This is a genomic window from Luteimonas sp. TWI382, from assembly GCF_039674545.1.
Classification (GTDB): domain Bacteria; phylum Pseudomonadota; class Gammaproteobacteria; order Xanthomonadales; family Xanthomonadaceae; genus Luteimonas.
Genome location: NZ_JBDJNS010000018.1, coordinates 1 through 56,812, shown reverse-complemented (window position 1 = coordinate 56,812; position 56,812 = coordinate 1). Strand labels below are relative to the sequence as shown.

Genomic DNA, 56,812 nt, shown 5'->3' with positions numbered 1-56,812 from the left:
ATCGTAAAGTCGGCCAGGCGCTTGAGCAGCGCAAGGTCGCCGCGCGCGGCCGGCAACTCGAAATGCCCGAAGCGCACGAACGACGGCGCGACCCGGCACACCACCGCGCCCGGCTCGGCGGCCGGATGGCCGTCGTAGAACATGTCGCGCACGACCGCATCGCCGGTGGCGACCAGCGACAGGGCGCGCGTGGTCGGGATGCCCAGGTGATGCATCGCCTCACTGCAGACGAACTCGCGGATCGACGAGCGCAGCACCGCCCGGCCGTCGGCAGTGCGCGAGTACGGCGTGGGCCCGGCGCCCTTGAGCTGCAACTCCCAACGCTGCCCGTCGTCGGCAACGCCCTCGCCCAGGGTGATCGCGCGGCCATCGCCGAGCTGCCCGGCCCAGTGACCGAACTGGTGCCCGCCGTAGTTGCCGGCGAAGGGCATCATCCCCGGTGCGAGCGCGTTGCCGCCGAAGACCTGCGCGAATGCCGGCGAGGCGACGGTCTGGGCATCGAAGCCCAGCGCCTGCGCCATCTCGGCCGAATGCGCGAGCAAGCGCGGCGCAGCGACCGGCGTCGGCAGGACCGGCGACCACAGCGCACCCTCGACCTGGCGCCGCCGGCTGCCGGCCTCGGCATCGCCCGGCAGCTCGCGCACGAAGCAGTTGTCCAAGCGCAGACCATGCGTCAGCGCGACCTGCGGCAGGACCGTCGTGCTCATCGCCCCAGCTCGTAGGGACCGCCGACTTCGAGCGCGCGCCGGTAGGCCGGCCGCGCATGGATCCGCTCGACGAAGTCGCGGATATGCGGACCGACGTACTCGCCCGCGCGCGCCACTGCGGCCTCCAGCGGAAAGCTCATCTGGATGTCGGCCGCGCTGAAGCGCTCGCCGAGCAACCACGGCTGCGCCTGCAGTTCGCGCTCGACATAGCCCAGATGCGTGGCCAGTTGCGGGCCGACAAACGCCTGCATCGTCCGGTCGGCGATGCCGCGCGCGATCGGCCGCACGAAGAACGGCATCGGCGCGCTGCGCAGGCGCGCCATCACCAGGGTCAGCAGCAGCGGCGGCATCGCCGAGCCTTCGGCGTAGTGCAGCCATTGCCGGTAGCGCAGCCGCGCGTCCTCGTCGTCCGGCGCGGGCGAGAGCGTATGCGTGGGGTCGAAGCGCTCGACCAGAGTTTCGACGATCGCCCCCGACTCCACCAGCACGCGGCCGTCGAGCTCGACCACTGGCGACTTGCCCAGCGGATGCACCGCGCGCAGCGCCTCGGGGGCAAGCATGGTGCGGGCGTCGCGCTGATAGCGCACGACCTCGTAGGGTTGCCCCAGCTCCTCGAGCAACCACAGCACGCGCTGGGAGCGGGAGTTGTTCAGGTGGTGGACGCGGATCGTCGCCATCGGGTTCTCTGCGTTCGGCTTGTGGGCGCCATGATGGGCCAGAGCATGACAAGACGCGGAGAATCGGAGCAAAGCGCGCCCCAACGGTCGGCAATCGCTGCACGCAGCGCAGCCACTACAATGGGCCATGCGACTTCTGCTGCTCTCGCTCGGGACCGGGGCGCTTCCCGACTTCATCGCCGACCACGTCGGTCGGCCCGCGTCGACTGTGCGACTGGGCTATCTCGACGACGCCGCGCGTCCCTACGCGGGGCTGCCGTTCGTGGCCGCCGAGCGCGCGCGGATCGTGGCCCAGGGGTACCGGGTGATCGCGCTGACCGCGGGCGACTTCGAGGATCCGGCCGCGTTCGGCGCAACGCTCGAGGGACTCGATGCGCTCTACGTCGCCGGCGGCAATACGTTCGCCCTGCTGGCGGCCTTGCGTCGCCGCAGTGTCGACGCGGCGTTGGTGGCGCAGGTCCAGGCCGGCCTGCCCTATATCGGGGCCAGTGCCGGAGCGATCGTGACCGGTCCCAGTATCGAACCCGCATCGCTGATGGACGACCCGGCCGAGGCGCCGGCGCTGGCCGAGCGTCGGGGACTTGGGCTGGTCGATACCGTCGTGATCCCGCACGCCGACGGTGCCTTGCCGCCGTATCCGCCCGCCCTGATCGCCGAGATCCGCCGCACCTACGGGGCCACATATCCCCTCACGTTCCTCGACGACGACCAAGCCCTGCGGATCGACGATGCAGCGCCGCGCCTGATCGCCTCGCCCTGAGCAGCCGCGGACCGGGCGATCCGGATCGCGCAGGCATCCGCGCCTGGTCGCACCGCGCGTCGGCAGGGCTCCAGGCCGGCTGCTGCCATTGGCTTCGATACGCATTCCGCGATCCCGGGGCCATCGCGGGTTACACTATGCGGTTCCCCCGACCGGCACCGCGCCGGCGCTACGAGAGACCGCACCATGAGCGCCGAGACGCCCATCGCCCCCGCTTCGACCCCCAAGTTCACCGACCTCGCCTTGCCCGAGACGCTGCTGCGCGCGCTGGCCGGCGTGGGCTACGAGTCGCCGTCGCCGATCCAGGCCGCGACCATCCCCCCGCTGCTCGAAGGCCGCGACGTGCTCGGCCAGGCGCAGACCGGCACCGGCAAGACCGCCGCATTCGCGCTGCCGATCCTGGCGCGCATCGACCCGGCCGCCCGCAAGCCGCAGGCGCTGGTGCTCGCCCCCACCCGCGAACTGGCGATCCAGGTCGCCGAGGCGTTCCAGAAGTACGCCGCGCACATGCCCGGCTTCCATGTGCTGCCGATCTACGGCGGTCAGGGCTACGGCCAGCAGCTGTCGGCGCTCAAGCGCGGCGTGCAGGTGATCGTCGGCACGCCCGGCCGCGTGATCGACCACCTCGAGCGCGGCTCGCTCGATCTGTCGGAGCTGCGCGCGCTGGTGCTCGACGAGGCCGACGAGATGCTGCGCATGGGCTTCATCGATGACGTCGAAGCGGTGCTGAAGAAGACGCCGGACACGCGCCAGGTGGCGCTGTTCTCGGCGACGATGCCGACCCAGATCCGGCGCATCGCGCAGACCTATCTGCGCGAGCCGGTCGAGATCGCGATCAAGGCGACCACCACGACCGCCGCCAACATCCGCCAGCGCTACTGGATGGTCAGCGGCACCAACAAGCTCGATGCGCTGACCCGGATCCTGGAAGCCGAACCGTTCGACGCGATGATCATCTTCGCGCGCACCAAGCTGGCGACCGAGGAACTGGCCGAGAAGCTCTCGGCGCGCGGCCTGGCCGCGGCCGCGATCAACGGCGATCTCGACCAGAAGCAGCGCGAGAAGACCATCCAGCAGCTCAAGGATGGCCGTATCGATGTCCTGGTGGCGACCGACGTCGCCGCGCGCGGGCTGGACGTGGAGCGCATCAGCCACGTGCTCAACTACGACATCCCCTACGACACCGAAAGCTACGTGCACCGGATCGGCCGTACCGGCCGCGCCGGGCGCAGCGGCGAGGCGATCCTGTTCGTGGCCCCGCGCGAGCGCGGCATGCTCGGCGCGATCGAGCGCGCGACCCGGCAGAAGATCGAGCAGATGCAACTGCCGACGGTCGAGATCGTCAACGAACGCCGCGTCGACCGCTTCCTGGAGAAGATCACCGGCGCGCTGGAGAGCCCGCAACTGGCGCAGTTCCGCGACCTGGTCGATCGCTACGAGCGCGAGCACAACGTGCCCGCCGCCGAGATCGCCGCGGCCCTGGCCACCCTGGTCCAGGGCGACACGCCGCTGTTGCTCGATCCGCCGCGCAAGCCCGAGAAGCCGTTCGAGCGCGAATTCGTCGAGCGGCCCGGTGGTCGCGAAGCCTCGCGCGCCGCACGCGAGCCGCGGGAGCCCCGCGAGCCTCGTGCGCCGCGCCCCGACCAGGGCCCGCGCGAGCCCGACGTGGGCATGGAGACCTTCCGCATCGAAGTCGGCTACGTGCACGGCGTGCAGCCGGGCAACATCGTCGGTGCGATCGCCAACGAGGCCGACCTGGAAAGCCGCTACATCGGCCGGATCGACATCCGCGACGACTACAGCCTGGTCGACCTGCCCGAAGGCATGCCGCGCGAGCTGCTCGAGCACCTGAAGAAGGTGCGTGTGGCCGGTCAATCGATCCGCATGCGCCGCGCCGAGGAGGCCGACATGGCCGCCGCCCCGCCGCGCAGCGGCAAGCGTCCGTTCGCCGGCAAGCCGCACGGCAAGCCTGGCTTTCGCCCCGGCGGCGGTCCGCGCAAAGGCCCCCGCCGCGACTGACACTAAGAACCGGGGTCAGAGTCGAATTTCGCTACGGAACACCGGGGTCGAGCGCACGTCAGGCGAAATTCGACTCTGACCCCGGTTTTGGATGTGCCTAGAATCGGGGGATGCCCCGCATTCTTGTTTTCCAGCATGTCGCCGCCGAGCCGTTGGGAACGCTCGATCCGCTGATCCGCCGACGCGGACACCGGATCCGCTTCGTCAACTTCGAGCGTGAGCCCGATGCGCAGCCGACGGTCGATCGCTACCGCGGTCTGATCGTGCTGGGCGGTCCGATGAACGTCGAGGACCGGCACGCACGGGCGCATCTGCTGACCGAGTTGCGCGCGATCGAGCGCATGCTCGAACTCGGTCGCCCGGTGCTGGGCATCTGCCTGGGCGCGCAGTTGCTGGCGCACGTGCTCGGTGCGCCGGTGAGGCGCATCGCGCGGCCTGAGATCGGCTGGTATCCGCTGCGCAGCACCGAGGCCGGGCTCGGCGACCCCGTGCTCGCCCCGCTCGGTGCCGGTGCCCCGGTGTTCCAGTGGCATGGTCGGCATTTCGAGATTCCCGGCAGCGCCGTGCACCTGGCGCGCACCGACAGTTGCGAGCAGCAGGCCTTCCGCTATGGCGACAACGCCTACGGGTTCCAGTTCCACCTGGAGATGGACGCGCCGCTGATCGAACGCTGGCTCGGCACGCCGGCCTATCGCGACGAGCTCGCCAGCGCCGGCCTGCCGCACGACGCCGATGCGATCCGCGCACTGACCGCGCAGCACATCGCACCGATGCAGGCGCGCGCCGAGGCGGTCTTCAACACCTTCCTCGACCTCGTTGGCCGCCCCGACCGCCGCTTCGTGCTGCCGTCGCGGGAGTTCGGCTGAGCCGGCACATCAGCGTGGCGAGGCCGACCTGCCCGGCGCGCGGGTGGGCACGGGTCGCCCCCAAAAGCGCCCCCATCCCAACCTTCCCCCTGTAAGGGGCGCAATGCCCCGCGTGACGGCGGACGGAGCGACGCCGCACTTCGCCGCCGGGGTGAGTCGGCGCGCACAGCGCGTCGGTTGTGGCTGCTGGGTCGCCCTCCAAAAAAAGCGCCCCCATCCCAACCTTCCCCCGCGTCGCGGGGGAAGGGGCAGAGCCGCAGCCCGCACGTTCCGGGGAGGAGGCAGAGCTCCCCCGGGGGGAAGGGTCAGAGCCGCGATCCGTGCGTTCCGGGAAGAGGCAGAGCTACCCCGCGGGGGAAGGGTCAGAGCCGCGACCCGTGCGTTCCGGGGAAGGGGCAGAGCTATCCCGCGCGTCGAGGGGAAGGGGCAGAACCGCAGCCCGTGCGCTCCGGGGAAGGGGCAGCGCTATCCCGCACGTCGCGGAAGGGGCAGAGCCGCAGCCCGTGCGTTCGGGGAGGGCGCAGAGCTGCAGCGCCGCGGGTGACGGGACGCAAGCTTGCCCCTCCCCCGCCTGCGGGGGAGGTCGACGCGCAACGCGCGTCGGGTGGGGGCACGGGCCCGCCGCTTAAAACAACCCGCCGATCTTCGGCAGCGAGACGTCCGGCAGCCGGACATCCGGGCCCAGCACATGCCAGACCTCGGCCAGCGGCGGCCAGCCCAGATACGGCGCCAGCCACCAGTAGGCGGCGACCAGGATCAACACGGTCACCAGCAGACGCAGCACCACGCCGGCCACCTTGAAGGCGAGCCAGATGCCGACGATGACCAGGACGAAGCCGAGCCAGCTCACGCGGCCTCCGCTCCATCGTGCAGCGGGCGCAGCGCGGGATCGAGCGCGACGCGCTCGTCGAAGACGAAGCAGCGGCCGTCGTAGCCGAAGCCGCCCACGCGTTCGAAGTACCCCAGAATGCCGCCGTCGAGTTGCAGCACATTGTCCATGCCGTCGGCACGCATCCACAGTGCCGCCTTCTCGCAACGGATGCCGCCGGTGCAAAAGCTCACGACGGTCGCGTCGCGCAGCCCATCGCGGTGCGGGGCCAGCGCCTCCGGCAGTTCGGTGAAGTTGTCGATCGGCAGGGTCAGCGCGCCGGCGAAGCTGCCGTGGGCGACTTCCTCGCGGTTGCGCGTGTCGAGCAACACCAGCCGGCGACCTGCATCGTCGTGACCCTGCGCGATCCAGCGCGCCAGGTCTTCGGGCGCGACATCGGGCGCACGGGCCGGTGCCGCCAGCGGCATCGCCTCGGGCCTGCGGAAACTGATGATCTCGGGTTTGACCTTGACCTTCAGCCGTGCGAACGGCACCCCCTCGCTGCCGCTGCGCTTGACCTGCAGCGTGGAAAATCGCGGGTCAGCGCGTACTGCTTCGACCAGCGTGTCGATGGCCGCAGCGGCGCCGGCCAGGAACAGGTTGATCCCCTCCGGGGCGACGAGCACCGTGCCGCGCAGTTCGCCGGCTTCGGCCAGCGCACGCAGCCAGTCGGCGACGGCAGCCGGATCGTCGATGGCGGCGAAGTGGTAGGCGGCGAGGTTGTCGATCATGGGCGCAATTGTAGCGGGGCCCGCCCTCGGCCTCCGCGCCGACGCCCTCGCCCGCGGGAACCGGTTGGCAGAGCGCAAACGATCGGGCCGCCGAAAACCCAGAGCGCGGCATGAGAGCCGATCTCGGGACCGGGAGGTTCCGCCAGCGGCCCGATGCCCCCACCCCAGCCCTCCCCCGCGATGCGGGGGAGGGAGCGCGCAGTGATTGCGGGACAGGCCGCCCCCGCGATGCGGAACAACGAGTGCGGTCGCAATGGCGCGCAACTGCTGTGGGACGGCGCTTTCCCGCTTTGCGGGCAGGGAGCCATCCCGGCGCCTTGGTCCAAGCGGTCAGCACAGAACGCCGAACGTGAGGGACGACCTCAGCGCTCGTAGTTCTCCCGCACGAAGCGGTCGAACAGCCGCACACCAAAGGCCGATGCGCCGGCCGGTGTCGTCGGCAGCTCGTTGCCGTCGCGCCAGGCCATGCCGGCGATGTCCAGGTGCGCCCAGGCGCGGCCCGGATCGATCCACTCGCCGATGAAGTGCGCCGCCGTGCCCGAGCCCGGGCGGCCGCCGCCGTTGCGCAGGTCGGCGATCGGCGATTCGAGCAGCTTGCCGTAGCCCGGATGCATCGGCATGCGCCAGACCGGCTCGCCGGCCGCCTGGCCTGCGGCGGTGAGTTGCGCGGCCAGGGCATCGTCGCGGGTGAACAGGCCGGCGTAATCGTTGCCCAGCGCGGTGACGATCGCGCCGGTCAGCGTGGCGATATCGACAATCACGCGCGGGTTGTCCTGGCGCTGGACGTACCACAGCGCATCGACCAGCACCATGCGCCCTTCCGCGTCGGTGCTCATGATTTCGTAGGTCTTGCCGGACGCGGTGCGCACCACGTCGCCGGGGCGCGCGGCGGTGCCCGAGGGCATGTTCTCGGCCAGCGCGGCCACGGCCACGGCGTTGACCTTCGCGTTGCGGCCGGCGAGCGCGAGCACGGCGCCGGTCGCGCTCGCCGCGCCGGTCATGTCGTACTTCATGCGCCACATGTTCTCGCTGCCCTTGATCGAGATGCCGCCGGTGTCGAAGGTGATGCCCTTGCCGACGAACGCGACCGGGGCGTCGCCGCGCGCGCCGCCGTTGTAGCGCACGACCATCAGCCGCGGCGGCCGCGCACTGCCCTGCCCCACGGCCAGCAGGCTGCCCATGCCCAGCTTGTCCATCGCCGGCACGTCGAGCACCTCGATGCTGACGTTCGGTGTGCCGGCGAACGCCGCGCGCGTCCGCGCGACGAACACCTCGGGATACAGCACGTTGGCCGGTTCGGTGACCAGGTCGCGTGCGAACGCCACCCCCTCGGCCACTGCCTTCCAATCGCCGTCCCAGGTGCGCGCGGCATCGGCGCCCGCGGGGCTGCGCACGACCAGCGTGCCGGTCCCGGCCGCCTGGGCGTCGCCCCCGCTGCGGTAGGTGTCGAAGCGGTACTGGCCCAGCGCGGCGCCGAACGCGAGGTGCGCGGCGGCGCCCGATTCGGCGCCTTCCCACAGTACGTCGATCTGCGGCGCACGGCTGCGTGCGGCGAACCGACCGACCTGGCCCCCGACGTCCTCGATCCGGCGCGCATCGGGCGTGCCGGCGCCGGTGCCGATCAGCAACACGCGGTCGTAGCCGGCGATGCCCGGCAGGTCGAGCTGGCTGTCGGCCTTGCCGCTGAAGCCGGCCGCGGCGATGGCCCGGGACAGCGCACCCTGACTGGCGGCGTCGATCTGTGCGAACGCGCCGCTGCGTGCGCCGCCGTCGGCGACTTCCGGAACCGCCAGCACCAGTGTGCCGCCGGCCGGCGTCTGTGCGCTGTCGAAGCGGATGTCGCGCTGCGCAGCGGCAGGCAGGGCAAAGGTGGCGATCAGGCTCGCGAGCAGCAGCGGCTGCAGCGGTCGGGGTCGGCGCATGGAATCTCCGATGGGCGAAGGGCGGGCCCGCGCTTGCGGGCAACCATCGACCTTAACAATGCCGGCGCGTCTGACGCCGTGCCGATGGTCATGCCTGCCCGACCGCGCTCACGCTTTCGGCGAGCCGTCCTTCGCGAGATGGCGACTGGCCCACATGTTGTCGACGAGGTTGGGATAACGCCGGCCGTTCTCGTCGGCACGCTGCTGCGCTGCGTTCTTCTGCGCCGTGCTCAACCGGGTGCGTGCGGACCGCGGCTTCGGATTCGGCCGCGTCCAGGGTTTGGTCTTGGGCTTGGGCTGCGCGCGGGTCGGCGTACCGGACATGGCGATGCGCTCATCGAGTGCGAAGGGTCGCCCGTCCCCGTCCGCCGGCAGCGATGCCGGCCAGGACGACGACGGGACGGTCGCGAGCTTGCAGTGCCCGACGTCGCCCCGGCGTGACGTGGGCTCAGCGCGAGAGCATGTACCCGGGCACCGCCATCAGCCCGATCAGCGCCACGATCGCGGCGACGATCAGTGCCACGCGCAGCGGGTTGGCCCGCATGATGTCGGCGAAGGTCTCGGCGGTCCCGTCGCGCTCGGCCTGCGCCTGGTCGGCACGCGCGCGTGCCTGGCGCTTGGCCTGGTAGTCGGCCATCAGCGCCTTGGCGCGCGGCAGGTCGTCGTTGTCACGCAGCCAGATACCGCCCTGCGAGATCCCGAACGGGCTGGGCCGGGTCTGGTACCAGTCGATGCGGGCCTCGTCGAGGAAGGCGCGCACGTCGGCGGCCTCGTCCTCGGGCACGTAGCGCAGGTTGAGCAGCAGTTTGGCCATGGCGATCGGAGAAAACGGGGACGGCGGCAGCGTGCGCCGATGATAGCCCGGCCTCAGCGTTTGGTCGTCACCGCGCGACGCAGGTTGTGGCGCGCCTGGGTATCCAGGCGCGCATGGAAGCCGTCGTCGAGATACAGCCGGTCGCGCGCCAACAACGCCTTGAGAAAGCGTCGACGGTTGAGCGCATACAGCCAGCGCGGCACATGGCGGTACTCGGACGCGATGCCACGATCGTAGGCATCGAACGCGGCGGGATCGGCGCCGAGAATGGCCATGTCGCAGTCGAGGAAGCGCCGGGTGTCGTCGCCCTGCGCGTCATGCGAGAAGTCGTCCGGCGCGAGGCTGCCGTGGCGCGCGGTGAGCTCGATCAGCTCGACCACGCGCGCGACATCGACGCCCGCCTCGGGCAGCCAGCGCGCGATCGCGTCGGCCGCCAATTGCGCCGAGCGTGCCTCGTTGTCACTGCGGCCGGCCTCGTAGATCGCGTCGTGGTAGAGCACCGCCAGCCACACCTCGACCGGCTGCGCCCAGCCCTCGGCCGCGGCGACGGCATCGTAGTGGCGCAGCAGCTCGGCCACATGCTCGAGGTTGTGATAGGCGCGCGGTGGCGTGGCGTAGGCCGCCTCCAGCGCAGCGCGCATCGGTGCCGGCAACGCGATCGGTCCCGGCCTGGTCATGTCGCCACCCGCCACGGCCGCACCACCAGCAGCGCACCGACGCCCACCAGCACCGCGCCAACGACCCGCATCGCATCGATCGGGCGCGGCTGCGAGAGCACGCCGAAGTGATCGACCAGCAGCGAGCCGACCAGTTGCCCGGCCACGATCAGGCAGATCATGCCGGCCGCGCCGAGCCGTGGCACCAGCAAGGTGCCACTGAACACGAACACCGCACCGATCAGCCCGCCCAACCACAGCCACGGCGGCAGCGCGGCCAGCTCGCGCAGCGTCGGCCAGGGCGTGCGGCTGGCCGCCAGGGCCAGCCCGAGCGCGCAGGTGCCTACGGCGAACGAGACGAAGGACGCGAACAGCGCCCCGTGGGTCAGCGCGCCCAGGCGCGCATTGAGCAAGGCCTGCAGCGGCAACGCCATGCCCACGACCGCAGCGAGCGCGATGCTGGACAGCAGCCAGATGTTCATGCGGAGCTCCGGCAGGGCGGCGGATCAGTCTACGTGCCGCGGCCCGAGCCTGCGCGCGCTCATGCCGCCGGGCGGTCGCGCGGCAAGGCCAGCAGCGCGCCCAGGCTCAACAGCGCCGCCACCGCGAGGTAGGCACCGACTGCGTGCAGGCCGAAGCGACCGCCCAGCCAGGTCGCCAGATACGGCGCAAGCGAGGCGCCGAAGATGCCGGCCAGGTTGAACGCCAGCGAGGCGCCGGTATAGCGCACCGTGGCGGGGAACAGTTCGGCCAGCAGCGTGCCGACCGGGCCATAGGTCAGGCCCATCAGCCCCAAGCCAATCATCAGGAACGCGAGCGTGGCACCGGAGCTGCCGGCGACGAACAACGGCGCAAAGCCCAGGCCGAACAGCGCGATGGCGATGCTGGCCAGGATCATCGTGCGGCGACGGCCGACGCGGTCGGCATACAGCGCCGACACTGGAATCGTCGCAGCGAAACACAGGACGCCGACCAGTTGCAGCAGCAGGAACTGCTCGCGGGTGTAGCCGAGCCGCGCAGTCCCCCAGCTCAGCGCGAAGACCGTCATCAGGTAGAACAGCACGAACGTGGCCAGCGCGAGCAGCGTGCCCAGCAGCACGCCGCGCCCATGGCGCAGCAGCACCTCGCGCATCGGCAGGCGCACTCGCGCATGACCGTCGAGCACACGCTGGAAGTCGGGCGTCTCGGTGATGCGCAGGCGCACCCACAGGCCGACGAGCACCAGCAGGGCGCTGGCCAGGAACGGAATGCGCCAGCCCCAGGCCAGGAACGCCGACTCGTCCATCACCCGGCCGAGCAGCAGGAAGGTGGACGTCGACAGGAAGAAGCCCAGCGGCGCGCCGAGCTGCGGGAACATGCCGTACCAGGCGCGCTTGCCGGGCGGTGCATTCTCGGTCGCCAGCAGCACCGCCCCGCCCCACTCGCCGCCCAGGCCCAACCCCTGACCGAAACGGCACAGCGCGAGCGCGATCGGCGCGGCGATACCGATCTGGGCGTGGGTGGGGAGCAGGCCTATGACGACGGTGGAGATGCCCATCGTCAATAGCGCGGCCACGAGCGTGGCCTTGCGGCCGATGCGGTCGCCGTAGTGGCCGAAGACCGCCGAGCCGATCGGGCGGGCGATGAACGCCAGCGCGAAGGTGGCGAGCGACTGCAGCGTCGCCGCGGCGGGATCGGCGTCGGGGAAGAACAGCGCCGGGAACACCAGCACGGCCGCGGTGGCATAGATGTAGAAGTCGAAGAACTCGATGGTCGTGCCGATCAGGCTTGCAAACAGCACACGGCCTTTCGAGTTGGGCGGCGTCGGGGACATGGTGAAGGCGGCGCGGGGGGAGCCGGCATTCTGTGCAGGACTGGCCATGGCTGCAAAGATGCGGGCTGTGCGCGTCACCTCTCCCTGCCTGCGGCGGCATTGGACACGCGCCGCGTGTCGGTTGGGGCACAGGCTCGTCGCGGAAAGCGGCCCCCATCCCAACCTTCCACCCGTAGAGGGCGCAATGCTCCGTAAGCTGGGGGAAGGAGCTCAAAGCCGTCATCGCGCGGGATCACCTCCCCCGCACGCGGGGGAGGTCCACCCACTGGCGGCACTCTGCGCAGTGCGGGTCCTCACCTCCCCCGCACGCGGGGGAGGTCGACACGCGCAGCGTGTCGGGTGAGGGCACGGGCCCGCCCGACACGCCGCGCGGGATCAGAACGTCGTGCGCAGCGACAGGGTCACATTGCGCGGTTCGCCGTAGAAATTGCCGCGGCCGGTGGCGGAGATCCGAGTGTAGTAGACCTTGTCGAACAGGTTGCCGACATTCAGGCGCACAGTGAGGTTGTCGCGCACCCGGTAGCCGACCAGTGCATCGACGACGGCGTAGCCGCCCTGCCGCACCACGGTCGGCACCGCCGCGTAGGCGTTGCCGCCTTCCACCGGCGAGTACCAATTCACGCCTGCGCCCAGTTGCAGGCCTGCGAGTGCACCGGCGGTCACGTCGTAATGGGTGAACAGCTTCAGGCCATGCTTGGGCGAGATCCGCGTGAACGGCCGGTTCTCGTTGGTACTGTCCTTGGCATAGGCGTTGGTGTTGTAGGCGTAGCCGCCGAAGATCGACCAGTTCTCGGTGATCCGGCCGTTGGCTTCCAGCTCGACACCCTTGGACTCGACCTCGCCCTCGGCGACGTAGAAGCCCTCGTTGTCCGGGTCAGGTTGCGCGCGACCGACCTGATCGATGCGATAGGCGGCGGCGCTGAGCAGCAGGCGGCCGTCCATCAGCGCCCCCTTGACGCCACCTTCCCACTGCTCGCCGCGCGAGGGATCGATCAGCCGGCCATCGGCGGTACGGCGCTCTTGCGGCTGCAGGCTTTCGACGTAGCTGCCGTAGACCGTCCATTCCCCGCTCAGATCGTAGGTCAGGCCCGCGAAGGGCGTGACTTCCGACGGCATGCGATTCTCCGCCCAGGGGCCCAGACGCACCGGCTGCGGATTGGTCAGGCTGGGACGGTCGCGAGTGAAGCCGTTGCGCGCCTGGATCTGCCACTGGCTCAGGCGCGCGCCGGCCAACAGGTTCAGGCGCTCGCTCAGGCTCAGATTGGCATGACCGTACACGCCCCACTGGCGGGTCTTGCTCAGGCCGCCGCTGTTGGGCTGATAGCCGGGGCGCGGGATCGCGGTGTCCGGATTGAACACGTCGATGCGTGCGAACGCGCTGTCGCGCCATTCGACGTAGCTGTAGTCGCTCTTTTGCAGATCCGCGCCGATCAGCACGTCATGCTCGCGGCCGAACAGGTCGAACGCGCCGCCGACATTGACGTCCACGCTGGTCCAGCGTTCGGTCGTGTCGCCGTAGTAGGCGATCTGGTTGACCCAGCCGTTGTCCGGGCGGACCGCGCCGTTGCCGATGTAGGCGTAGTAGTTCTCCGAGTCGTCGCGGGCGCGCTGGAACGTGGCCTTGGCATGCCAGTCCTCGCCCAGACGCAAGTCGAGTTCGGCGAAGCCGACGATGCTCTGGCTGTCGAGCGCGTTCCAGTCGGCCCCCAGATAGGTCGAACGCCGCACGGGCAGCAGGCCGCCGCCCACATAGCCCGGCAGACCGGTCTGGATTGGCGCCAGATAGTCCTGATAGTGCGCGCCGACGGTCAGCGTCGCGGCGTCGCCCAGATCCAGCGAGGTCACGCCGTAGGCGACATAGCGTTCGCGGCGGCCGACGTCGTAGAACATGTCCGATTCGTGCGCGGAGGCGGCAAAACGGCCGCGCAGTTGTCCGCCTTCGACCAGCGGTCCGCCGACGTCGATCTCGGCGCGGGTATTGTCCCAGCTGCCTGCCAGCAGCGCGCCGCTGGCGTGGAACGTGCGTTGCGGGCGCTTGCGCACCAGGTTGATCGCGCCGCCAGGCTGCGCGGCACCGGAAAACAGGCTCGACGCCCCGCGCAGGACTTCGACGCTCTCGTACACGGTCAGGTCGGGCCGCGGTCCGGGGTAGCCGGTCGACGGCACGCCGTCGATGAGGTAGGTGCTGATGTTGAAGCCGCGCGAGATGTAGGTCTGTCCTTCGGAGCTGACGCCGGTCACCGTGATGCCGGGCGTCTGCATCAACGCGTCCTCGAGCGTGTAGAGGTTGCGCAGTTCGATCTGCTCACGCGAGATCACCGAGATCGTCTGTGGAATGTCCTTCAGATCCACCGCCTGCTTGATGCCGGCCGCGTAGCGCGTGCCGTGCACATTGACCTGGTCGAGCGAGGTCGCATCCGCGTAGCGGCCGCTGTCGTTGTCCTCGGCTTGCACCAGGATCGGCGCGGCTGCCACGAGCAGACCGAGCGCCAGCGCCAATGGACGACGGGCGAGCGGCGCCGCCGTCGCGGGGACGGCACAGCCGAACACAGGAGACGAGGCAGTGGAGCGGACAAGTCGAGCGGTACAACGGGACATGGGGGTTCCTTGGACGACGGGCAAAAGACGGCATGCATCGCGCGCCGGAAGCGGCGCGACGGGTGGCAGGGAGGGCTGGCCGGTGCGAGCGGTTGCGCACGGGTGGCGACTGCGGTGATCGGCGCCCAGAGGGCACGCCGAATTCGAGAATGATTATCGTTCATTAACGCAATGTCAACGCGTGCGTCGTGCCTGGACGCGCGACGCGCCCTACGTCACAGCCCCCGCGCGACCCTGGCGCGATTGGACAGATCGACACATCGAGGATACGATTAGGCGCCACATCATATGGCGGCAACACATGGAGTTGGAACAGAAGTACCGCGCGTTGTTGCAGCAAGCCGAACAACGGCAACTCCCGGACGTCGACGGCATGGCCCTGTGCTTCCGGACGCTGTCGCTGGCCGCGGCCATCGATCGCGATTGCGCCGCGCTGCTGGCGCCCTACGGATTGTCGGAAGGGCGCTTTGTGATGCTCTTCCTGCTCGAAGCCGGCGAAGGACTGGCCCCGCACGCGCTTGCCGAACGTGCGGGGGTCACCCGCGCCACGGTGACCGGGCTGCTCGACGGCCTGGCGCGCGAGGGCCTCATCGAGCGCAGGGCCGATCCCCATGATCGCCGCGCGCTGCGCATCCATCTCACCCGTCAGGGCAAGCAGCGGGCGCGCCGTGTGTTCGATGCGCATACGCGGTGGATCGCCAGTCTGTTCGGCGGATTGAACCCAGCCGAGCGCACCCAACTGGCGACACTGCTGGACAAGGTCGCGATGCGGTTGCCCCCTGCCCTGCAGGCGGCAGCACAATGAGCGCATCGGCCCGGCGCACGGGCGCCATCCGCGCATCCGACATCCCTGTCGAGGTGCTCGAGGCGCTGTCGCTCGGCGCGCTGCCCAGTGCGACGCTGGCCGAAGGTCTCGCGGTCGATCAGGCCCGGCTGTTGCGGACGGTCTTTCCGCGCTTGCCGCCGCACGCCCTGACCAACGCGGACGCCGCCTGCCGGCTCGGCATCCTCAAGCGCATGCGCGCGATCGCCCAGGTGCTGCTGCAGGCCCTGGGGCCGGCCGGCATCGCGGACTGCCAAGCGCATGCCTCGGACACCGTGCGCGGCTGGGCTTGTTTCATGATCGGCCAGCAGCCGGACATCGACCTGCCCCGCCGGCTGGAGGCGATCCGACCGTTGGCCGACGACCTGCACTTCGGCGTCCGCGAGTGGGCCTGGATGGCGGTTCGCCCGCAGCTGGCGCAGGACCTGAACGCGGCCATTGCGCAGCTGACCCCGTGGACCGCCTCGCCCTCCGAACGCCTGCGCCGTTTCGCCAGCGAAGCCTTGCGCCCGCGCGGTGTCTGGTGCGCGCATATCCCGGCCCTCAAGCAGCAGCCGCAGATCGCGCTGCCTCTGCTCGAACCGCTCCGCGCCGACCCCGCCACCTACGTCCAGGACTCGGTGGCGAACTGGCTCAACGATGCAGCGAAGGATCGCCCCGACTGGGTCCGCGGGCTCTGCACGCGCTGGCGTCAGGGGCAGCCGACCGAAGCCACGCGCCGTATCTGCACCCGCGCCCTGCGCAGTCTGGACTGACAGCACGCGCCCAGCTCCGCACGCCGACGCGCCGGACACTCCCGCGTGTCATGCCAGCTCGCCGGCCTGCACATCGCGTCCGCGCAGGCGGACGCTGCCCCACAGTGCGAACAGCAGCACTGCGGCGCCGGCCACCAATCCGACGGCGAAACCGGCACGCGTGCCACTGTGATCGACGACCTGTCCGGAGGCCGCCGCCCCCAGCGCCACGCCGACATTCAAGCCGGCCAGCAGCCAGGTCATGCCTTCGGTCAATCGATGCGCGGGCACCACGCGCTCGATCAGCGACATGGCCACGATCATCGTGGGCGCGAAGAAAAGCCCGGCGATGAAGACCATCCCGGCGAGTGCGCCGATGCTGTCGACCAGCCACAACGGCATCGTCGTCGCGGCCGTCGCCAGCCCGCCCGTCAGCAACTGCCGATGCAGCGGCATCGCCAGGCGCACGGCGCCGAACAGCAATCCGGCCAGACACGAACCGAAGGCGTAGGCCGACAGCACCAGGCTGGCGGCCGCGGGCTGGCCCATCTGCCCGGCGAACGCGACGCTCACGATGTCCACCGTGCCGACGATGACGCCCATCGCCAGCAGCAGCAGCGCCAGCAAGCGCACCTCGGCCAAGCGGATCACCGAGCCCGAGCGATCAGCGCCGCCGCCCTGTCCCGCGGCCGGCGGCTCGGTGCCGCGCTGCACGACCAGCGCCGCGGTGCCCAGGGCCAGCAGCAGGGCCGCCACCAGTAGGCCGGCCTGGGGCCAGATGACCACCGACACCCCCACCGACAGCGGTGGCCCTGCGATGAAGGCGACCTCATCGAGCACTGTTTCCAGCGAGTACGCGGTCTGCAGCCGCGGCTGTCCGCGATAGATCGCCGTCCAGCGCGCCCGCACCATCGCCGACATGCTCGGCATACAGCCGGCCAGCAGCGCGCCGGCGAACAGCGTCCAGTCGGCGGCCGGCCAGTGCGACCCTGCGATCAACAGGCCCAAGCCGGCGACGCTGATCGCGCTCGCGACCGGCAACACGCGGCGCTGTCCGTATTGGTCCACCCACCTCGAGATCTGCGGCGACAGCAGCGCATAGGTCAGCACGAACGCCGCCGACACCGCGCCTGCGAGCGCATAGCTGCCGCGCAGTTGCGCCAGCATCGTGATGATGCCGATGCCGGCCATCGGCAACGGGATCCGGGCCAGCACACCGGTGAGCACCAGCCCGCGGGTGCCGGGCAAGGCGAACAGTTCCACATAGGGATTGCGCAACACCGGCCTCCTGGATGCGCTTGCCGCGCGGGCGCGTCAAGCCGACAATGCATACGTCTCGTATGAATAGAATCGTATATTCATACGTTTCGTATGTAAATACTGTTGTGTCGAAATCGAGGAGATGGCGATGGTGCGTCGCACCCGCGCGGAAATGGAGAAAACCCGGGCGGCCTTGCTGGCCTCCGCCCGCGACGCGTTCGCCCACCACGGCTACGCGGAGGCCTCGATGGACGCGCTCACCGCCCAGGCCGGCCTGACCCGCGGCGCGCTGTATTACCACTTCGGCGACAAGCCTGGCCTGCTGGCCGCCGTGGTCGCGCAGATCGATGCCGAGATGGACGCGCGCCTGCACGCACTCTCCGAATCGGCCGACACCCCCTGGACAGGACTTACGAGTCGTTGCCGCGCGTATCTGGAGATGGCCCTGGAACCGGAGATCCAGCAGGTGGTGCTGCGCGATGCCCGGATCGTGCTGGGCGGCGCATCGGCGCAGTCGCAGCGCGCGTGCATCGCATCGATGCGGGGCCTGCTCGAATCGCTGATGGCACAGGGCGTCGTCGCCACGACCGACCCGCAGGCGCTGGCCGCGCTGCTCCACGGCAGCCTGACCGAGGCTGCGGTCTGGATCGCGACCGGCGACGACGGCGACGACCAGGCGCGACTGGCACGGAGTCTCGACGCACTGGACCTGTTGTTGCGCGGACTGTTGCTTGCTTGAGGCCCATCGCCGGTCAGCTCGCAAAGAATCGGCCGCGCACAACGAAAAAGCCCCGGCGCAAGCCGGGGCCTCGAAACGGACGCGTGGGCCAGCCCCTGAAGGCCGGCCGACGATCAGCCGCGGTCCTTGAGTTCCTTGAGCGCGTGCTTGCGCGCGCGCAGCTCGTCGTGCGTCGCCCGGACCTCCGGCAGCAGGCGGGTCACGACGTCGCGCGCGGCCGGCGGCGTGTCCGCATCGCGCGCGGCTTCGTCGAACGCCTCGAGCAGGCGGTCTTCCGACTCTTCCAACTCGGCGACGTAGCCATATTCCTTGTCGCCGAACGCGGCGCGCACCTTGCCGTAGAACTGCTGCAGCGAGCCGACCATCGTGCCCGAGGTCTCCGGCTTGCCGCCGACGGCCTGTACAGCGGCGCTCAGGTCGGTCACCAGCTGCGACTTGTGCGCAGCGATGCGCGAGAACAGCGTCTTGAGCTCGGCGTGATCGACCTTCTGCGCAGCTTCCTCGTAGAAATCCTTGCCGTCGCGGGCGATGGCGATGAGGTCGTTGAGCGTATGCGCGGACTTGTTGGTCATTTGGGTCTCCGATCGAATGAGGGGATGGCGCGGCGCGAGCGCGATGGAAGGTCGCGGGCCGCATCGTCCAGGCGGGCAATGACTGCGCGTGGCCGTGGAGCGATGGGGCCTACCCTAGAGACCGGCCGGGCAAGGAGACGTGACGCGCGAGCGACGATCTTGTGAAAGCGCGAAGGCCCGGCATGCGCATGCGCTGCGGTTGCTCCAGACCAGGGCAGCGCCCTCCCGTCACCGCGGCAGGGCGCTGTATCGATGCAGGCCTCAACCTGCGGCGTCGGCCTTCGGCAGCGCGTAATCGAGCTGGTAGGCCGGCGGCTCGCCGCCCGGCCCGGTCAGGTAGTGGCGCATCCACTGCACCAGGCGGAGCGAATAGTCGTAGCGCGAAGCGCCGCGGCTGTTGCCGTGGCCCTCGCCGGGGTACAGCACCAGGCGCACCGGGGCCTGGCCGGCCAGCTTGAGATACCGGTAGAGCATGTAGGACTGCATCACCGGCACGCGCGGGTCGGCCTCGCCGTGCAGGATCAGCGTCGGCGTGCGCGACTTCTGCGCGTGCGTGATCGGACTGGCCTGGCGGTACATCTCCGGGCTCTCCCACGGCCAGGTCTGCATGTGCACCTGGTACTGCTCGCGCGGGATGTCGCCGGTGGTGACCAGGCTGGCCTGATCCGAGATGCCGACGAACATCACCGACGCGGCGAAGCGCGCGCTGTAGTAGGTGGCGCCCCAAGCGCTGGCGTAGCCGCCGTACGAGCCTCCGGTGATGCCGACCTTGTCGCGGTCCACCAGGCCGATGTCGACCAGGTGATCCACGCCGTCGACCAGGTCGTCGAACTCTTCCATGCCCGGCCGGCCGTGGTCGAGCTTGGAGAACGCGACGCCGCGGCCGGTGCTGGCGCGGTAGTTGGGGAAGAACGAAGCGAAGCCCTGCGCGGCCAGCGTCTGCGCCGGCTGCGCGTAGCTGTTGAGCCAACCGTTGACGTTGTGCGATTCGGGGCCGCCGTGGACGACCACCACCAGCGGCACCCGCGCATGGCCCCGGCGCTCGAGCGGGTGCACCAGCAGGCCTTCCAACTCCAGGCCGTCGCGCGCGGTGTAGCGCACGACCTCCTGCCGCGCCAGCCGCACATCGGCGAGCCACGGGTTGCTGTCGGTCAACCGTCGCGGCTCGGCGCTGCCGGCGGCCAAGTGGAAGATCTCCGACGGGTGCGCCGGCGTACTGCCGACCAGGGCGAGGTCGCCGTTGCGCGCTACGCTCAGGCCCATGTGCACCGGGCCTGCGGCCGGCAGCAAGGTGCGCTGGCCGGTGCCGTCCACGGCGATCTCGGCCAGCCGGCTCTGCACGCCCTCCTGGCTGAGGAACACCAGCGTCGACGCATCGCGCCAGCCAACATGCCAGACGTGGCCTTCGAGCCCGGGCAGCAGGTCGCGCTGCGCGCCGCCGGTCTTGCCGACCACGGTCAGCCGACCTTCGCTCGGATCGTTGGCATCGGCGGCCGAGATGATCGCCAGGTGTTCGCCATCCGGGCTCCAGGCGATCTCGCCGAGCTTGCCGGGGTTGTCCACGCGCCCCAGTTCGCGGCCCTCGACCGAATAGATGCGCACGCGCGCATCGACCATCATGTCGTCGGTGAGCTGGCGCGGGGCCACGACCACCGCCAGCCGATCGCCGGCCGGGCTCCAGCGCACGGTGCGCACGCTGCCTTCGATCGCGAGCTTGCGCGGCGCTGCGCTGCCGCCCAGTTCGGCGATCCACACCTCGACCGGGCGCCAGTCCTCCTCGTAGACCTTCTGCGAGAAGCCCTGCTCGCGCAGTTGCTTGCGCGCCGCGTCCTCGGGCTGCGCCGCCAGCAGCGCGGCGCGGCGGCCGTCGGGCGAAAGATCGAAACTGCTGATGTCGCCGGCCAGGTGCGCAACCGCGGTCGATTCGCCGCCACGCAGCGGAATCGTGTACAGCCGCCGGGTCGCGTCGCCTTCGCGCTTGCTCAGGTAAGCGATCGACTGCCCATCGGGCAGCCAGCGCGGCGCGGAGACATCGACCTGGCCAGTCACGAAGCCACGGTCGTGGCCTGCACGGTCGACCACGTGCAGTTCGCTGCGCGCCGGACCGTCGGGGTCGGTGCCCAGCGTGCGCGGCACCGACAGGACGTAGGCCACTTCGCTGCCGTCGGGGCTGATCGCAGCCTGGTTCGCGGCCCGCGTCTGCGCCACCTGTTCGAGCGTCATGCCGGCGCTCTGGCGCGCGGCGACGGCCGGCGTCGCGGTCGCCAGCACCAGCGCGCAGGCGATGCCCATGATCCAACGTTGCATCCGGATTTCCCCGATCGAAAGACAGCCTCGGACTTTGACCGGCTTCGACAAGCGGCGCAACGGCGCGCGGGCCGAACAGCGACCAGGCGCCAAGCGTTCCCTCGCCTGACCCGCCCACGCGCGCCAGACGCTGCGTTATCGCGTGCGTCCGCAAGCGGCCAGATGACGCTCTCGCATCAGGAGAAACGCGGGCAATGCGAGCGAGGGACCGACGGCCAGGCATCCAAGTGGGAGCCACAGCCCGCGCATCCGGAGCCGCCGCCCTTCGGCGACGATCAGCACGATGACCACGACACCGGACACCAGAACATCCGCCCAAGCGAATGCGGCAATGGGCGTGGCCACCGCTTGCGCCACCAACAACGGCACATCGACGCCGTGCCGGGCAAGCCACGGCAGGAACCGAGAGAGCGGGAGCGCAGCGCCCAACACGCACAGCACGAGATAGATCCACTGCATGGCGTGTTTCATCGGGATCCCGATCTCGGCAGAAGGCCGGCGAACGCTAGCCGATCTTGACGGCGATTGAAATCACCGTGCCGGTCACGACGAACGCGGCAGCCTGCGCGAATGGACCGACACCGCTCCGATGTCGACGCAGGCCGCCCCCGGTCCAGAATCCGCATGGCAATGAACCACGCATCGGGCTGACCCCACTACGCCGTGCGCGCGGCCATCGTCCTGTGCCGCACCACGCGTGCGGCGATGCGCGCAAACACCTCCGGCAACAAGGCACGCACAGGTTCGGGCACCCGCGCCACCAGCGCCGCGGCATCGAATGCCGGCAGCGGGCCACGCCACGCGAAGGCAACCCGATTACTCATCTTCGGCTCGTCGACCACCAGCACCTGTGCCTGGCCGAAGGCCTGCCGCAGCCGGGCCACGTGGGTGTCGGGATCGCGCACGTACAGATTGCAGGCCAGCACGCCGTCGGCGACCAGCGCATCGCGACAGTCGTCGTAGAACGCCTGACTCGACAGCGCTGCCGGAATGCCGTGCTCGTCGTAGCCGTCGATCAACAGCAGGTCGAAACGGGCCGGACGCGACGCCAGGAACCGCGCGCCGTCATCGATGACGATTTCCAGCCGCGCGTCGTCGGCCGGCACACCGAATTCCGTGCGCAGCGCGACCACGTGCGGGTTGTTCTCGACCACCTCGATCCGCGTGTCCGGCAGGTGGCGATAAGCGAACTTCGCCTGCGAGCCCCCGCCCAGGCCGACCATGCCGAGCACCGCCGGCGCCGGCTGCCACAACAGCGCGGCGAACATCGTGCGCGTGTAGTCGACCAACAGCCGATCGGGATCGCCGCTGACCATGCGGCTCTGCGTCTGCCGGCGCACGAACTGCAGCGAGGTGAAGCCATCGTGCCGGCGCACGTAGGGCCGCTTGGGGGCACTGCGGCCGCGCCAGTGGGCCAGCCATCGCGCCCACCACGGCCGCGTCCCGGTGTCGTCCCCCTGCCCCATGCCGGCGCTCAGCGGTTCGACCAGCCGTGCGGCACATGCCCGGCGGCGACGTGCGGCCGCGCCGAATCGATGTTGTGCTGCGAGTCGTCGAAGAAGATGTCCGCCCCGAACGCATCCAGGAACGGCCCCTTCGGCCGCCCGCCCAGGAACAGCGCCTCGTCCAGGCGCACGCCCCAGGCACGCAGGGTGCGGATGACCCGCTCGTGCGCGGGCGCCGAGCGCGCGGTGACCAGGGCGGTGCGGATCGGCGCGTCCTTGCCCGCCGGATACGCCGCCTGCAGATCGTGCAGCGCCGCCAGGAACCCACGGAACGGGCCGCCGGTCATTTCCTCGCGCGCACGCTCGCGCTCATGCTTGTGGAACGCGTCCAGCCCGCCTTCCTGCGACAACCGCTCGCCTTCGTCGCCGAAGATCACCGCATCGCCGTCGAATGCGATCCGCAACTGGTCGTTGCGATGCGCCGGTGCGCGCGCCGGAATGATCGTCGCCGCCGCGATGCCGTTCTCCAGCGCGCGTCGCACCGAATCGGGGTTGGCCGATAGGAACAACTGCGTGCCGAATGGCTTGATGTAGGGCCAGGTCGGTTCGCCCGAAGTGAACGTCGCGCGGATGATGCCCAGGTTGTGATGCTGGATCGAGTTGAAGATCCGCAGACCCGTATCGGCCGAATTGCGCGACAGCAGGATCACCTCCACGCGCGGCGCATCAGGCGGCGCGTCCACGTTCAGCGCCAACAGCTTGCGGACGAGGGGAAATGCGATCCCCGGCTCCAGCACGTCGTCCTCGTGCGCCCGCTGGTGCTCGGCGTAAGCATCGATCCCCTCGCTCTCGAACAGCGTGTGGCTGTCCTCGAGGTCGAACAAGGCCCGCGAGGAGATCGCGACGGTCAGCGTGGGGACGAAGGTGTCGGGCATGGCAGGGCGTGAGCTCGAAAGGGACCGCGACGCCCCGCCAGCGGGGGATCGTCGGATGGACGGCAGGCCCGCCGCCGAGTCGCAGGCATCGCGGACCGACCCGCCATTATGCCAGCCTGTGCCGCGACCCGACCCGCCGCCCTGCCTGCCTGCCCTAACCAGACGAGCCCTCACCCGCGTGTCGAGGTGGCGGGGACACGAACTGGCGTCCGACCTCCCGCGCGCGCAGGCCCCTCCGCCAGAACCCCGCCCGGTCTCAACGCGCGCCGTGTAGCCGCGGACGCATTCGCTGCACCGCATCATGAATACCGGGACGTCCAACCGCCGCGACACGCACAAGCGTGACTGGCTTCGCATTCCGGGCATCTGCCATTGACAACGTTGTCTTTCAGGACGCACATGGCAGCCGACATCCCCTTGCTCCGACCTTGTACCGGTTTCCGCTGCCCCCTGGATCCCAGGAGGCGGCGGAAAGGGCATCCGGTCGGCGCTGCGCTCCGCTGTCGGCGTGCCGACGGCGGCTGGGCGCCGGCTTCACTCGGCATCGGAAAGGGAGACTTCGTCATGATGCATCGCAGACTCGCCGCACTGTCGCTGTGCCTGCTGGCCTCGGCCGGCATGGCCGCCAGCGCACAGGCGCAAACCGCCGCCTGTGGGGGCGTTCCCGCATGGAACGCCAGCACCATCTACAACCCGGGCGACCGCCTGACCTACCAGAACCGGCTGTACGAGGCACGCACCCAGATCTGGAACGCGGCGCCCGATTACTGCACCTCTTGCGGCTGGTACCAGGACCTGGGGTCATGCAGCGGCGGCGCCGCCAATCAGCCACCGACTGTGGCGCTCACCGCGCCCGCCCAGGGGGCGACATTCGCCACCGGCGCCTCGGTGACGATCACCGCCAATGCCAATGACAACGATGGCACGATCGCCTCGGTGCAGTTCTTCCGCGGCGCGGTGTCGCTGGGGACCGACACCAGCGCGCCCTACGCCCTGACCTGGCAGAACGCGACCGCCGGCCAGCACGTGCTGACCGCGGTGGCCACCGACAACAAGGGCGCGACGACGACCTCCGCCGCGGTGACGATCACCGTTGGCGGCGGCACCGGCCCGGACACCACCGCGCCCAGCGTGCCGACCGGGCTGCAGGCAACGCAGCAGACGTCCGCCAGCATCACGCTGACCTGGACCGCCTCGACCGACAACGTCGGCGGCAGTGGCATGGCCGGCTACGACGTCTATCGCAATGGCCAGATCGTCGGCTCGCCGACCACGCCCGGCTACACCGACAGCCCGTTGTCGGCCAACACCGCCTACACCTACCGGGTCCGCGCACGTGACCGCAGCGGCAACGCGTCAGCGTCCTCGCCGGAGATCGTCGCGCGCACGGTCGCGGCCAATGCCGGCGGCGACAAGCGGGTGATCGGCTACTTCACCCAGTGGGGCATCTACGGCCGCAACTACCGCGTGCGGGACATCGAGACCAGTGGCTCGGCCGCCCGACTCACGCATATCAACTACGCGTTCGGCAACGTGCGCAACAATCGCTGCGAGGTCGGCGTCACCCAGCCGGCCGATCCGAACACGGGGGCCGGTGGCGACGCCTTCGCCGACTACACCAAGGCGTTCTCGGCGGCCGAAAGCGTCGACGGCGTCGCCGACACCTGGGACCAGACGCTGCGCGGCAACTGGAACCAGCTGCGCAAGCTCAAGGCCCGCCATCCCGGACTGAAAGTGCTGATCTCGCTGGGCGGCTGGACCTGGTCGCGCGGGTTCTCGCAGGCCGCACGACCGGAGAACCGGCAGGCATTCGTGGCCTCGTGCATCGACGCCTACATCCGCGGCAACCTGCCGGTCACCGACGGTGCGGGCGGCGCTGCGGCCGCGGCCGGGGTGTTCGACGGCATCGACATCGACTGGGAGTATCCGGTGGCCTGCGGGATCGCCTGCGGCACGGCGGAAGACCGGCAGAACTTCACCGCGCTGCTGGCCGAGTTCCGCAGCCAGCTCAACGCGGTGCGGCCGGGCTTGCTGCTGACAGTGGCCGTGGGTGCGGGCGTCGACAAGATCCGCGTCACCGACCCGAACCTCTACCACCCGTCGCTGGACTACATCAATGTGATGACCTACGACTTCCACGGCGGCTGGGAGCCACGCACCAACCACCACTCGGCGCTGTTCGCCTCCCCGAGCGATCCGTCCACGGGCGATGTGCGCCTGTACAACACCGACGATGCGATCCAGGCCTTCCTGGACCTCGGCGTGCCGGCGTCCAAGCTCAACCTCGGCATCGGCTACTACGGGCGCGGCTGGACCAATGTCCCCAACGCCAACAACGGGCTGTATCAGACCGGCACCGCGGCGCCGGGTACGTACGAGGCCGGGATCGAGGATTGGAAGGTGCTCAAGACGCTCGGCTGGCCGCGCTTCGTCGATTCGACCGCGCGCGCGCAGTGGATCTACAACGGCACGACGTTCTGGTCGTTCGACGACCCGGCGCTGATCGCCGAGAAGATGGCCTACGTCAAGGCGCAGGGCCTGGGCGGCGCGTTCTTCTGGGAGTTCAGCGGCGACGACAGCAGCGGCACGCTGACGCGGGCGATCGAGCAGGGCCTGCGCTGAGGCCACGTCCGGCGGGTCCAGGGACGGACTCGCCCGACCGCGTGGGCGCACTGGGCGCCCGCGCGACTCACGCCACGAACTGCTCGCTGAGAATGCGTTCCTCGAGATTGTGCTCGGGGTCGAACAGCAGCGTCACCGTGCGCTCGGATTCGCGCACGGTGACCTGCACGACATCGCGCACCTCGTGCGAGTCGGCCGTCGCGCTGACCGGCCGTTTGTAGGGATCGAGCACGCGGAAGCGGACCTCGGTCTCGGCGCGCAGGATCGCGCCGCGCCAGCGACGCGGTCGGAACGGTGCGATCGGGGTCAATGCGACGATGCCCGCGCCCAGCGGCAGGATCGGGCCGTGCGCGGAAAAGTTGTAGGCCGTGCTGCCGGCGGCGGTGGACAGGATCACGCCATCGCCGACCAGTTCCTCCAGACGCGTGACACCGTTGAGTTCGATGCGCATATGCGCGGCCTGGCGCGTCTGGCGCAGCAACGAGACCTCGTTGTAGGCCAGCGACGAGACAGTGGCGCCGGACTCGGTCTCTGCCAGCATCTCCAGCGGATGCAGCACCGCGGGCTGGGCCGCGGCGATGCGCGCCAGCAGGTCGCCCTGGCGGTGCTGGTTCATCAAAAACCCCACGGTGCCCAGCTTCATGCCGTAGACCGGCTTGCCGAGATGGCCGTGGCGATGCAGCGTCTGCAGCATGAAGCCGTCGCCACCGAGCGGCACCAGGACGTCGGCGTCTGCCGGATCGCACTGGCCGTGCTCGGCGCCGAGCACCCGCAGCGCCTCTTGGGCATCGGCGGTCTGGCTGGCGACGAAGGCGAGGCGGGGCGTTGCGGTCATCGGCGGGCCGGTGCGGGAACGTCGCCGCGCAGCTTAGCGCAGGTGGTGTGGCGGCGGGTCGATGCGGCAGCCGCGGATCGATCCCGCAAAGGACAGGGAGGGCGCCTGTGCGCCCTCCCCGTTGGCCTCAGCTGCGCTGGACGAGCTGCGAGACGCGCTGCACCGCGACCGATACCGTCGGGTAGTCGAGCGTCTTCTGCGCCGCCAGTTCGGCCAGCATCGCCAGCGTGAAGCGCAGCGTCGGATCGTCGCGCTCGAGCCAGGTGCGGACCTTCTCCTCGGGCGTGTCGCCGGGCATCGCCAGCACCTGGCCGACGAGCAGGCGATGCTGCTGGCCGAGATCCTCGCGCAGCACGCCGCGTGCCACCGCATGCCAGCGGCCATCGACCTCGAGCGCGTCGATCTGCGCGGTCAGCCACGGCAGATTGAGCGCTTCGCCGAGACGGAAGTGCACGCGCGCGACATCGATCGGCTTGCGCCGCGTTTCGCTGGCGACCTCGATGATGTCCCATGCCGCTTCCAGGTACGGCAACGCGGCAAGCTGCTCGGCCAGGTCCTCCGGCACGCCCTTCTCGCGCCAGCTCTGCAGGCTGGCGTCGTGCTCGGCGCGCTGGCTGTCGGCGATGATCTGGCTGCCGATGCGGATGGCGTGGAAACCGTCGTGATAGCGCGCCACGGCCGTGGTGATGTCCGGGATCGCACCGGCACGCGCCAGCAGCCAGCGGGTGAAGGCCCGCTGCAGGTTCCAGATCACCTGCAGGGCATCGACCTGCACCGACTCGGGCACGGTGCCATCGAGTGCGTCGATGCTGTTCCACAGCGCGCGCGCCTCGATCGTCTCGCGGGTGATCGTGAACGCCTTGGCGATCTCGCCCGGCGAGCGCCCGCTGTCTTCCTGCATGCGCAGCAGGAACGTCGCGCCCATGCGGTTGATCATCTGGTTGGTCACCGCGGTGGCGATGATCTCGCGCTTGAGGCGGTGCTGCTCCATGGTCGCGGCGTACTTCTTCTGCAGCGGCACGGGGAAGTAACGCTGCAGCTCGCGCGACAGATACGGATCTTCGGGGATGTCGGAGGCGAGCATCTGGTCGAAGGCGACGAGCTTGGAGTACGACAGCAGGACCGCCAGCTCAGGCCGGGTCAGGCCCAGGCCCTTAGCCTTGCGCTCGGACAGTTCGGCATCCGACGGCAGGAACTCGATCTGGCGATCGAGCAGACCCTGCGCTTCGAGCGTGCGGATGAAGTGGCGCTTGGACCCCAGCCGCGAGACGCTCATGCGCTCCATCAGGCTCAGCGCCTGGTTCTGGCGGTAGTTGTCCCACAGCACCAATTCGGCGACCTCGTCGGTCATCGAGGCCAGCAGCTTGTTGCGCGCGGGCACGGTCAGCTTCTTGGCCTGCACCACGTCGTTGAGCAGGATCTTGATGTTGACCTCGTGGTCGGAGGTGTCCACGCCAGCCGAGTTGTCGATGAAGTCGGTGTTGAGCAGCACACCGGCCTGCGCGGCCTCGATGCGGCCGAGCTGGGTCATGCCCAGGTTGCCGCCCTCGCCCACGACCTTGCAGCGCAGCTCTCGGCCATCGACGCGCAGCGCGTTGTTGGCCCGGTCGCCGACATCGGCGTGGCTTTCCGACGACGCCTTGACGTAGGTGCCGATGCCGCCATTCCACAGCAGGTCGACCGGCGCGCGCAGGATCGCCGACATCAGCTCGTTGGGGCTGAGCGCGGCGGTGTCGCCATCGATGCCCAGCACCTCGCGGGCCTCCTTGGACAGCGGGATCGACTTGGCGCTGCGCGGCCACACGCCGCCGCCCTTGCTGATCAGCTTGGCGTCGTAGTCCGCCCAGCTCGAGCGCGGCAGCGTGAACAGTCGCTGGCGCTCGGCGTAGGAGACCGTCGCGTCGGGCGCCGGGTCGATGAACACATGGCGATGGTCGAACGCGGCCACCAGCCGGATGTGCTGCGACAGCAGCATGCCGTTGCCGAACACGTCGCCGGACATGTCGCCGACGCCGACCGCGGTGAAGTCCTGGGTCTGCGAGTTGCGGCCCAGCGCCCGGAAGTGACGCTTGACCGATTCCCAGGCGCCGCGCGCGGTGATGCCCATGCCCTTGTGGTCGTAGCCGACCGAGCCGCCCGACGCGAACGCATCGTCGAGCCAGAAGCCATGCTCGCGGGCGATGCCGTTGGCGATGTCGGAGAACGTCGCGGTGCCCTTGTCGGCGGCAACGACCAGGTACGGGTCGTCGTCGTCGTGACGGACCACGTCGCGCGGCGGCACGATCGCGCCGTCGACGATGTTGTCGGTGATGTCCAGCAGGCCGTTGATGAACAGCGTGTAGCAGGCCACGCCCTCGGCGAACAGCGCATCACGGTCGCCCCCGGCCGGCGGCCGCTTGACGATGAAGCCGCCCTTCGAGCCGACCGGCACGATGACCGTGTTCTTGACCATCTGCGCCTTGACCAGGCCCAGCACCTCGGTGCGGAAATCCTCGCGGCGATCCGACCAGCGCAGGCCGCCGCGGGCCACCGGCCCGAAGCGCAGGTGGGTGCCCTCCACCCGCGGGCCGTAGACGAAGATCTCGCGGTACGGACGCGGCTTGGGCAGTTCGGGCACGCGCGCCGAATCAAACTTGAAGGCGATCGTGTCGCGCACCGCGCCTTCGCGGGTGCGCTGGTAATAGCTGGTGCGCAAGGTCGCGTCGATCACGCCCAGGTAGCTGCGCAGAATGCGGTCCTCGTCGAGGCTTGCGACGCGGTCGAGCAGCCCCGTGAGCGCAGTGCGCGCCGCATCGTACTGCGCGTCGCGGTCCTGCGCGCGGGCATCGAGTACCGGCTGCAGCAGTGCCCGCGTGGCGTCGTCGCCCGACAGCGCACCGAGCTGGCTGGCCAGCATCTCGATACCGGCGGCGACCTGCGCGCCGCTCTCGCGGCCGGTGGCCGGATCGAAACGGGCTTCGAACACTTCCACCAGCAGCCGCGCAAGCAGCGGATAGCGGCCGAGCGTGTCCTCGACGTAGGCCTGGGAGAACGGCACGCCGACCTGCTGCAGGTACTTGCAGTACGCGCGCAGCATCGCCACCTGACGCCAGTCGAGATCGGCGGCGAGGATCAGCCGGTTGAAGCCGTCATTCTCGGCATCGCCGCGCCACACGCGGTCGAACGCTTCGGTGAACGCGGCCGCGCGCGCGTCGATATCGACGTTCGCGGCCAGGGTCTCGACGAAGAAGTCCTGGATGTAGAGCGTGGTGCCATCGACGATCAGACGCGTGGGATTCTCGGCGATGACCCGCAGGCCGAGGTTCTCCATCACCGGCAGCACCTCCGACAGCGGCAGGTGTTCGCCGCTGCGGTAGAGCTTGAAGTGCAGCAGCGCATCGCCGGCCGACGACGTGGGCTGGGTGTAGAAGCTCAGTTGCAGCGCGCCGCTCGCCTGGGCGGCGGCGAGCTTCTCGACATCGGTCGCGGCGACGGCCGGCGATGCGAACTCGATGTAGGCAGCCGACAGGCCGCGTCCCAGGCGGCCGGCCAGACGCAGGCCTTCGCCTTCGCCCTGGCGACGCACGAGCTCGTCGCGCAGGTCGTCGTGCCAGTTGCGTACGATCTTCTGCAGCGCCTGCTCGAGCGCAGCCTGGTCGACCTCGCCCTGCACGCCCGCACGCGGGCGCACGATCAAGTGCAACTGCGCCAGCGGCGACTCACCCAGCACCACGTGTGCATCGACGTGGTCGGCCTGCATCGTCTCGCGCAGCATGTCCTCGACACGGTGGCGCACGTCGGTGTTGAAACGGTCGCGCGGGATGTAGACCAGCACCGAATAGAAGCGGCCGTAGCGGTCGCGGCGCAGGAACAGCCGGCTGCGCACGCGCTCCTGCAGGCCGAGGATGCCGGTGCCCAGGCGGAACAGCTCATCGGGCGTGGACTGGAACAACTCGTCGCGCGGCAGGGTCTCGAGCAGGTGCTTGAGGGTCTTGCCGCTATGGCCGGTCGGCTTGAGGCCGGACTCGCTCATCACGTGCTCGAACCGCTCGCGCACCAGCGGGATGTCCCAGGGCCGGCGGGTGTAGGCGCTGGAGGTGTAGAGGCCGAGGAAGCGCTGTTCGCCGACCACCTGGCCCTTGGCGTCGTAACGCAGCACGCCGATGTAGTCCATGTAACCGGGACGATGCACGGTGGAGCGGGCACTGGTCTTGGTGAGGATCAGCGCATCGACCTCGCCCGCACGCCGCAGCGCATCGGCGCCGAGTTCGCTGAGCGGGCGCGACTTGACCGTGGCCGGCGTGCGCAGCAGGCCCAGGCCACTGTCGGCGACGGGCTCGAGCACGCCATCGGTGCCCTTGCGGCGCACCTTGTACTCGCGGTAGCCGAAGAATGTGAAGTGGTCGCTGGCCGCCCAGCGCAGGAACTCCTGCGCCTCGCGCCGGCTGGCGTCGGCGACCGGCATCGGCCGCGCGACGAGATCGGCGGCGACCTCCTGCATTTTCTCGCGCATCGGCCCCCAATCGGCCACGATCGCGCGCACGTCGTCGAGCACGCGACGCACGACCTGCTCGATACGTGCGCTCGCTTCGGGCGTCTGGCGATCGATCTCCAGGTGCATCACCGACTCGGCATCGCCCTCGCCCACGCCGGTCAGGCGGCCGCTGCGGTCGCGCGCGATGTGCAGGACCGGGTGGCCCAGCACGTGCACGCCGATGCTGCGCTCGGCCAGCGCCATCGTCACCGAGTCGACCAGGAACGGCATGTCGTCGTTGACGATCTGCAGCACGGTGTGCGGCGATTCCCAGCCGTGGGTGTCCTGCGCCGGATTGAACAGCCGCACGTTGGCGGTGCCCGGCTTGCGGCGTGCGGCGAACTCGAACAGGTCGGCGGCCAGGGCCGCCCAGCCATCGGCGCTGTGCAGCGGAATCTCGTCCTCGGTCATGCGCCGGTAGAACGCCTGCGCGAAGGCGTCGGCACCGCGCTGGGCGGCCTTGCCTGCGCGCCGCCGCACGGCCTCGAAGATCGGGTCCAGCAACCCGGACCCTGCGGGCCTGGACGGCGCGGGCATGACGCTGGCGCTGCTGCCCTGCGGCTTGGCGCGCTTGCGCGGTGCCGGGGTCGGGGCCGCGGCGGCCTTGCGTTTGGAAGAAGAAGTACCGGTCTTGCGGGATGTGCTCATGACGACGATAGGTCCGATGCAATGAGGCCCGCGTTCTCACGCGGGCCGACAGGGAACAGGAAACCGACGGGTGGCATGCCGCGCGAACTGCGGCTGGCGGCCGGATCGGGGACGACGGAAGCGGCCGCGCAGCCTTCGGGGCGGCGCGGACCGGTGAAGCGGACGACGGGAACGGGGCGAGAAATCACGAAGCGCTCAGCGCAGGCCGGTCTCGTTGCGGGCGATGACCAGCCGCTGGATCTCCGAGGTGCCCTCGTAGATCTCGGTGATCTTGGCGTCTCGGAAGTACCGCTCGATCGGCATTTCCTTCGAGTAGCCCATGCCGCCGTGGATCTGCAGCGCCTGATGGGTGATCCACATCGCGGTCTCGGACGCGGTGAGCTTGGCGATCGCCGCCTCGTTGCCGAAGCGCTGGCCCTGGCCCTTCGTCCAGGCCGCACGCAAGGTCAGCAGCAGCGCCGCATCGAGCCGGCACTTCATGTCGGCGATCTTGGCCTGGGTCATCTGGAACGCGCCGATCGGCTGGCCGAAGGCCTTGCGCTCCTTGACGTAGGCGATCGTCGCCTCATACGCGGCGCGGGCAATGCCGATCGCCTGCGAGGCGATGCCGATGCGCCCGGCATCGAGCACCCCCATCGCGATCTTGAAGCCCTGCCCTTCTTCGCCCAGCACCTCGTCGGGCTGGACGACATAGTCCTGGAACTCGATCTCGCAGGTCGCCGATGCGCGGATCCCGAGCTTGGGCTCCGTCTTGCCGCGATGGAAGCCCGCACGCTCGCCGTCGACCAGGAACGCGGTGACGCCGCGTGCGCCCTTGTCGGGGTCAGTCATCGCGAACAGCACGAAGTACTTGGCGACCGGGCCGGAGGTGATCCAGCTCTTCTTGCCATTGACCACGAAGCTGCCGTCGGCCTGCTTGACCGCGCGGCAGCGCATCGCGGTCGCATCCGAGCCCGACTGCGGTTCGGTCAGCGCGAACGCGCCGATCTCCCGCCCTTCGGCGATCGCCGAGACGTAGGTGCGCTTCTGGGCCTCGGTGCCGTGGGTCAGGATGCCGTTGCAGAACAGCGAATTGTTGACCGACATGATCGTCGAGTGCGCGGCATCGCCGGCGGCGATCTCGATCATCGCCAGCACGTAGGCGATCGGGTCCATGCCCGCGCCACCGTACTCGGCCGGCACTTCGATGCCCATCAGGCCGTTCTCGCCAAGCAGGCGGATGTTCTCCAGCGGGAACTCGCCCGTGCGGTCGAAGTGCTCGGCGCTGGGCGCGATCTTTTCTTTTGCGATCCGGCGCGCGATGTCCTGGATCATCAACTGCTCTTCGTTGAAACCGAACTCCACGGCCGCTCCGCTTCTGCATCAAGGTCAGCGGACAATTGTAGCGACGAACGCATCCCGACTGTGGGAGCGGACGTTGCGCACTGCAGCATGAATCCGCCCCGAACCCGTCCAGGCCGCAAGGCACACGCGTCGCGCCATCCGATATCGCGATGCGCCGCCGGACGGGCTGCAATGAATACGACGGCGTTGCTTGTGCCGGAACGCTGCGTTTGGCAAGGTACGGCGATTCGCGGGGCGCATCGGGATTCAGGGGAAGTCGGCAGGGAGCCGCCCATTCGTGTGCCCGACCGACCGTCCAACCCGGGGAACCCGATGCTCAAGAATCTGCTGATCACCAAGCCTATCCAGGCCCAACCGCGTGTCGACGCCGGCGAACCGGTCGAAGGCGGCCTGTCGGGCGAAGCCAGCTTCAAGCGCACGCTCACCGCCAAGCACCTGGTGATGCTGGGGCTGGGTGCGGTCATCGGCGCGGGCATCTTCGTGATCACCGGCACTGCGGCTGCCAATCACGCCGGGCCGGCGATCATGCTCAGCTTCGTCATCGCCGCCTTCGCCTGCGCGATGGCAGGCCTGTGCTACGCCGAGTTCGCAGCGATGATCCCCGCCTCGGGCAGCGCCTACAGCTACACCTACGCCACCCTGGGCGAGGCGCTGGCCTGGTTCGTCGGCTGGAGCCTGGTGCTCGAGTACCTGTTCGCGGCCTCCACGGTCGCCGTCGGCTGGTCGGGCTATACGGTCAGTTTCCTGGAGTCGTTCGGGCTCCATCTACCCGCGGCATTGACCCAGGCGCCGATCAACTTCTGTACCCACGAAGCCGCGCAGGCCGGCGCCTGCGAGTTCGGCCGGTTCGTGCTGACCGGCGCGCTGTTCAACCTGCCGGCGCTGCTGATCGTCGCCGCCGTGGGCACGCTGTGCTATGTCGGCATCACCCAGTCGGCCACCGCCAACGCGATCATCGTCTCGATCAAGGTCGTGGTGATCCTGCTGCTGCTGGCCTTTGGCGCCCAGTACGTGAATGTCGACAACTGGTTGCCGTTCATTCCCGAAAACCAGGGCGGCGACCGCTTCGGCTGGGAGGGCGTGCTGCGCGGCGCCTCGATCGTGTTCTTCGCCTACATCGGCTTCGACGCGGTCTCCACCGCCGCCCAGGAGGTCAAGAACCCGCAGCGCGACATGCCGATCGGCATCCTCGGCTCGCTGGTGCTGTGCACGCTGATCTACATCGCGGTCTCCGCCGTGCTGACCGGCATGGTGCCCTACACCGCGCTCGGCACCGCCAAGCCGGTGGCGACCGCGCTGGAGGCCTATCCGAGCCTCGCCTGGCTCAAGGTCCTGGTGGAAGTCGGCGCGATCGCCGGCCTGACCACGGTGATCCTGGTGATGCTGATGGGCCAGCCGCGGATCTTCTTCTCGATGGCCCAGGACGGGCTGCTGCCGCGCTTCTTCGGCGCGGTGCACAAGCGCTTCCGCACCCCGCACAAGGGCACCGTGCTGGTCGCCGCGGTCGCTGCGATCATGGCCGCGCTGCTGCCGATCCAGCTGCTCGGCGACGTGGTGTCGATGGGGACGCTGGTCGCGTTCGCGACCGTGTGCCTGGGCGTGATGGTGCTGCGTCGCACGCAGCCGGGACTGCACCGCCCGTTCCGCACGCCGGCCGTCTATGTCGTCGGCACGCTGGGCGTGCTGGCGTGCCTGGGGCTGGTGGCGATCATGCCGATGCTCAACTGGATGGTGCTGCTGGGCTGGACGGTGATCGGCTTCACGATCTACTTCGCCTACGGCTACCGGCACAGCAAGCTGCGCAACGCCCGCTGAGTTCCGTCCACGGCCCGCATCGCGCGGGCCGTGTCCGTTTCCGACTTGGCGCTGCGCGCCACTGCGAGATTCCGCGATGTCCATTCCCTCGACGGCCCGGAAGATCGGACCGGTGCTGGCGACGTTCATGGTCGCCAACAACATGATCGGCTCGGGCTTCTTCCTGTTGCCGGCCACGCTGGCACGCTCCGGTGCGGTGACGGCATTGTCGTGGCTGCTCGGCACGCTGCTGGCCGTGGCGCTGGGCGGTGCATTCGCGCGCCTGGCCCGGCAGTACCCGAACCTCGAATCGCCCGACGACTACATCCGCCCGACACTGGGCCGCGACATGGGCTTTCTGGCGTCCACGCTGTATTGGCTGTCGTCGTGGATCGGCAACAACGCGATCGCGGTGGCGGCGTTCGGCTACCTGATCATCCTGCTGCCGGTCGAGGCGACCCCCGGTGCGCAGGTCGTCGGGCAGGTCGTGCTGATCTGGTCGATGTTCGCGCTGAACCTGTTCGGGCCACGCACCATCGCCCGGTTCCAGTCGTTCTGCGTGGTGTTCGGCCTGCTGCCGGTCGCGGCGATCCTGATCGCCGGCTGGGCGCACTTCGATCCCGATCTGTACCTGGCCGGCTGGAACGTCAGCGGGCAATCGGACGCGGCGGTCGCGATCGGTTCGCTGTCGGTGGTGTTCTGGGCGTTCATCGGCCTGGAGACCGGGGCGATGGTCGCCGGTGTCGTCCGCGACCCGGACCGCAACGTGCCGATCGCCACGCTCGGCGGCATCCTGCTGGCCGGCGTCGTCTACCTGGTCTCCTCGGTGCTGATGATGGGCATCGTGCCGGTCGCCGAGCTCGCGCAATCGAGCGCACCATTCGCACTGGTCGCCGGCCAGATGTTCGGGGCCTGGGCGATCCCGGTGATCGCCGCAGCCGCCGCCCTGAAGGCCACCGGTACGCTCGGCGGCTGGATGCTGGTGACCGGCGAGTCGGGCGCACGCGCTGCCCAGCGCGGGTTCCTGCCGTCGATCTTCGGGCGGCTGCTGCGCAATGGCGCGGCCGGCACCGGCTTGCTGATCGTCGTGATCTCGATGACCGCGATTGCCCTGACCACCTTCTCCGACTCGGTGGCCAACCAGTTCGAGACCATCATCAACATGGCGGTGACGCTGGTGGTGATGGCCTATGCGGCCGCGGGCCTGAGCCTGTTGCTGGGCAACCGGACCCATGTCTCGGGTACGCGCGAGCGCCTGCTCGGCATGGGCGCCCTGCTCGCCTGCGGGCTGCTGGTCTGGTCGACGCCGATCGAGACGTTGATGGGCGCGGCGATCATCGCGCTGCTGGCCTGGGCCGGCTATCGCGGGTTCGGTCGCCGTGCACGGCCGGATACCGCGCCGTGACCGCGCCCCGCAAGGAGGACTACTGGTTTCCAGCCAAGTCCTTCGGCTGGGGCTGGGGCGCCCCACGGCGCTGGCAGGGTTGGGCGGTGCTGGCGGTCTATGCGCTCAGCGTCATCGTCGTGCTGCTGCGGTTTCCGCCGCAGCGCGATCCGGCCGCCTTCTTCGGCTGCCTGTCGCTGGCCACCGGTCTGTTGATCGCGACCTGCGCGCTGAAGGGCGAACCACCGCGCTGGCGCTGGCGTCGTTGAAGGACACGGGCGCGCGGTAGACTCTGCGCCATGCACGCACCGACGCCCTCCTTCGACCCCCACCGCCTGCGCGAGCTCGCAGGCGAGCTGATCGTCAATGTCCGCGAACTCGCCCAGGCCGGCTGGACGCCGGCGACCAGCAGCAACTTCTCGCAGCGCCTCGACGACCGCCACGCGGCGATCACGGTGTCGGGCCGCGACAAGGGCCGGCTGCAGGAAGGCGACATCATGGTCGTCGACTTCGACGGCCAGGCTGTCGGCAGCACCCATCGGCCGTCGGCCGAGACACTGCTGCATACCCAGCTCTATCGCCGGTTCCCCGAGGTCGGCTGCATCCTGCACACCCATTCGCCCAACCAGACCATCGCCTCGCGCCTGTACGCGGGGGCCGGGCATGTGCGCATCGAAGGCTACGAACTGCTCAAGGCCTTCGCCGGCAACGCAACCCACGAGACCGCGATCGACGTGCCGGTGCTGCCCAACAGCCAGCATATGCCCACGCTGGCCGCGCAGGTCGAATGCCTGCTCGATGCCGGCCCGATGTGGGGCTACCTGATCGACGGCCATGGCCTGTATGCCTGGGGCCGCGACATGGCCGAGGCGCGCCGGCACCTGGAAGCCTTCGATTTCCTGCTGCACTGCGAACTGGCGCTGCATCGACTGCGCGCTCGTTGACCTCCCGTTCCGCGCGTGCGTGGAACGCCCGCGTTCCGCGCCGGTCAACGCTGCCTTCCGGAGCAGCTGCTAGTCTGGCGCGCCCCTCTTTGCCCGAGCCAGACCGCCATGAGCCGCCTCCGCATCTTCGCCGACAACGCCCCTGATACGCCGCTGTTCGACAGCCGCGACGGCGAGGAGATCGCCCGCGAGCTCGGCGCACTGGGCGCGACCTTCGAACGCTGGGAAGCCTCGCAGCCGGTCGCCGCCGGCGCCTCGCCCGAGCAGGTGCTGGCCGCCTACAAGGCCGACATCGACCGCATCAGCGCCGAGCGCGGCTTCACCACGGTGGATGTGATCAGCATCGCGCCGGACAATCCCAACCGCGACGAACTGCGCAAGAAATTCCTCGACGAACACCTGCACAAGGAAGACGAGGTCCGCTTCTTCGTCGACGGCTCGGGGCTGTTCACGCTGCATGTCGAAGACAAGGTCTACGAGATCGAATGCGTCAAGGGCGACCTGATCCGCGTGCCGCACGGCGTGACCCACTGGTTCGACATGGGGCCGGAACCGCGCTTCGTGGCGATCCGCTTTTTCCAGCAGCCCGACGGCTGGATCGGCCACTTCACCGGCTCCGACATCGCCCAGCAGTTCCCGCGCTACGAGCCGGGCGCGCGCGACTGAACAACCCCGAGGCTGGCATCGCCCCGGCGCACGGCCGCCGGTGGCATCATGCCGCGTCCGTTTTGTCCGCAGTTCCGACGCGATGATCCTGACCGACATCGAAGGCACCACCAGCAGCATTTCGTTCGTCGAGGATGAGCGCGCAGGCCCTGCGTCCGCCGTCCAGGCGGACGCAATGCGCGCGAACGACCGGCCAGGGATGACCGGGCCGGTGCCAGGTGTGGGCGAGGATGCAACGCCAGGGACGGCCTCCTTTTCACGCGCGCGACGAGAGCAACAGATCGCATGATCCTCACCGACATCGAAGGCACCACCAGCAGCATTTCGTTCGTCAAAGACGTCCTCTTTCCCTATGCCCGCCGCGCCCTGCCCGGCTTCGTCGCCGCGCATGGCGCCGATCCCGAGGTCCGGCGCTGGCTGGACGTGGTGGCGACCGAGCACGGCGCGATGTGCGACGACGCGATGATCGTCGAGACGCTGCAGGGCTGGATCGACGAGGACCGCAAGCACACCGCACTCAAGGCCCTGCAGGGCAGGATCTGGGAAGCGGGCTACCGCGAGGCCGACTTCACCGCGCATCTCTATCCCGACGCGGCGCAGGCGCTGCGCCGCTGGCATGCGGCCGGCGAACGCCTGGCGGTGTACTCGTCCGGCTCGGTGCCGGCGCAGAAACTGTTCTTCGGGCACAGCGACGCCGGCGACCTGACCGGTCTGATCTCGGCCTGGTTCGACACCGAAGTCGGCGGCAAGCGCGAGGCGGCGAGCTATGCGCGCATCGCCGAGGCGTTGCAGCAGCCCCCGGACGCCATCGTGTTCCTGTCCGACGTGGTGGCCGAACTCGATGCCGCGCGCGACGCCGGGCTGCGCACGGTGCTGGTGGACCGCCTCGACGACTATCCCGAACCGCGCGATGCCGCCGCCGCGAACGGCCACCGCCGCGTGACCTCGTTCGACACGATCGATCCGGCAACCTGACCGCCCTCGTCTTGCGCCCGCGCTGAGCACCGCACGCGCGTCAAAACCGGCCTGCGGAGACGGAGGTCGAACGGCGAGCGCACCTGGGGGCAATCGCCGGGTGCGCATCGCCAACAGATGCCGCGTCGCGCGCGCCGCGCCGCCTTGTAACGAGAGCAATTCTCATTCCGTCATGGGCCGCGTGCGCTCGCTAGAATCGACGCACGCCGCAAGCCCGCCATCGCCAGCCAGCCGCGTACGACCCGCCCGCCAGCCCTCGCTCGCCAGCCGGTCATCTTTCGGAAAACCCGCGCCTGCGCGGGTTTTTGCGTTTCAGCGCTCGTCTGGTGCGCGATGGTCTTATCGTGCCGCGCTCGCCGCATCGTCCGACGCCGGACGGACAACCACCGCTCCCCATCGTCGCAGCGAAAGCAGGTCAGGACGGGCTTGCATGTACGCGTCGCCGAAACATCGCCGCGAGCGCCCCCCACCCCACCCCAGCCCTCCCCCGCACGCAGGGGAGGGAGCACCGCAGCGCTGCGTTCGACCGGGATACGGCCCAGGCCCGCACCGCGTACAGCGGCTGTGCATTCCCTACCCCGCATGCGGGGAGGGAGCACGGCAGCGCTGCGTTCGACGGGATACGGCCCAGGCCCGCACCGCGCATAGCGGCTGTGCGCCCCCTCCCCCGCATGCGGGGAGGGAGCACGGCAGCGCTGCGTTCGACGGGATACGGCCCAGGCCCGCACCGCGTACAGCGGCTGTGCATTCCCTCCCCCGCATGCGGGGAGGGAGCACGGCAGCGCTGCGTTCGACGGGATACGACACAGGCCCGCACCGCGTACAGCGGCTGCGCATTCCCTCCCCCGCATGCGGGGGAGGTCGACGCGCAACGCGCGGCGGGTGGGGGCAAGTTCGAGCCCCGTTGGCCCCGCATCGCGCGGCCCAGGCCACACCGACGCGATCAACGTCTGCGCGACGCGATCGCGCGCGTCGTCAATGGCCGCCATGGCCCTCGGCCGGGGCATCGCCGGCCAGCGGGCGGACGTCGAACTGGACCTGCTGCGCAGGCGCATGTTCGAAGTGCAGCGTCGCCTCGACCGTGGCGCCGGCGCGCAACGGCTCGACCGGGTCGATGAACATCAGGTGGTAGCCACCTGGGCGCAGTTCGACCTCCGTGCCGGCGGCGAGCGGGACGCCGTCGGGCAGTTCGCGCATGCGCATCATGCCGCCGTCGTGGCGCATCTCGTGGATCTCCACTGCAGCGGAGGCGGTGCTCTCCACCGACACCAGCCGATCGTCGCCGGCACTGCGCAATGTCAAGTAACCACCGGCCACCGCCGCGTTGGGCGGGGTCTCGCGGATCCAGGCGTTCGACACCGCGACCTGGGCGGCATCGGTCCCGGTCGCCGGCGCGGGGCCTTCCGGCGACGACGGTTGGCAGGCGGCCAGGGCCAGGGCGGTCAGGCCGGCGGCAAGAAGACCGAAACGGGGATGGCGCATCCGAGTACTCCACTGCGACGCCTGCGGCGCCTGGCCGGCCATTATCGCCGGCTGCGGACGTGGTGCCTGCGACCGGGTGTCGCAGCCCCGCCCGCCGCGTGCCGGTATCCTTGTGCGCATGCACGATTCCGCACGCGACGTCCTGACCCCGAGCCAGCTCAACACCCTCGCCCGCGGGCTGCTGGAGGACAGCTTCCCCCAGGTCGCAGTCGAGGGCGAGTTGTGCAACGTCTCACGCCCGGCGTCGGGCCATATGTACTTCACGCTCAAGGACGCGCGCGCCCAGGTGCGCTGCGCGCTGTTCCGGCAGAAGAGCCAGTGGCTGCGCTTCGTGCCCCGCGACGGCATGCTGGTGCGTGCGCGCGGCCGGGTGACGCTGTACGAGGCGCGCGGCGACTACCAGTTGATCCTCGACACGCTCGAAGAAGCCGGCGAAGGCGCGTTGCGGCGGGCCTTCGATGCGCTCAAGGCCCGGCTGCAGGCCGAGGGCCTGTTCGAGGCCGAGCGCAAACGCCCGCTGCCGGCGTTTCCGCGGCGCCTGGGCGTGATCACCTCGCCATCGGGCGCAGCGGTGCGCGACGTGCTCAGCGTGCTGGCGCGGCGCTTCCCGCTGCTCGAGGTCGAGGTGCTGCCGACCCTGGTCCAGGGCGTGGACGCGCCTGGGCAACTGCTGCGCACGCTGCAGCGCGCGGGCGAGAGCGGGCGCTACGACGTACTGCTGCTGACCCGCGGCGGTGGCTCGCTCGAGGACCTGTGGGCCTTCAACGACGAGGCGCTGGCGCGCGCGGTGGCCGCCTCGCCGGTGCCCGTGGTCTCGGCCGTCGGGCACGAGACCGACTTCAGCCTGACGGACTTTGCCGCCGACCTGCGCGCACCCACGCCGTCGGCCGCTGCCGAACTACTGACGCCCGACCGCAACGACCTGCTCGGGCGCGTGCGCCAGTTGCAACGTCAGGTCGACGCCGTGCAGTTGCGCACGCTGCAGGCCTGCGCGCAGCGGCTCGACCGTGCGGCGCTGCGCCTGCAGGCCACCCGCCCGCAGGCGCGGCTCGACGCCCTGCGCCAGCGGCAGGACGCAGCGCTGCGCCGGCTGCAGGCTGCCCAGCGGCAACAGCTGCAGCAGCGTCAGGCGCGGCTCCAGCATGCCGGCGCGGTGCTGCGCGCGGCCTCGCCGCAACGCCGGCTCGCCCAGTTGCACCAGCGCCTCGATGCGCTGCAGGCGCGCCCGCAGGCCGCGGTCGCCCGTCGGCTGCAACGCGACGCGCTGCACCTGCGCGGGCTGGCGCGCTCGCTCGAGGCGGTGAGCCCGCTGGCGACGATCGCGCGCGGTTACAGCATCCTGCAGCGCGACGACGGCCGCATCGTGCGCAGCACCGCCGACGCCGCGCCCGGCGATCGGCTCGACGCCCGCGTCGGCGATGGCACGCTTCGGGTCGAGGTGCAGTAGCGCGGCGCGGTCCGCCCTCGCCCGGCGATCACGCCGGGGCTGGCACGATGACCGGCGATCTGTCGCTGGAGTACACGGACCGATGACCAAGGCCTCCGACCTGTTCGTCTCGGCGCTGGAAGCCGAAGGCGTGACCCATGTCTTCGGCATCCCGGGCGAGGAGAACCTCGACCTGCTCGAATCGCTGCGCGCGTCCACGATCGAGCTGGTGCTCACCCGCCACGAGCAGGCCGCAGGCTTCATGGCCGCGACCTGGGGACGGCTGACCGGGCAAGCCGGCGTCTGCCTGTCGACACTGGGCCCCGGCGCGACCAACCTCGTCACGCCGGCCGCCTACGCCCAGTTGGGCGCGATGCCGATGTTGATGATCACCGGCCAGAAGCCGATCCGGACCAGCAAGCAGGGGCATTTCCAGATCGTCGACGTGGTCGACATGATGCGGCCACTGACCAAGTCGACCCATCAACTGGTGTCCGCCGACGCCATCCCCGCGCGCGTGCGCGACGCGTTCCAGCGGGCGATGGAGGAACGTCCTGGCGCCACCCATCTCGAACTGCCCCAGGACATCGCCAGCGACGACACCGATGCGCGCCTGTTGCCTGCCCCCTACACGCGCCGTCCATTGGCCGAGCACAAGGCGATCGCGCATGCCGCGCAGGCGATTCGCAATGCCCGGCATCCGCTGCTGATGATCGGCGCCGGCGCCAACCGCAAGACCACGGCCAAGATGCTGCGGGCCTTCGTCGACCGGCTCGGCATCCCGTTCTTCAGCACCCAGATGGGCAAGGGCGTGCTGGACGAGACGCATCCGCTGTGGCTCGGCACCGCCGCGCTGTCGGATCACGATTTCGTGCACCGCGCGATCGATGCTGCCGACTGCATCGTCAACATCGGCCACGATGTCATCGAGAAACCGCCGTTCTTCATGCACCGCGGCCGGCGCACGGTGATCCACGTCAACTACGAAAGCGCCGTCGTCGATCAGGTGTACTTTCCGCAGATCGAGGTCATCGGCGACATCGCCAATACGGTCTGGCAACTGGCCGAGGCGCTGGACGCCCCGCAGCCGCACTGGGATTTCACGTTCTTCGATCGCGTGCGGACCGTGCTGTGCCGGAACATCGCCGAACTCGCCGCCGACGACCGTTTCCCCGTGCACGTACCGCACTTGGTCAAGACGCTGCGCGATGCGATCGACCCGCGCGACATCGTCTGTCTCGACAACGGCCTGTACAAGCTGTGGTTCGCGCGCAACGACCGGTGCCGCGCGCCCAACACCCTGCTGCTGGACAACGCACTGGCGACCATGGGCGCCGGCCTGCCCTCGGCGATCGCAGCCAGGTTGGTGCACGGCGACCGCAAGATCGTCGCAGTCTGCGGCGACGGCGGCTTCATGATGAATTCGCAGGAGTTGGAAACCGCTGTGCGCCTGGCGCTCGACCTGGTGGTCATCGTGCTGCGCGACGATGCCTACGGCATGATCAAGTGGAAGCAGCAGCACGAGGATTATCCGGTGTACGGCATGGACTACGGCAATCCCGACTTCGTGCATTACGCACAGAGCTACGGCGCGCGCGGCCATCGCCCCACCAGCGCCGCCGCCTTCGCACACACGCTGCGCACCGCGCTGGACACGCCGGGCGTGGATCTGATCGATCTGGCCATCGATTATCGCGACGACGACGCCCTGCTCAACACCGAGATTCCCGCGCGCAGCGCCGCGATCGACTGATCGCCGCCGCGTCCTTCCGCCTTTCGACTCCGGAGCGCCCAATGGCCAAGCACAAGACCGCCCCCAAGACCGCCGGGCTCGCCCGCCGCTACCCCTACTACCTCGCCAACGTCGCGGTCGCGGCGAACGCCGATCTCGAAGTCCGCGACAAGTACAGCGGACAGGTCGCCACGCGCGTGGCGATGGGCGATGCGACGGCGATCCGCAAGGCGATCGTCGCCGCGCACAAGGCCCGCGAGGCGATGGCCGCGTTCGCGCCCGACCAGCGCCGCGATGTGCTCGAGCACTGCGTGCGCCGGTTCGAAGAACGCGCCGAGGAGCTCGCTCTGGCGCTGTGCATCGAGGCCGGCAAGCCGATCAAGGACGCGCGCGGCGAAGTGACGCGCCTGATCGACACCTTCCGCATCGCCGCCGGCGAGGCGACCCGGCTCGACGGCGAGGTCGTCGAGCTGCAGATCTCGTCGCGCACCCGCGGCTATCGCGGCATGGTCAAGCGCGTGCCGGTGGGCGTGTGCAGCTTCATCACCCCGTTCAACTTCCCGTTGAACCTGGTCGCGCACAAGGTGGCACCGGCGATCGCGGCCGGCTGTCCGTTCGTGCTCAAGCCCGCAGCCAAGACCCCGGTCGGCGCGCTGATCATCGGCGAGATCCTGGCCGAGACCGACCTGCCCAAGGGCGCGTTCTCGGTGATCCCCTGCAGCAACGAGGACGCCGCCGCGCTGACCGAGGATGCGCGCATCGCGTTGCTGAGCTTCACCGGCGGCCTGGTGGGCTGGGACCTCAAGGCGCGCGCCGGCAAGAAGAAGGTCGTGCTGGAGCTGGGCGGCAACGCCGCCTGCATCGTCGACGAGGACCCCGGCGCGAGCCTGGACCACGTGGTCGAGCGGCTGGTGTTCGGGGCCTATTATCAGTCCGGGCAGAGCTGCATCGGCGTCCAGCGCATCTATGCGCATCGCGCGATCCACGACGCGCTGCGGCGCAAGCTCAAGAAGGCCGTCGGCGCACTGCGCATGGGCGATCCGCGCGACGAGACGACCTTCATCGGTCCGGTGATCGACGCCGATGCGGCCGACCGCATCCAATCGTGGATCGATGCCGCGCGCAAGGGCGGCGCCAAGGTGATCGCCGGCGGCAAGCGCGAAGGCACGATGATTCCGGCCACGCTGCTGGAAAAGGTGCCGCGCGACGCCGACCTGCAGCGCAAGGAGGTGTTCGGTCCGGTCGCGCTACTCGAGCCGGTGGACAGCTTCGACGAGGCGATCGCGCGGGTCAACGACAGCGATTTCGGCCTGCAGGCCGGCGTGTTCACCGGCAACCTCGCCCACGCGATGCGCGCCTGGGATCGGATCGAGGCCGGCGGCGTGATCGTCGGCGACGTGCCGAGCTTCCGCGTCGACAACATGCCCTACGGCGGCATCAAGGACTCGGGTATCGGCCGCGAAGGCGTGCGCTATGCGATCCGCGACATGTGCGAGGATCGGCTGCTGGTGATCCGCGACCCGGTCTGAGCCCGTGGGGCGCCGCCTGTGATCAGGCGATGGCGCGGCGGGTCGGATCGCCCGCATGTGCCGGCGCAGCCGCGACCTCATGCCCCCTGCCACGCAGCGCCTGTGACGCCTCCGGGTCGTCGCCCTGCGCGTGGGGGTCGAACACCCGGACCTGCCGCCGACCATTGCGCTTGGCCGCATACATCGCCTGGTCGGCCTGGCGCATGAGCGCGGCCAGGCTGTAGCCGCCCGTGATCGCGCTGGCCACGCCGAAACTGGCCGCGATCCGGAACCCATACCCCTGGGCCTGGGTGTCGACGCCGGCCAGCCGCGCCTGCGCATCGCCGGCCAAGCGGCGTCCGGCAGACTCGTCCAGCCCCGGCAACAACAGTGCGAACTCCTCGCCGCCCAGCCGACCGAAGCTGTCGATCTCCCGGCACAGCGGCTGCACACGGACTGCCACCTGCTGCAGGGCCCAGTCGCCGGCTGCATGCCCGTGGCGGTCGTTGACCAGCTTGAAGTGGTCGAGATCGAACATCACCAGCACCGCCGGCATGCGCTCGCGCGCGCACTGCGCGAGTGCGGCTTCGGCCCGCTCGCTGAAGTGCTGCCGATTGCTGATACCGGTCAGCGCATCGACCTCGGTCATCCGCTTCAGGCGCATCTGCAGGCGCTTGGTCTTGTAGGCCCAGTAGCCGACCGACGCGACCAATCCCACCAGCACCAGCGTCAACAGCAGCCAGCTGCGCGCGCGCTGCTCGGTGACACTGCGCTCGAGTTCGAGCAACTGATTCTTCTGGCGCAGCAGCTCGATCTGCTGGGCCTGCTGCAGCGACTGGTGGCGCACGACCTGATACGCCATTTCGCGTGTTTTCACATCGTTGAAATGGGCGCGCTCGGCATCGACATACTGCCGATAGGCTGCCAGCGCGGCCACCGCATCGCCCTTGGCCAATGCCAGTTCGTACTGGACCCGATGGGCGGTGACGCGCGCCTCGGTGGACGTCGCATCCTGGCTGTTGGCGAGTGCGGCCTCGGCGTGCGCGCGTGCCGCGGCAGGCTGCCCGGCGCGTTGGCTCAATGCCGCAAGCGCCGCGCGGGTCTGCGCGATCAGGAACGGGTAGCCGGTGCGCTCGACCGCAGCCAGTCCGCCGCCGAGCAGCGCCAAGGCCTCCTCCCATCTGCCGCGCGTGTCCCATTGGCGGGCGATATGCAGGCGGACGAACCCCGCGAAGATCGGCTCGCCCTGCGCAGTGCACCGATCCAGCGCGCTCTGCCCGGCCGCATCGGTAAAGGACTGCCCGAGCCCATTGATCGCCTCGAGCAGCACACCGCCGGCCGCGCAGGCATTGCGCCCGTCTGGATCTTCGCGCAGCACGCGCTCGGCATACTGCTGTGCCTGGCCGAACTCCCCCACCTGGTTGTAGACGATCGCCGCGACCATCAGGCCGCGATGGCGCAGCTGCGCGTCCTCGACCTGGTCGGCCAGCGGCAGCATCGTCTCGAGCATCCGCAGTGCGTCCTCGAAGCGCCGCTGGACCGCGTAGATGTTCGCGAGCATCGACGCGGTCTCGAAACGGGCCACCGGATCGGCCGTCGACGCCAGCAATGCCGTCAGCTGGTCGGTGGCGATGGCCGACTGCCCGCTGGTCATCATCCGGTGCACCCGCAGCAGTTGCACCCGTGCGCGCTGGGCCTCGGTCGCGGTCTCGAGATGGCCGGCCATGTCGCGCAGCAACGCGTCCACGCGCTGGGGATCGGACGTCCTGAGCGCACTCGCCTCTTCGATCAGCGCATCGAGCGCGTCGCCGGCCAGTGCCACCTGCGACAGGACGATCCCGACCAGAAGCAGACCCAACCGCCAGCGCGCGCGCGATCGCACGTCCCGCGCATCGCCGGCCACGGCCTCACGCGGAGCGTTCGCCCGGATCATCGTCATCGCGCCGGTCGCCGTCATCGTCCTGATCCGGTTCATCCTGCGGGGGTTCGCTCTGTCCGTCGTCGGGAGTCATGATCATGCAGGCCACGATCGCCGGCACGCTCGTCCCGTCGGCCAGGAAGGCCAGTACCGCATCGGCGACTTCCGGACCGACCGGATCGAACGCGGTTCCGGCCCCCGCCGATTCCAGCAACGCGACAACGTCGAGCATGTCCCCCCCAGTCGTTCTCGATTGTGCTCAGTCGGCCGCGCCCGCGGCGCCTGCCGACCATGCCATGCCCACGTCCCGCTCCAGCGCCTTTCCCGGCGGCACCACCAGCGTCGTGTGCTGGTGCAATCTCGCCTGCGCCAGCGCCTCGAACGGCAGCCGCTCGAGGCGGGGCCGCACGGTGGGCAGCGTAGCAGCTTCGTAGAGCGTCACAACATGTCCGGGCGGGTAATCCCGGGCCAGGCGGGCGACCAGCGCGGCGCGCTCCGCGCCGGTGCTGTGGAACCGCCCGGTGTCGCGGACCCCGGCCACCCCGACCTGCCACAGCACCAGCCAGGCAGCAGGGTCGACGATCCGTCGGTAGAACAGGAACTGGCTGGCCTCGTAGTGCTGGCAACCGACGTCGCCCGGATCGATCCCCAGATCCGCGTACAGACAGTCCTCGGCCGAGATCCCCGGCTCCATGACGGCCTGAAAGCCCTCGGCACGGGCCGCCGCGATCGCCTGGTGGGGCACCTGCGCGAACACCCCCGGGTGGCCGTAGAACGCACCGCACACATCGCGCCCGGCGCGCACCTCGGCCAGCATCGCAGCGATCATGCCGGCATAACTGCGGTGCCGGGAGCGGCCCTCGCGATAGAACGGCTGCAGGCTGCGGACATCCGCATTCATGCTCCGCACCCACAGCTCGACCAGCGGATCGGAGACGGCGACGAAGACGACCTCCGCCGTCTCGATATGGCGTCTGGCGCGTGGCCCCAGATGCGCGCCGAGCATCATGCCGACACCGACGCAGGCCAGCCGCCCCCTGCCTTCCATCGTCAACTCCCCTGCACGAGCGCGGAATCTAATCGGCAGATGCACCGCCGGCAAGCGCGCGCCAGGCCGTGCGACCGAGACGCCAGCGCTGCCAGCCCTCCACCGGCGCAGCGCGCACGAACCCCAGGCGCCGCATCAGGCCGACGGCGGCTGCATGGCCGGCCCGGTGCCGGGTCCACAGCGCCTCGAATGCGCCGGTGCCGAGCGCGACCTCGCACAGATGCCCCAGCGCCGCGGTCGCTACCCCCTGCCGTTGCGCCGCAGGCGCCAGCAACAGCCCGGTCTCGGCGTCCCGACCGGCCGCATCGGGCACCAATGACAGCAATCCCTGCGCGCCGGCGGCAGTCTCCAGCCGCCAGAACCGGGCGGCAGGCGGGTCGCCCCGCATTTGCCGACGCGCCGCAGCGAATGCACGGGTCGCGGCGGAACGATCGAGCGCCGGGCCGACCTGCCGCATCGTCGCCGGATCGCCGTACAGGGCGACAAACAGGGCGGCGTCATCGTCGGCCAGCAGCGTCGCGCGCACCCCGACGGCCTCGAAATTCCCGGGCCACACGCAAGGCCGCCTCACCGGCCCCGCGCGGTCAGCACGCGCTCGACATCGGCCAGCGACAGCCCGCGCGCGTGCAGCAGCACCAGCAGGTGGTACAGCAGGTCGGCGCTCTCGCCCAGCAGGTCGTCGTCGCCTTGCGCGACGGCTGCCAATGCAGTCTCCACGCCCTCCTCGCCGACCTTCTGGGCGATCCGGCGGATGCCGCCGTCGAACAGCCGCGTCGTGTAGCTGCCGTCCGGCCGCTCGCGTGCGCGCTGCGCGACGCGCGCATCCAGTTCGGCCAACACACCGCCCGGGGCGGACGGGAAACAGCTGGGCCGCTGCAGATGGCAGGTCGGCCCCTGCGGCCGGGCCAGCACCAGCAGCGTGTCGGCATCGCAATCGGCCGCGACCGAGACCAGTTCGAGCACGTGGCCCGACTGTTCGCCCTTGGTCCAAAGCCGACCCTTGCTGCGGCTGAAGAACGTCACCTGCCCCAGCCGGCGCGTGGCATCGAGCGCGTCGCGATCCATGTAGCCGAGCATCAGCACGCGCAACGTGTCGGCGTCCTGGACGATCGCCGGCAGCAGGCCGTCGCCCTTGCTCCAGTCCAGGCGCGCCGGGTCGAAGGACATGTCGGTCATGGCATCGTCCTGGGGCGCATTGGGGGGCGCGGCCGTCGGGCCCTGGTCGCGAAGGTCAGACATCGCGCACCGCCACGCCGGCCGCGCGCAGCTCGCGCTTGAGGTCGGGAATCGCGATGCGGCCGCTGTGGAACACGCTGGCAGCCAGCGCGCCGTCGACATCCGCCTGCACGAACGCGTCGACGAAATGCGCGGTCTCGCCGGCCCCGCCCGAGGCGATGAGCGGCACCTCGCACAGTGCTCGTGCCTGACGCAGTTGCGCGATGTCATAGCCGCGGCGCACGCCGTCGTTGTCCATGCAGTTGAGCACGATCTCGCCGGCCCCCAGACGCTGGGCCTCGACGATCCAGTCCAACGTGCGCATCGCCAGCGCGCGGGTGCGATCCGGGTCGCCGGTGTGGCTGCGCACCCGCCACTGACCGTCGGCCTCGCGGATCGAATCGATGCCCACGACCACGCACTGCACGCCGAACGCGTCGGCCAGTTCGGCGATCAGCGCCGGGCGCTCGAGCGCTGGGGTATTGATCGAGATCTTGTCGGCGCCGGCATGCAGCACCGCGCGCGCGGTGGCGACGTCGCGGATGCCGCCGGCGACGCAGAATGGGATATCGATCAGCCGCGACACCCGTTCGACCCAGCCACGATCGACCGAGCGGCCCTGGGGACTGGCGGAGATGTCGTAGAACACCAGTTCATCGGCGCCCGCATCGCGGTAGCGCAGCGCCAGTTCGGCGATATCGCCCATGTCGACATGGTCGCGGAACCGCACGCCCTTGACCACGCGCCCCTCGCGCACGTCCAGGCAGGGAATGATCCGCCGGCTCAGCATGCCAGCGCATCCCGCAGTGCGAAGCGGCCTTCAAGCAATGCGCGGCCGAGCACGATGCCGGCGCAGCCCTGCGCACGCGCCGCGACGATGTCGTCGAGTGCGCGTACGCCGCCCGACGCCTGCACCTGCAGCGCCGGCGCCAGCGCGCGCAGGTGCGCGTACAGCGCGCTGTTGGGCCCCGACAGCATGCCGTCGCGGGCGATGTCGGTGCTCAGCAGGTGACGCAGCCCGACCTGCGCATAGCGCACCGCCAAAGTGTCGAAGGTGGCCTCGGCGGTCTGCGTCCAGCCGTGCACCGGCAGACGCCAGACCCCGCTGGCATCCTGCCGCGTGTCGAGCGCCACGGTGATGCGCTCGGCACCGAAGCGCTCGATCCAACCGGCCACCGCATCGGCATCGCGCACCGCGAGCGAACCCACGACCACGCGGGCCGCGCCGGCATCGAGGATTCGCGCGACGTCGTCGGCGCTGCGCACGCCGCCGCCGGTCTGCACCTGCAGGCCGGTGGCCTGACGGATGCGCGCCAGCAACGGTGCGAGCGTGAAGCCGCCCGCACGTGCGGCGTCGAGATCGACCAAGTGCAGCCACGTCGCGCCCGCGTCGGCGTAGGCCCGGATCTGGGCCAGTGGATCGTCGCTGTAACGCGTCTCGCGCGCATAGTCGCCCTGCGCCAGCCGGACCACGCGACCATCGCGGATGTCGATGGCGGGATAGACGGTGAAACCGCTCATGCACGGACTCCAGCATCGAACGATGGAGACAGGAAGTTGCGCAGCAGCTGCGCGCCGACCGCGGCCGAACGCTCGGGATGGAACTGCGCACCGGCGACCAGGCCCCGCTGCACGGCAGCGGCGAATGGCTGGCCGTGGGCGCAGGCAAGGATGCAGTCGGCGGTCACCGGGGCTGCATAGCTGTGCACGAAGAAGGCGTGTGCACCGTCGTCGATGCCGGTGCGCAACGCGCTGTCGGCCCGCGGCTGCAGCCGATTCCAGCCCATGTGCGGCACCCGGATACCGGGGCCGCCGTGAAGCCGGGCGACCGTGCCGCGCAGCAGGCCCAGCCCCTCGACATCGCCTTCCTGCGAGCGCTCGAACAGCAGTTGCATGCCCACGCAGATGCCCAGCAGCGGCCGGTCCAGTGTCCGCAGGACCTCGACCAGATCGAGCGCCCGCAGCCGCGTCATGACCTGCGCCGCGGTGCCGACCCCGGGCAGGATCACGCGGTCTGCGCCGCGGATCGCCTCGGCATCGGTGACCAGCGCCGCCCGCACCCCCAGGCGCTCGAACGCGTAGCGCACCGAGCCGGTGTTGGCGCCGCCCGCGTCCACGATCACCACGCGCATCACAGCACGCCCTTGGTGCTCGGCAGCGCGGCCCCGTCGCGGCGCACCGCCTGGCCCAGCGCGCGGGCGAAGGCCTTGAAGCAGGCTTCCACCTTGTGGTGGTCGTTGTCGCCCTCGACCTTGAGGTGCAGGTTCAACGCCGCCGAGTCGCAGACCGAGCGGAAGAAATGCGCGACCAGTTCGGTCGGCAGGTCGCCGACACGCTCGCGCCGGAATGTGCCGTCGAACACCAGGTACGGACGCCCGCCGAAGTCGAGCGCGGCGCTGGCAAGGGTCTCGTCCATCGGCAGCATGAAGCCGTAGCGGGCGATGCCACGCTTGTCGCCGAGCGCCGCGCGCAACGCCTGGCCAAGCGCGATGCCGACATCCTCGACGGTGTGGTGTTCGTCGATCTCCAGGTCGCCCTCGGCCTGCACGGTCAGCGCGATGCCGCCGTGCTTGCCGATCTGATCGAGCATGTGGTCGAAGAACGGAAGCCCCGTGGACACCTGCGCATCACGCGCGGCATCGAGGTCGAGCTCGACCCGGATGCGGGTCTCGCGCGTGTTGCGCACGATGCGCGCGCAGCGCGGCGCATCACACAGCGCGTGCGCGATGCCGGGCCAGTCCCAGTCGCCGCCGAACTGCGGGCTCCGCAGCTTGAAGCCACGGATGCCCAGGTTGTCGGCGAACTGCAGGTCGGTGTCGCGATCGCCGACCATCGCCGAGGCGTCGAGATCGATGCCGCGGTCGCGCAGGTAGTGCATCACCAGCCCCAGGCCCGGCTTGCGCGTGGGCGCGTTGTCGGCCGGCCAGCTGCAATCGACCAGCACCTCGCGGAACGTGATGCCCTGGCTTTCGAAGATCTGCAGCATCAGGTCGTTCGGGCCGTCGAAACTGGCGCGCGGGTAGCCCTCGGTGCCCAGGCCGTCCTGGTTGGTAATGATGACGAACTCGAACCCGGCATCGCGCAGCCGCAGCAGCGCCGGGATCACGCCCGGCACGAAGCGCAGCTTCTCGTAGGCGTCGATCTGATAGTCGGCCGGCTCCTCGATCAGGGTGCCGTCGCGGTCGACGAACAGGATCTTGGTTCCGCTCATGCCACGACCTCCAATGTCTGCAACGCCTGGACGACACCTGCGTTCTGCGTCGGCGTACCGACCGTGATGCGCAGCGCATCGCCCAGCCCGGGCGCGGCGCGCTGGTCGCGCACGACGATGCCGGCGGCCAGCAGTGCCGCGAACGCGCGCGAGGCGTCGGCGAAGCGCACCAGCAGGAAGTTGCCGGCCGACGGATACACCTGGCGCACGCCCGGCGTCGCCGCCAGCGCGGCCGCCAACCCATCGCGCTCGGCGATCGTCTGTGCCACGCGCGCGCGGGTCTGCGCGAGCGCCGCGTCGGCGAGCCCGGCCAGCGCCAGCTCGGCGCAGGGCGTGGGCACCGGATACGGCGCCTGGCAGCGCCGCAGCACCGCGATCAACGCCGGGTCGCCGATTGCCACCCCGATCCGCGCCGCCGCCAGGCCATGCGCCTTCGACAGTGTCCGCAGCACCACCAGGTTGGCGTGGGCGTCGAGCCGCGTGGTCGCCGACGGCGCGTCGGCGAACTCCACGTAGGCCTCGTCCACGACGACGACAGCGCGCCCGTCGAGCGCAGTGGCCAACGCCGCGACATCGGCCAGCGGCACCAGGCCACCGGTCGGGTTGGACGGCGAGCACAGGAACACCAACCGCGCGCCCCGCGCGAGCGCGGTTTCGCGCACGGCATCGACATCGAGCGCAAAGCCGTCGGCGCCATCGCGCAACGGCACCTCGGCGAACGGCGCGCCCTGCAGCCGGGCGCTGACCGCGTACATGCCGAACACCGGGGGCGTCGCGAGCACGGCGTCGCGCCCGGGCACGCACAACGCACGCACCAGCAGGTCGATCGCCTCGTCGCTGCCGCGGCCGATCAGCAAGCGCGAGGCCTCCACGCCGTACAGCGCGGCCAGTCGCGCCTGCAGCGCGGGCGGCTGTGGCGCCGGATACCGGCGGCACTGGCCGTCGGCATCGCCGGGATTCGCCCACGGTGCCTCGTTGGCATTGAGCCAGATCTCGCCCTGGAGCGCCTGGGTCCGCGCCGAGGCATAGCCGGAGAATGCGCGCAGGTCGTCGCGCACCAGATCGAGCACCGTGCTCATGCGCCCGCCCTCGCCAGCCGCAGCGCGACCGCGTTGGCGTGCGCGTCCAGGCCTTCGGCGCGCGCCAGCGTCACCGCATCGGGTCCGATCGCGCGGATGCCCGCGGCGTCGGCGCTCTGCACGCTGACCAGGGTCTGGAAGCTGGACACGCCAACGCCGCTCCAGGCGCGCGCGGCGCCGCCAGTCGGCAGTACGTGGTTGGTGCCACTGCAGTAGTCGCCCAGCGCCTCGGGGGTCCAGTCGCCCAGGAACACCGAACCGGCGACCTCGACCCGGTCGAGCCAGTCGCGCGGCGCGCGCAGGGCCAGGATCAGATGCTCGGGCGCATAACGGTTGCTGATGTCGAACGCGACCTCCAGCGTCGGCACCCGCAGCAACCGCGAGCGCGCCAGCGCCCGGCGCGCGATGTCGGCGCGCGGCAGCGCACCAAGCTGGGTCGCCAGCTCGACGCGCACGCGGCGCAGCAGCGCCTCGTCGTCGCTCAGCAGCAGCACTTGCGAGTCGGCCCCGTGCTCGGCCTGCGACAGCAGATCGGCCGCGACGAACGCCGCGTCGGCGCCGGCATCGGCGATCACCAGCACCTCCGACGGGCCGGCCGGCATGTCGATCGCGACCGTGCCCGACTGCGCCGCCTGCTGTTTGGCTTCGGTGACAAACGCATTGCCCGGCCCGAACAGCTTGTCGCAGGCCGGTACCGACGCGGTGCCGAACGCCATCGCCGCAATCGCCTGCGCGCCGCCGAGCTTGAATACCCGGTGCACGCCGGTCAGCCGCGCGGCGACCAGCACCGCCGGATCGGCGCTGCCGTCCGGGCGCGGCGGCGTGCACAGCACGACCTCGCGGCAACCGGCCAGCCGGGCCGGCACACCGAGCATCAATGCGGTCGAAGGCAGCGGCGCGGTCCCGGCCGGCACGTACAGCCCGACCCGCGGAATCGGCCGCACGATCCGTGCGCACTCCACGCCATCGGCGGTCTGCACGGCGTAGCCGTCGACCCTGCCCGCGGCATGGAAGCGCTCGATCCGCGCGGCGGCGTTGGCCATTGCCTCGCGCAAGCGCGGCGAGACCTCGGCCTCGGCCGCGGCGAATTCGTCGGCGCCGACTTCGAAATCGTCGAGCGCGACGCGGTCGAAGCGTTCGGTCAACGCGCGCAGTGCGGCGTCGCCGCGTGTACGCACCTCGTCGAGCACGTCGGCGACGGCCGCGCGCGTCTGCGCGGCGACGGTTTGCGTCGGGCGGCGCAGCAGTTCGGCCTGCGCTGCCGCATCGGCGGCCGACCAGTCGACGATCGCCGGAATCGCGCCGTCCAGCGAAAAGCGGGCGTTGAGGTTCATGCCAGCATCCGCTCCACCGGCAGCACCATCAGCCCGGCCGCGCCGGCCTGCTTGAGCGCCTCGAGCCGCGGCCAGGTCAGCTCGCCGTGGCACAGCACCTGCAACGCGACCGTCTCGCTGCCGTCGACCTGCAGCAACGTCGGCGGCTCGGCGTCGGGCAACAGCTTGAGCAGCGCATCGACGCCGTCGCGACGCGATTGGAACATCAACAGGCGGCTGTCGCGCAGCCGCATCACGCCGTCGAGGCGGCGCAGCAGCAGGGCGGCCAGGTCGCCCCGCACATCGGAGAACGGCTGCACCGGGCCGGCCAGCACCGCCTCGCTGGTCATCAGCGTGACCGCGGGCTTGAGCTGATTGGCGGTCAACGTCGCGCCGCTGGACACCAGGTCGCAGATCACGTCGGCCTGGCCCAGCCGCGGCGCGATCTCGACCGAACCCGACAGCGTGACGATGCTCGCCTGCACCCCCTGCGCGTCGAGCCATTGCTGCAGCAGGCCTGGGTAGCTGGTCGCGATGCGGCTGCCCTGCAATTGCGCCGGGCCCGACCAGTCCTGCGACTCGGGAATCGCGATGTCGAGCCGGCAGCCGCCGAAGCCGAGCGCACGGACCGCCTTGGACACCTGCGGCAGGCCGCGCAAGGCCCGGTCGGCCGCGACCTCGTCGAGCACGTTGCGGCCGACGATGCCGTAATCGCAGACGCCATCGGCGAGCAGCCCGGGGATGTCGTCGTCGCGGACCAGCAACAGGTCGACCGGCAGCGTCTCGCCGTAACAGAACAGCTTGTCGCGGCTCTCGCGCCACGACAGGCCGCATGACGCCAGCAACGCCCGCGCCGGCTCGCTGAGCCGGCCGGATTTCTGGATCGCGATACGCAGGCGGTCGCGCGCGGCGCCGCCAGTGACAGGACTCATCGGGAAACCTCAGTGGGAATCGGGGGACGCAGGACGCCCGACACGACGCGCTGCGATCGCATAGCCGCCGGCGCCGCGGTCGAGCGTGCGTGCGACGCGGCCGACGGTGGTCACGCTGACGCCGGTGCGCTCGTGGATCTCGCGATACGGCACGCCCTGCTGCAGCAGCGGCACGACCCGCCACCGGTCGACCAGCGCCTCGAGCTCGGCCGGCGTGCACAGGTCGTCGAGGAACCGGGCGACCTCATCGGCGGTCTTCAGCGCCGCAAACGCGCGTGCCAGCGCTTGCAGCGAGGCGCTGGCTTCGTGGTCGGGCAAGGGTTCGGGGCGTTGCTTCACGGGTGGTGGAGACGTGTCAATGTAATAGCGTGTTAGTACATTACGCCTTTCCGATTCGAAGTCAACCGGGCTGGCGGCGCCGTCCAGCGGCGATGCACGCACTCCCCGCGCATCGCGTCATCGCCGCAGGCCGTTCGCAGGGCGCCGACTGGACCGCAGCGTTCCACCGCCCTCGCCTGCCGATCCCGGAAGATCCTGCCTCGACTCTCAGATTCGGGGGCGCAATGCGCGACCGATTGCAGGCCCTGCTCGATGCCGGGCGCGACGACGCCCTGCTGCGCTTCGGGCTGGGCAATGCCTGCCTGCAGGCAGGCGACCCGGCCTCGGCCGCGACCCATCTGGCCGCCGCCACCCGGCACGATCCGGACTACTCGGCCGCGTGGAAACTGCTCGGCAAGGCGTTGCTGACGCAAGGGCGCGACGCGGATGCCGAAGCGGCCTGGCGCGCCGGGCTCGACGCCGCGGCGCGGCGTGGCGACGTGCAGTCGTCCAAGGAGATGACGGTGTTCCTGCGGCGGATCGAGCGCGCACGCCAGGCGAAGGCCTGATCCACCAGCCAAAACAGAACAGGCAGAACCGGCCGCACAGTGTTGATAATTGAATCAAAACGATCACGACCCCGCTCGATTACGCCCCCA

52 protein-coding genes (1 of these 52 cut by a window edge) are annotated in these 56,812 nt (G+C 70.1%); 18 read left to right on the top strand and 34 right to left on the bottom strand.

Going from position 1 to position 56,812, the window contains the following annotated elements; all coding sequences use genetic code 11:
• Both ABE505_RS12060 and ABE505_RS12055 read right to left on the bottom strand, forming a co-directional pair.
• Positions 1-707, bottom strand: the beginning of a protein-coding gene (locus tag ABE505_RS12060; RefSeq protein ID WP_346444639.1) for a protein adenylyltransferase SelO. Its footprint begins 886 nt before the window's first position; only the first 707 of its 1,593 coding nucleotides appear in the window; its start codon is at positions 705-707; its stop codon lies off the left edge, out of view.
• On the bottom strand, positions 704-1,384 hold the full coding sequence (locus tag ABE505_RS12055; RefSeq protein WP_346444641.1) for a glutathione S-transferase: 681 nt from the start codon (positions 1,382-1,384) through the stop codon (positions 704-706). Before ABE505_RS12055 ends, ABE505_RS12060 begins: the two co-directional genes overlap by 4 nt.
• A 127-nt stretch (positions 1,385-1,511) precedes the next feature.
• Here ABE505_RS12055 and ABE505_RS12050 point away from each other — a divergent pair, with 127 nt between their 5' ends.
• The 3 genes from ABE505_RS12050 (at position 1,512) to ABE505_RS12040 (ending at position 5,029) form a co-directional block, all read left to right on the top strand.
• On the top strand, positions 1,512-2,144 hold the full coding sequence (locus tag ABE505_RS12050) for a Type 1 glutamine amidotransferase-like domain-containing protein (RefSeq protein ID WP_346444643.1): 633 nt from the start codon (positions 1,512-1,514) through the stop codon (positions 2,142-2,144).
• A 186-nt stretch (positions 2,145-2,330) separates the two neighbouring features.
• On the top strand, positions 2,331-4,163 hold the full coding sequence (locus ABE505_RS12045; protein WP_346444645.1) for a DEAD/DEAH box helicase: 1,833 nt from the start codon (positions 2,331-2,333) through the stop codon (positions 4,161-4,163).
• Between the two features lie 110 nt (positions 4,164-4,273).
• Positions 4,274-5,029 carry a glutamine amidotransferase gene (locus ABE505_RS12040; protein WP_346444646.1) on the top strand — a complete coding sequence of 252 codons (756 nt, stop codon included), beginning with the start codon at positions 4,274-4,276 and terminating at the stop codon, positions 5,027-5,029.
• Between the two features lie 625 nt (positions 5,030-5,654).
• Here the strand turns inward: ABE505_RS12040 and ABE505_RS12035 are convergent.
• The 9 genes from ABE505_RS12035 to ABE505_RS11995 form a co-directional block, all read right to left on the bottom strand.
• Positions 5,655-5,879: a hypothetical protein gene (locus ABE505_RS12035; protein ID WP_346444647.1), complete on the bottom strand. Its 225-nt coding sequence runs from the start codon at positions 5,877-5,879 to the stop codon at positions 5,655-5,657.
• Entirely contained in the window at positions 5,876-6,628 is a 753-nt protein-coding gene (locus tag ABE505_RS12030) for a sulfurtransferase (RefSeq protein ID WP_346444649.1), read from the bottom strand. The genes ABE505_RS12035 and ABE505_RS12030 overlap by 4 nt, the downstream gene beginning before the upstream one ends.
• A gap of 362 nt (positions 6,629-6,990) precedes the next feature.
• The gene (locus ABE505_RS12025; RefSeq protein WP_346444650.1) at positions 6,991-8,550 is read right to left on the bottom strand and encodes a leucyl aminopeptidase; all 1,560 of its coding nucleotides are present in this window, start codon (positions 8,548-8,550) and stop codon (positions 6,991-6,993) included.
• A gap of 108 nt (positions 8,551-8,658) precedes the next feature.
• Positions 8,659-8,874 (bottom strand): hypothetical protein, encoded by a 216-nt coding sequence (locus tag ABE505_RS12020; RefSeq protein WP_346444651.1) that lies wholly within the window; start codon positions 8,872-8,874, stop codon positions 8,659-8,661.
• A gap of 124 nt (positions 8,875-8,998) precedes the next feature.
• Positions 8,999-9,364 (bottom strand): DUF6164 family protein, encoded by a 366-nt coding sequence (locus ABE505_RS12015; protein WP_346444653.1) that lies wholly within the window; start codon positions 9,362-9,364, stop codon positions 8,999-9,001.
• 53 nt (positions 9,365-9,417) lie between these two features.
• Positions 9,418-10,041 (bottom strand): hypothetical protein, encoded by a 624-nt coding sequence (locus ABE505_RS12010; RefSeq protein ID WP_346444654.1) that lies wholly within the window; start codon positions 10,039-10,041, stop codon positions 9,418-9,420.
• Positions 10,038-10,502 (bottom strand): DMT family transporter, encoded by a 465-nt coding sequence (locus tag ABE505_RS12005; protein WP_346444656.1) that lies wholly within the window; start codon positions 10,500-10,502, stop codon positions 10,038-10,040. The genes ABE505_RS12010 and ABE505_RS12005 overlap by 4 nt, the downstream gene beginning before the upstream one ends.
• A gap of 59 nt (positions 10,503-10,561) precedes the next feature.
• The gene (locus tag ABE505_RS12000) at positions 10,562-11,833 is read right to left on the bottom strand and encodes an MFS transporter (RefSeq protein WP_346444658.1); all 1,272 of its coding nucleotides are present in this window, start codon (positions 11,831-11,833) and stop codon (positions 10,562-10,564) included.
• Between the two features lie 375 nt (positions 11,834-12,208).
• Entirely contained in the window at positions 12,209-14,431 is a 2,223-nt protein-coding gene (locus ABE505_RS11995; RefSeq protein WP_346444660.1) for a TonB-dependent siderophore receptor, read from the bottom strand.
• A 301-nt stretch (positions 14,432-14,732) separates the two neighbouring features.
• On the opposite strand from ABE505_RS11995, the gene ABE505_RS11990 reads away from it, so the two are divergent.
• A complete protein-coding gene (locus ABE505_RS11990) occupies positions 14,733-15,236 on the top strand; it encodes a MarR family transcriptional regulator (protein ID WP_346444662.1) in 504 nt (167 codons plus the stop codon).
• Positions 15,233-16,009 carry a DNA alkylation repair protein gene (locus ABE505_RS11985; RefSeq protein ID WP_346444664.1) on the top strand — a complete coding sequence of 259 codons (777 nt, stop codon included), beginning with the start codon at positions 15,233-15,235 and terminating at the stop codon, positions 16,007-16,009. The genes ABE505_RS11990 and ABE505_RS11985 overlap by 4 nt, the downstream gene beginning before the upstream one ends.
• Before the next feature lie 48 nt (positions 16,010-16,057).
• On the opposite strand, the gene ABE505_RS11980 is transcribed toward ABE505_RS11985, so the two are convergent.
• On the bottom strand, positions 16,058-17,266 hold the full coding sequence (locus ABE505_RS11980; protein ID WP_346444666.1) for an MFS transporter: 1,209 nt from the start codon (positions 17,264-17,266) through the stop codon (positions 16,058-16,060).
• Between the two features lie 130 nt (positions 17,267-17,396).
• On the opposite strand from ABE505_RS11980, the gene ABE505_RS11975 reads away from it, so the two are divergent.
• Complete coding sequence (locus ABE505_RS11975; RefSeq protein WP_346444668.1) at positions 17,397-17,987, top strand: TetR family transcriptional regulator; 591 nt, start codon at positions 17,397-17,399, stop codon at positions 17,985-17,987.
• 113 nt (positions 17,988-18,100) lie between these two features.
• Here ABE505_RS11975 and ABE505_RS11970 read toward each other — a convergent pair whose 3' ends face one another.
• The 5 genes from ABE505_RS11970 to ABE505_RS11950 form a co-directional block, all read right to left on the bottom strand.
• Positions 18,101-18,559 (bottom strand): PA2169 family four-helix-bundle protein, encoded by a 459-nt coding sequence (locus ABE505_RS11970; protein ID WP_346444670.1) that lies wholly within the window; start codon positions 18,557-18,559, stop codon positions 18,101-18,103.
• 261 nt (positions 18,560-18,820) lie between these two features.
• Positions 18,821-20,866, bottom strand: a complete 2,046-nt coding sequence (locus ABE505_RS11965) for a S9 family peptidase (RefSeq protein ID WP_346444672.1) — start codon at positions 20,864-20,866, stop codon at positions 18,821-18,823.
• 135 nt (positions 20,867-21,001) lie between these two features.
• Positions 21,002-21,337: a DUF2834 domain-containing protein gene (locus tag ABE505_RS11960; protein WP_346444674.1), complete on the bottom strand. Its 336-nt coding sequence runs from the start codon at positions 21,335-21,337 to the stop codon at positions 21,002-21,004.
• A gap of 185 nt (positions 21,338-21,522) precedes the next feature.
• Positions 21,523-22,332 carry a transferase gene (locus tag ABE505_RS11955; protein ID WP_346444675.1) on the bottom strand — a complete coding sequence of 270 codons (810 nt, stop codon included), beginning with the start codon at positions 22,330-22,332 and terminating at the stop codon, positions 21,523-21,525.
• Between the two features lie 8 nt (positions 22,333-22,340).
• Positions 22,341-23,246, bottom strand: a complete 906-nt coding sequence (locus ABE505_RS11950; RefSeq protein WP_241943588.1) for a 5'-nucleotidase — start codon at positions 23,244-23,246, stop codon at positions 22,341-22,343.
• 564 nt (positions 23,247-23,810) lie between these two features.
• Here ABE505_RS11950 and ABE505_RS11945 point away from each other — a divergent pair.
• The gene (locus tag ABE505_RS11945) at positions 23,811-25,868 is read left to right on the top strand and encodes a glycosyl hydrolase family 18 protein (RefSeq protein ID WP_346444676.1); all 2,058 of its coding nucleotides are present in this window, start codon (positions 23,811-23,813) and stop codon (positions 25,866-25,868) included.
• Between the two features lie 67 nt (positions 25,869-25,935).
• On the opposite strand, the gene ABE505_RS11940 is transcribed toward ABE505_RS11945, so the two are convergent.
• The 3 genes from ABE505_RS11940 to ABE505_RS11930 all read right to left on the bottom strand — a co-directional run bounded on the left by ABE505_RS11940 (position 25,936) and on the right by ABE505_RS11930 (position 33,208).
• On the bottom strand, positions 25,936-26,703 hold the full coding sequence (locus ABE505_RS11940) for an NAD kinase (RefSeq protein ID WP_346444678.1): 768 nt from the start codon (positions 26,701-26,703) through the stop codon (positions 25,936-25,938).
• Positions 26,704-26,830: 127 nt separating this feature from the next.
• Positions 26,831-31,753, bottom strand: coding sequence for an NAD-glutamate dehydrogenase domain-containing protein (locus ABE505_RS11935; RefSeq protein ID WP_346444727.1), 4,923 nt, complete (start codon positions 31,751-31,753; stop codon positions 26,831-26,833).
• 306 nt (positions 31,754-32,059) lie between these two features.
• Positions 32,060-33,208, bottom strand: a complete 1,149-nt coding sequence (locus ABE505_RS11930; protein ID WP_346444679.1) for an acyl-CoA dehydrogenase family protein — start codon at positions 33,206-33,208, stop codon at positions 32,060-32,062.
• A 312-nt stretch (positions 33,209-33,520) separates the two neighbouring features.
• On the opposite strand from ABE505_RS11930, the gene ABE505_RS11925 reads away from it, so the two are divergent.
• The 7 genes from ABE505_RS11925 to mtnC all read left to right on the top strand — a co-directional run bounded on the left by ABE505_RS11925 (position 33,521) and on the right by mtnC (position 38,971).
• The gene (locus ABE505_RS11925) at positions 33,521-35,023 is read left to right on the top strand and encodes an amino acid permease (RefSeq protein WP_346444680.1); all 1,503 of its coding nucleotides are present in this window, start codon (positions 33,521-33,523) and stop codon (positions 35,021-35,023) included.
• Between the two features lie 76 nt (positions 35,024-35,099).
• Positions 35,100-36,407, top strand: a complete 1,308-nt coding sequence (locus ABE505_RS11920) for an amino acid permease (RefSeq protein ID WP_346444682.1) — start codon at positions 35,100-35,102, stop codon at positions 36,405-36,407.
• The gene (locus ABE505_RS11915) at positions 36,404-36,655 is read left to right on the top strand and encodes a hypothetical protein (RefSeq protein ID WP_346444684.1); all 252 of its coding nucleotides are present in this window, start codon (positions 36,404-36,406) and stop codon (positions 36,653-36,655) included. The genes ABE505_RS11920 and ABE505_RS11915 overlap by 4 nt, the downstream gene beginning before the upstream one ends.
• 30 nt (positions 36,656-36,685) lie before the next feature.
• Complete coding sequence (locus ABE505_RS11910) at positions 36,686-37,330, top strand: methylthioribulose 1-phosphate dehydratase (protein ID WP_346444686.1); 645 nt, start codon at positions 36,686-36,688, stop codon at positions 37,328-37,330.
• 108 nt (positions 37,331-37,438) lie between these two features.
• Positions 37,439-37,996 (top strand): acireductone dioxygenase, encoded by a 558-nt coding sequence (locus ABE505_RS11905; RefSeq protein WP_346444688.1) that lies wholly within the window; start codon positions 37,439-37,441, stop codon positions 37,994-37,996.
• Positions 37,997-38,078: 82 nt separating this feature from the next.
• Entirely contained in the window at positions 38,079-38,285 is a 207-nt protein-coding gene (locus ABE505_RS11900; protein WP_346444690.1) for a hypothetical protein, read from the top strand.
• A complete protein-coding gene (gene mtnC / locus ABE505_RS11895; RefSeq protein WP_346444692.1) occupies positions 38,282-38,971 on the top strand; it encodes an acireductone synthase in 690 nt (229 codons plus the stop codon). Before ABE505_RS11900 ends, mtnC begins: the two co-directional genes overlap by 4 nt.
• 975 nt (positions 38,972-39,946) lie before the next feature.
• Here mtnC and ABE505_RS11890 read toward each other — a convergent pair.
• On the bottom strand, positions 39,947-40,453 hold the full coding sequence (locus ABE505_RS11890) for a copper chaperone PCu(A)C (RefSeq protein ID WP_346444694.1): 507 nt from the start codon (positions 40,451-40,453) through the stop codon (positions 39,947-39,949).
• A 118-nt stretch (positions 40,454-40,571) separates the two neighbouring features.
• Here ABE505_RS11890 and xseA point away from each other — a divergent pair, with 118 nt between their 5' ends.
• The 3 genes from xseA (at position 40,572) to ABE505_RS11875 (ending at position 45,140) form a co-directional block, all read left to right on the top strand.
• Positions 40,572-41,900: an exodeoxyribonuclease VII large subunit gene (gene xseA, locus ABE505_RS11885; protein WP_346444696.1), complete on the top strand. Its 1,329-nt coding sequence runs from the start codon at positions 40,572-40,574 to the stop codon at positions 41,898-41,900.
• Positions 41,901-41,982: 82 nt separating this feature from the next.
• Positions 41,983-43,632 (top strand): acetolactate synthase large subunit, encoded by a 1,650-nt coding sequence (locus tag ABE505_RS11880; RefSeq protein WP_346444697.1) that lies wholly within the window; start codon positions 41,983-41,985, stop codon positions 43,630-43,632.
• Between the two features lie 41 nt (positions 43,633-43,673).
• Entirely contained in the window at positions 43,674-45,140 is a 1,467-nt protein-coding gene (locus tag ABE505_RS11875) for an aldehyde dehydrogenase family protein (protein ID WP_346444699.1), read from the top strand.
• Between the two features lie 22 nt (positions 45,141-45,162).
• Here ABE505_RS11875 and ABE505_RS11870 read toward each other — a convergent pair whose 3' ends face one another.
• Genes ABE505_RS11870 through ABE505_RS11810 form a run of 13 tightly spaced genes read right to left on the bottom strand, consistent with a single transcriptional unit; the run spans position 45,163 to position 56,174 of the window.
• Complete coding sequence (locus tag ABE505_RS11870) at positions 45,163-47,076, bottom strand: GGDEF domain-containing protein (RefSeq protein ID WP_346444701.1); 1,914 nt, start codon at positions 47,074-47,076, stop codon at positions 45,163-45,165.
• Positions 47,027-47,269, bottom strand: a complete 243-nt coding sequence (locus ABE505_RS11865) for a hypothetical protein (RefSeq protein WP_346444703.1) — start codon at positions 47,267-47,269, stop codon at positions 47,027-47,029. Before ABE505_RS11865 ends, ABE505_RS11870 begins: the two co-directional genes overlap by 50 nt.
• Before the next feature lie 27 nt (positions 47,270-47,296).
• Positions 47,297-48,085: an SAM-dependent methyltransferase gene (locus ABE505_RS11860; RefSeq protein WP_346447481.1), complete on the bottom strand. Its 789-nt coding sequence runs from the start codon at positions 48,083-48,085 to the stop codon at positions 47,297-47,299.
• Between the two features lie 28 nt (positions 48,086-48,113).
• Positions 48,114-48,611 carry a GNAT family N-acetyltransferase gene (locus ABE505_RS11855; protein ID WP_346444707.1) on the bottom strand — a complete coding sequence of 166 codons (498 nt, stop codon included), beginning with the start codon at positions 48,609-48,611 and terminating at the stop codon, positions 48,114-48,116.
• A gap of 41 nt (positions 48,612-48,652) precedes the next feature.
• A complete protein-coding gene (gene hisIE, locus ABE505_RS11850; RefSeq protein WP_346444708.1) occupies positions 48,653-49,261 on the bottom strand; it encodes a bifunctional phosphoribosyl-AMP cyclohydrolase/phosphoribosyl-ATP diphosphatase HisIE in 609 nt (202 codons plus the stop codon).
• 55 nt (positions 49,262-49,316) lie between these two features.
• Positions 49,317-50,090, bottom strand: coding sequence for an imidazole glycerol phosphate synthase subunit HisF (hisF, locus tag ABE505_RS11845; RefSeq protein WP_346444710.1), 774 nt, complete (start codon positions 50,088-50,090; stop codon positions 49,317-49,319).
• A complete protein-coding gene (gene hisA / locus ABE505_RS11840; protein ID WP_346444712.1) occupies positions 50,084-50,821 on the bottom strand; it encodes a 1-(5-phosphoribosyl)-5-[(5-phosphoribosylamino)methylideneamino]imidazole-4-carboxamide isomerase in 738 nt (245 codons plus the stop codon). Before hisA ends, hisF begins: the two co-directional genes overlap by 7 nt.
• A complete protein-coding gene (gene hisH, locus ABE505_RS11835; protein WP_346444714.1) occupies positions 50,818-51,435 on the bottom strand; it encodes an imidazole glycerol phosphate synthase subunit HisH in 618 nt (205 codons plus the stop codon). The genes hisA and hisH overlap by 4 nt, the downstream gene beginning before the upstream one ends.
• Positions 51,432-52,511: a bifunctional histidinol-phosphatase/imidazoleglycerol-phosphate dehydratase HisB gene (gene hisB, locus ABE505_RS11830; RefSeq protein WP_346444716.1), complete on the bottom strand. Its 1,080-nt coding sequence runs from the start codon at positions 52,509-52,511 to the stop codon at positions 51,432-51,434. Before hisB ends, hisH begins: the two co-directional genes overlap by 4 nt.
• Positions 52,508-53,590 carry a histidinol-phosphate transaminase gene (hisC, locus tag ABE505_RS11825; RefSeq protein ID WP_346444718.1) on the bottom strand — a complete coding sequence of 361 codons (1,083 nt, stop codon included), beginning with the start codon at positions 53,588-53,590 and terminating at the stop codon, positions 52,508-52,510. Before hisC ends, hisB begins: the two co-directional genes overlap by 4 nt.
• Positions 53,587-54,924 (bottom strand): histidinol dehydrogenase, encoded by a 1,338-nt coding sequence (gene hisD, locus ABE505_RS11820; protein ID WP_346444719.1) that lies wholly within the window; start codon positions 54,922-54,924, stop codon positions 53,587-53,589. The genes hisC and hisD overlap by 4 nt, the downstream gene beginning before the upstream one ends.
• On the bottom strand, positions 54,921-55,835 hold the full coding sequence (gene hisG / locus ABE505_RS11815; protein ID WP_346444721.1) for an ATP phosphoribosyltransferase: 915 nt from the start codon (positions 55,833-55,835) through the stop codon (positions 54,921-54,923). The genes hisD and hisG overlap by 4 nt, the downstream gene beginning before the upstream one ends.
• 9 nt (positions 55,836-55,844) lie before the next feature.
• Entirely contained in the window at positions 55,845-56,174 is a 330-nt protein-coding gene (locus tag ABE505_RS11810) for a YerC/YecD family TrpR-related protein (protein WP_346444723.1), read from the bottom strand.
• 224 nt (positions 56,175-56,398) lie between these two features.
• Between ABE505_RS11810 and ABE505_RS11805 the strand changes: the two genes are divergently transcribed.
• Positions 56,399-56,722, top strand: a complete 324-nt coding sequence (locus ABE505_RS11805) for a tetratricopeptide repeat protein (RefSeq protein ID WP_346444724.1) — start codon at positions 56,399-56,401, stop codon at positions 56,720-56,722.
• Positions 56,723-56,812 lie beyond the last annotated feature (90 nt).

Coding starts and splice junctions, on each gene's coding strand:
- ABE505_RS12055 (WP_346444641.1), bottom strand. CDS start 1,384: ATGGCGACGATCCGCGTCCACCACCTGAACAACTCCCGCTCCCAGCGC.
- ABE505_RS12050 (WP_346444643.1), top strand. CDS start 1,512: ATGCGACTTCTGCTGCTCTCGCTCGGGACCGGGGCGCTTCCCGACTTC.
- ABE505_RS12045 (WP_346444645.1), top strand. CDS start 2,331: ATGAGCGCCGAGACGCCCATCGCCCCCGCTTCGACCCCCAAGTTCACC.
- ABE505_RS12040 (WP_346444646.1), top strand. CDS start 4,274: ATGCCCCGCATTCTTGTTTTCCAGCATGTCGCCGCCGAGCCGTTGGGA.
- ABE505_RS12030 (WP_346444649.1), bottom strand. CDS start 6,628: ATGATCGACAACCTCGCCGCCTACCACTTCGCCGCCATCGACGATCCG.
- ABE505_RS12025 (WP_346444650.1), bottom strand. CDS start 8,550: ATGCGCCGACCCCGACCGCTGCAGCCGCTGCTGCTCGCGAGCCTGATC.
- ABE505_RS12020 (WP_346444651.1), bottom strand. CDS start 8,874: ATGTCCGGTACGCCGACCCGCGCGCAGCCCAAGCCCAAGACCAAACCC.
- ABE505_RS12015 (WP_346444653.1), bottom strand. CDS start 9,364: ATGGCCAAACTGCTGCTCAACCTGCGCTACGTGCCCGAGGACGAGGCC.
- ABE505_RS12010 (WP_346444654.1), bottom strand. CDS start 10,041: ATGACCAGGCCGGGACCGATCGCGTTGCCGGCACCGATGCGCGCTGCG.
- ABE505_RS12005 (WP_346444656.1), bottom strand. CDS start 10,502: ATGAACATCTGGCTGCTGTCCAGCATCGCGCTCGCTGCGGTCGTGGGC.
- ABE505_RS12000 (WP_346444658.1), bottom strand. CDS start 11,833: ATGTCCCCGACGCCGCCCAACTCGAAAGGCCGTGTGCTGTTTGCAAGC.
- ABE505_RS11995 (WP_346444660.1), bottom strand. CDS start 14,431: ATGTCCCGTTGTACCGCTCGACTTGTCCGCTCCACTGCCTCGTCTCCT.
- ABE505_RS11990 (WP_346444662.1), top strand. CDS start 14,733: ATGGAGTTGGAACAGAAGTACCGCGCGTTGTTGCAGCAAGCCGAACAA.
- ABE505_RS11985 (WP_346444664.1), top strand. CDS start 15,233: ATGAGCGCATCGGCCCGGCGCACGGGCGCCATCCGCGCATCCGACATC.
- ABE505_RS11975 (WP_346444668.1), top strand. CDS start 17,397: ATGGTGCGTCGCACCCGCGCGGAAATGGAGAAAACCCGGGCGGCCTTG.
- ABE505_RS11970 (WP_346444670.1), bottom strand. CDS start 18,559: ATGACCAACAAGTCCGCGCATACGCTCAACGACCTCATCGCCATCGCC.
- ABE505_RS11965 (WP_346444672.1), bottom strand. CDS start 20,866: ATGCAACGTTGGATCATGGGCATCGCCTGCGCGCTGGTGCTGGCGACC.
- ABE505_RS11960 (WP_346444674.1), bottom strand. CDS start 21,337: ATGAAACACGCCATGCAGTGGATCTATCTCGTGCTGTGCGTGTTGGGC.
- ABE505_RS11955 (WP_346444675.1), bottom strand. CDS start 22,332: ATGGGGCAGGGGGACGACACCGGGACGCGGCCGTGGTGGGCGCGATGG.
- ABE505_RS11950 (WP_241943588.1), bottom strand. CDS start 23,246: ATGCCCGACACCTTCGTCCCCACGCTGACCGTCGCGATCTCCTCGCGG.
- ABE505_RS11945 (WP_346444676.1), top strand. CDS start 23,811: ATGATGCATCGCAGACTCGCCGCACTGTCGCTGTGCCTGCTGGCCTCG.
- ABE505_RS11940 (WP_346444678.1), bottom strand. CDS start 26,703: ATGACCGCAACGCCCCGCCTCGCCTTCGTCGCCAGCCAGACCGCCGAT.
- ABE505_RS11935 (WP_346444727.1), bottom strand. CDS start 31,753: ATGCCCGCGCCGTCCAGGCCCGCAGGGTCCGGGTTGCTGGACCCGATC.
- ABE505_RS11925 (WP_346444680.1), top strand. CDS start 33,521: ATGCTCAAGAATCTGCTGATCACCAAGCCTATCCAGGCCCAACCGCGT.
- ABE505_RS11920 (WP_346444682.1), top strand. CDS start 35,100: ATGTCCATTCCCTCGACGGCCCGGAAGATCGGACCGGTGCTGGCGACG.
- ABE505_RS11910 (WP_346444686.1), top strand. CDS start 36,686: ATGCACGCACCGACGCCCTCCTTCGACCCCCACCGCCTGCGCGAGCTC.
- ABE505_RS11905 (WP_346444688.1), top strand. CDS start 37,439: ATGAGCCGCCTCCGCATCTTCGCCGACAACGCCCCTGATACGCCGCTG.
- ABE505_RS11900 (WP_346444690.1), top strand. CDS start 38,079: ATGATCCTGACCGACATCGAAGGCACCACCAGCAGCATTTCGTTCGTC.
- mtnC (WP_346444692.1), top strand. CDS start 38,282: ATGATCCTCACCGACATCGAAGGCACCACCAGCAGCATTTCGTTCGTC.
- ABE505_RS11890 (WP_346444694.1), bottom strand. CDS start 40,453: ATGCGCCATCCCCGTTTCGGTCTTCTTGCCGCCGGCCTGACCGCCCTG.
- xseA (WP_346444696.1), top strand. CDS start 40,572: ATGCACGATTCCGCACGCGACGTCCTGACCCCGAGCCAGCTCAACACC.
- ABE505_RS11880 (WP_346444697.1), top strand. CDS start 41,983: ATGACCAAGGCCTCCGACCTGTTCGTCTCGGCGCTGGAAGCCGAAGGC.
- ABE505_RS11875 (WP_346444699.1), top strand. CDS start 43,674: ATGGCCAAGCACAAGACCGCCCCCAAGACCGCCGGGCTCGCCCGCCGC.
- ABE505_RS11870 (WP_346444701.1), bottom strand. CDS start 47,076: ATGACGGCGACCGGCGCGATGACGATGATCCGGGCGAACGCTCCGCGT.
- ABE505_RS11865 (WP_346444703.1), bottom strand. CDS start 47,269: ATGCTCGACGTTGTCGCGTTGCTGGAATCGGCGGGGGCCGGAACCGCG.
- ABE505_RS11860 (WP_346447481.1), bottom strand. CDS start 48,085: ATGGAAGGCAGGGGGCGGCTGGCCTGCGTCGGTGTCGGCATGATGCTC.
- hisIE (WP_346444708.1), bottom strand. CDS start 49,261: ATGACCGACATGTCCTTCGACCCGGCGCGCCTGGACTGGAGCAAGGGC.
- hisF (WP_346444710.1), bottom strand. CDS start 50,090: ATGCTGAGCCGGCGGATCATTCCCTGCCTGGACGTGCGCGAGGGGCGC.
- hisA (WP_346444712.1), bottom strand. CDS start 50,821: ATGAGCGGTTTCACCGTCTATCCCGCCATCGACATCCGCGATGGTCGC.
- hisB (WP_346444716.1), bottom strand. CDS start 52,511: ATGAGCGGAACCAAGATCCTGTTCGTCGACCGCGACGGCACCCTGATC.
- hisC (WP_346444718.1), bottom strand. CDS start 53,590: ATGAGCACGGTGCTCGATCTGGTGCGCGACGACCTGCGCGCATTCTCC.
- hisD (WP_346444719.1), bottom strand. CDS start 54,924: ATGAACCTCAACGCCCGCTTTTCGCTGGACGGCGCGATTCCGGCGATC.
- hisG (WP_346444721.1), bottom strand. CDS start 55,835: ATGAGTCCTGTCACTGGCGGCGCCGCGCGCGACCGCCTGCGTATCGCG.
- ABE505_RS11805 (WP_346444724.1), top strand. CDS start 56,399: ATGCGCGACCGATTGCAGGCCCTGCTCGATGCCGGGCGCGACGACGCC.